Origin of the sequence: Amycolatopsis pigmentata (assembly GCF_042684065.1) — a bacterium.
In the GTDB taxonomy this organism is placed as follows: Bacteria; Actinomycetota; Actinomycetes; order Mycobacteriales; family Pseudonocardiaceae; genus Amycolatopsis_E; species Amycolatopsis_E pigmentata.
This window is the reverse complement of the sequence record NZ_JBHUKR010000006.1, coordinates 735,289-792,959: the sequence shown is the minus strand read 5'-3', so window position 1 is coordinate 792,959 and position 57,671 is coordinate 735,289. Positions and strand designations below refer to the sequence as shown.

Below are 57,671 nucleotides of genomic sequence, written 5' to 3'. Positions count from 1 at the left end.
TCCTCCTTGCGGCCTTCCAGGTAGAGGTCCTGCACCTTGTCGGCGACATCGGCGTAGCCCATGCGCGCGAACACGTCGCGGTGGAAGTTGACCTGTTTCGCGCCCATGCCGCCGATGTAGAGCGCGAGCGACGGCTTGATGAGCGCGGCGGCCTGCTCCACGTCGTCGTGCACGATCACCGGTACGGACGCGGCCACGTCGAAGTCCTCGGGCTTGCATCGGGCGCCGGGGCGCGCGAAACCTTCCTCCAGGGCCGCCCGGTAGAAACCGTCACTGGCCGGCGAGAAGAACAGCGGTATCCAGCCTTCGCAGATCTCGGCCGCCAGCGCGACGTTCTTCGGCCCCTCGGCGCCCAGATAGATCGGGATGTCGCGGCGCAGCGGGTGCACCGTGGACTTCAGCGGCTTGCCCAGTCCAGTGCCACCCTGCAGTGGCAACTGATAGAAGTCGCCGTCGAAGGTCACCGGCTCTTCGCGGGCGACCACCCGCCGCACGATCTCGATGTACTCACGGGTGCGGGCCAGCGGGCGCGCATACGGCTGGCCGTACCAGCCCTCGACGACCTGGGGCCCCGACACACCCAGGCCCAGCACGAACCGGCCGCCGGAGAGGTGGTCCATCGTCTGCGCGGACATGCCCACGGCGGTGGGCGTGCGCGCGGCCATCTGGATGAGGCCGGTGCCGAGTTTGATCCGGGTGGTCGCCGCGCCCCACCACGCCAGTGGCGTGAGCGCGTCGGAACCGTAGCTTTCGGCCGTCCACACCGTTTCGAAACCGAGTTCCTCGGCCGTGGCGACGGCTTCGGCCGCGCCCGGCGGCGGTCCTGACGACCAGTATCCGAGGTGGTAACCGAGTTTCACGCAAGGCCTCCTGTCGTTGTGCGTGTGGGCCGCGGCGTGATGCCGTCCCACGCTACGATTGACAACACCTGTAGTCAATTGAGGGGACGTCATGACGAGGGTCTGGGCGGGGACCACGCTGGACGATCGCCGCGCCGCCCGCCGGGAGCGGCTCCTCGACGCCGGCCTCGACCTGCTGGGCACGGCGGGCAGTCCCGCGGTCAGTGTGCGCGCCGTGTGCCGCCACGCCAAACTCACCGAACGCTACTTCTACGAGAACTTCGCCGACCGGGAAGAGCTCGTCCTCGCGGTGTACGAACGAGTCGTGGCGCAGGCGCACGCGGCGCTGTCCGACGCCGTTCCCGACCCCCGCCCGCCTGCCGCCGAGCGCGCCGAGGCCGCGGTGACCGCCTTCGTCGAACTCATGGTGGACGACCCGCGCAAGGGCCGGGTGCTGTTGCTCGCACCGGTCAGCGACCCGGCGTTGTCGGCCCGGGGAGTGGCCCTCCTGCCCGCGTTCGCCGCGCTCGTGCGCGAGCAGTTGCCCGAGCGGATGGACGAGACCGAACGCGTGCTCACCGCGACCGGTCTCGTCGGAGCGCTGACCAACCTGTTCCGCACCTACCTCGGCGGTGGCCTCGAGGTGCCCCGCGATCGCCTCGTCGCCCACTGCGTCGCGCTACTCGCCCGCGCCGGCGGCTGAGGAAGCCCGCTCGTCCGCGAGCCGCACCGCGATGTCGATGATCATGTCCTCCTGGCCGCCGATATAGCCCTTCTCGCCGACCCGATAGAGGATTTCGTACGCGGGCACGCCGTAGCGCTCGGCGGCGCGTTCGGCGTGCAGGAGGAAACTCGAGTACACCCCGGCGAATCCCTGCACGATGGACGAGCGGTCCATCACCGGAAGCCGCGCGATGTAGGGCCTGACCACGTTCTCCGCGGCCTCCATCAGCAGGTCCTTGTCGACCCCGGTCTTCACCCCGAGCCGCTCGAAGACCGCCGCCAGCACTTCCGTCGGCGAGTTCCCGGCGCCCGCGCCGAGCGCCACCAGCGACCCGTCGATCTGCCGCGCGCCCGCCCGGTAGGCGAGCACCGAATTCGCCACGCCGAAGCTGAGGTTCTGGTGGCCGTGGTAGCCGACCTGCGCCTGCTCGCCGAGTTCCGCGACCAGCGCGGCGACCCGGTCGGCGGCCTCCTCCAGGATCAGCGCGCCCGCGGAGTCCACAATGTACACACACTGGCAGCCGGCGTCGGCCATGATCCTCGCCTGCTTGGCCAGCGCCTCCGGCGGCGACATGTGGGACAGCATCAGGAATCCCACCGTCTCCAGGCCGAGCCGGCGTGCCTCGGTGAAATGCTGCACGGACACGTCGGCTTCGGTGCAGTGCGTGGCGATCCGCACCGCGCCGGCGCCCAGGTCCGCGGCGGCCTTCAGGTCGGTGACCGTGCCCAGTCCGGGCAGCAGCAGCACCGCGATCTTCGCCCGACGAGCTTCCTCGACCGCGGCGGCGATCAGTTTTCGTTCGTCCACCAACGAAAAGCCGTAGTTGAAGGTCGACCCGCCGAGCCCGTCGCCGTGGGTGACCTCGATCAGCGAAACGCCCGCGGAGTCCAGCGCCCGCACCGTGTCCCGCACGTTCTCCTCGGTGAACTGGTGCGCCATCGCGTGACTGCCGTCGCGCAGGCTCGTGTCCACGATCCGGACTTCGCGCTCCTCGTTGAGACTCATGCCCGGTCCTCCGAGAGTTCCCGCGTGCTTGCGTTCTTTTCGCGAGCCATCAGTTCGCCGACCCGCGCCGCGGCGGCCGTCATGATGTCGAGATTGCCCGCGTAGGGCGGCAGGTAGTCGCCGTTGCCCGCGACTTCGAGGAACACCGCCACCCTGGCGCGTCCGTTCCAGCCGGGGCGGGGATCGTCGTACTGCGGCGCCGCCGTGAGCGTGTACCCGGGGACGTAGGCCCGGACGTCGGCGGCCATGCGCTCGATGGATTCGGTGATCGCGTCCCGGTCGGCGTCGGGGTCGATCGCGCAGAACACCGTGTCCCGCATGATCATCGGCGGCTCGACCGGGTTGATGATGATGATCGCCTTGCCCTTCGCGGCGCCGCCGACCTCCTCGACGCCACGCGCGGTGGTCTCGGTGAACTCGTCGATGTTCGCCCGCGTTCCCGGCCCGGCCGACCGGGACGACACCGACGCCACGATCTCGGCGTAGGGCACCGGTGTCACCCGGGCGACGGCGTGCACGATCGGGATCGTGGCCTGACCGCCGCAGGTGATCAGGTTGACGTTGGGCGCACCGAGTTGGGACGGCAGGTTCACCGCGGGGCAGGTGAACGGGCCGATCGCCGCCGGGGTCAGGTCGATCGCCTGGATCCCGGCTTCGGCGTAGCGCGGGGCGTTGGCCAGATGCGCCTTCGCCGAGGTCGCCTCGAACACCAGGTCCGGGAGTTCGTCACGGGCGAGCAGCCAGTCCACTCCCCCGGCCGACGCCTCGACTCCCAGCGCGGCCGCGCGGGCCAGTCCGTCCGAATCCGGGTCGACCCCGACCATGTACCGTACTTCGACATCTTCGCTGCGCCGCAGCTTGGCGAGGAGATCGGTCCCGATGTTGCCCGGTCCGACGATCGCCGCGGTGGCTTTGCCCATGCCGTCCACCGTGCCCCCACGGATGAGGCACACTCAACCCATGCGTGCCGCTCAACGGAACGAGCACCCTGTCGACACGATCGCGGGGGCGCGCAAGGTCCGCGGAGGAAACAGCATGACCGACAATGACGCGGCGGGAGTGACCGCCGCGCGGTTGGCCATGCTGCTCACCGCCTTCCGTCCCGGTGACGACGCTCTCGGCGTCTCCGAGCTCGCCCGGCGCACGGGTGTGCCGAAGTCGTCGGTGCACCGGCTGACCGGGCACCTGGCCGCGCAGGGACTCCTGGAACGCGACGGTGGCGCGGTGCGGCTGGGACTGAAGCTGTTCGAAATCGGCCAGTTGGCGACCCGGCAACGCGGCCTGGTGGACGCCGCCCGCCCGTATCTCGCCGATCTGCGCGAGGCGACCCGGAACACCGTGCATCTGGCGGTGCTGGAAGGCACCGAAGTCGTCTATCTCGACATCGTGCGCGGGCCCGACGCGCCCCGCCTGCCGTCGCGGATCGGAGGACGGTTTCCCGCGCACGCCACCGCCGTGGGCAAGGCGATCCTCGCGTTCTCTCCGGAAGAGGCGCTGGAGCGGGTGATCGGAGCCGGCCTGCCCCGCATCGGACCGCGCACGATCACCGCGCCCGGGCTGCTGCGGCGGGCGCTCATGAAAGTTCGCACCGACGGTCTTGCATACGAACGAGAGGAATCCGGCACCGGTGTCATCTGCGTCGCCGGGCCGGTTCTGGATGCCCGAGGACAGGCCCAAGCTGCGATTTCGATCTCCGGCTGGAGCAACCGCGTCCATGCGGAAAGGGTGGCTCCAGCGGTGAAGACCACTGCCCTTACGCTGTCTCGCGCGCTATCTTGACACCCAGTGCACCGTCGGTAGCGCACCATGAGCGAAAATACCGGCACTCGTACGACTTGAGCCAAGGGGAAACGGAGGACGCGTGATCTCCCAGACCACCCAGGTCGATGACCTTCGGCTCGTCGCCGCGCCCAGTGCGGTCAACTGTGCCGAGATATTCGTGCGTTTCGCCCTCATCGAGTGGTCGCTGCGTCCCTTGATCCCCGACGCCACCCTGGTCACCCGGCACATGGTGTCCTCGTCGGTCGAGGGTGCCACGCAGTCGAAACCACGGTTTCTGACCGTGCGGCTGCGCCTGCACGGCGACTGTGTGGTGATCGAACTCGACGACGACCGGATCGGTGACCCGCCGGAGCTCGACGGCTGGACGATCAGCGCGGTCTCGCTGCCCGGCGGGCGCCGCAATGTCTGGTGCGAACTCCCGTTGCCGACCGGGATGTCCGCGGCGCTGCCCCGGCGCGCGCCCGGCCGGTCGGCCGCGACCGCGCCCAGTGGCCCGCCACTGCAGGAGTATCCCGGCGAACCGGTGGATGCCGCGGACTCCGAGATCCTGCAACGGGTTCTGTACGGCCTCAACCGCCCGGCCCGCTGACGCCCTGGCGGATCAGCGGGCCGCGGGGTCACCGAGGAGGGTGCGGAGGTCTTCGCCTTCGCCGAAGGCCGATCCCATCGCGAGATCTGCGCCCGCCTCGCCCCACCAGTCGGCCTGACCGGCGGTCTCGATGCCGGAAACAACGATCTGCCTGCCCGAGGACCGCACGACCTCGACCAGCGTTTCGAGCGCGCGGGTGACCGATGGCCGGTCCTCGCGCCCGGTCAGGGTTTCGACCAGCCGGGGCGCCAGATGCACGGCGGTCACCGGAAGCTCGTCGAGATAGGCGAGGTCGGCGGGACCGCCGTCGAATCCGGCGACACTCGCGCCCACGCCGATGTCGGCCAGGACCCGGAGGCTTTCGGCGGCCTCGCCCCGTTCGTCGAGCAGTTCACTCAACGGCAAGGTCAGCACGACGCGCTCACTGGGCAGGCCGATACCCTCCAGCGCCGCCAGCACGGTCGCGGCCAGATCGGGATCGGACGCCTGGCTCGGCGACAGGCTGACCGCGACCGGGACGTCGGAGAAGCGGGCGATCTCCTCGCAGGCCTGGCGCATTGCCCACGCGCCGAGTGAAAGGATCAGACCAGTGCGCTCGGCCAGCGCGACGCAGCGTTCGTGGGACAGCACGCCGAAAGCGGGCCGGTCCCAGCGCAGCAACGCTTCGACCGCGGCCGGCCGCCCGTCCGGCAGCCGGATCACGGGCCGGTACACCACGGTGATCTCGCCGCTCTCCCAGGCACCCGGCATCGCGGCGGCGAGCGCGTCGTCCTCGGTGTCGCGGGCGTGCTCGCCCGGGTCGAACAGCGCCCACTGACGGCGGCCAAGGGCGCGGGCGCGGCGTAACGTCATTTCCGAGTTCCGCAGCAGTTCCTCGGGGCCGGTGTCCAGCGACGGCTGATGCACGACGCCCACGCAGGCGGAGGTGGCCACACCCTTCCCCTCGACGTAGAGCGGCTCGGTGAGCGCCTCGTTGATGCGGCCCACCATCGTCACCACATTCGGTGTGGTGGCCGAATTGCGGACGAGCACCGCGAACTCGTCGGCACCCACCCGTGCCAGCGTCGCCTGCTCCCCGGCGAACACGTCGGCCAGCCGGGCACCGGCCTCGCGCAGCAACTGGAGACCGGCGTGGTGCCCGGCGCCGCCCCTGATCACCGAAAACGCGTCGAGATCGAGGTGATACAAGGTGACGCCGAACTCGGGGTCGGCCCGCGGGAGCATCTTTTCCAGCTGCGTCGAGAAGTACTGGCGGTTCGGCAACCGGGTTTCGACATCGTGCAGCGACTGGTGCGCGATCCGGTCCTGCAACAGGGAGAGCTCGGTCTCGTCCTCCAGGATCGTCACGTACTTCTCGGGGTCTTCCTCGCGCACCAGCGCACCCGACACGAACACCTCGGTGGCTTCCCCGTCACGGCGCACGGCGCAGCGCCGCCGCCGGAAGGTCGCCGCGGGCCCGGTGCGAAGTTTTTCGTAGATCTCCTCGAGACCGGGAACGTCGGCCGGGACGAAGAAATCGGTCAGCCGGTGCCCGATCACCTCGTCCATCGGGACATCGACGATCCGGCACAGCGCACTGTTGCAGTGGAGAACCCGGCCCTCGCGATCGGTGACGGCGACACCGTCGGGCGAAAGGCGGCACAGGAGATCGAACCGCGCTTCACTGGCGGCCAGGCTCCGGTTGGTGTCGCGCAGCAACTCCACGAAGGCACCGTTGACGCTTTCCTGCTGTTCGAACACCCACACCCGCAATGCTTCGCTGTAGCCCGCGGCGATCGCGCCCAGCACGGTGACGACCCGCTCGGGCAGCCCCGGCAACCGCCGCAACTCGGGCTGGGCCAGCAGGTCGCGGCCGAGCACGTCCAGGGTCCGCCGGAGACTGTCCGGGCCGGTGCAGTGCATGGCCACCAGCCGGGACCCGATTTCGGCTGCCCGCTGGTCGGACCAGCCCTGGCCGGAGGGCTCGGCCATCAGCACGGTGGCCAGCACGTCGACCAGCTCCAGCAGACGATCCTCCAGCTCCGCGTGCGGCAACGGCAGGTACGCCGTGGTGGTGATCAGATAGGCCCATTTCCGGGCCAGCTTGACGCGCCAGCGCCCGGAGTCGTCGGGGGCGGGGGAGTGCTCGGCGAGCGACGGGTTCATGGATTACGGACCATCCCGGCATGACGGGTCGTTGGGGCGAATCAAGCTTCCGGGCCCGGTCATCCGTGCCCGGCGGAGTATCGAAGGATATCGGCATAATCGCGCAAGCGCACCGGTCCGCCCACCGAAACCTTTTCCAACGGCAAGCGCTTTCTTCGAAAACCACCGCTCTCGCCGGCCGAGGGATGACACTTCTCTTGCCGTAGACCAAGATTTTGTAGCTCGCACGGTGACGGAGCGATGTTTTCGGCTCGGTGGCCGGCCTTTTGTTCGCCCGGATACCAAAGTACCCGACACCACCGGTCACTCCGGGACGGCCGCGACATGCCGTTTTCCTTACCCGCAGGGCCTTTTCCGGTTCACAATCCGCCTAACGGGTGACGGGAACGGCAACCGGATCGCCAACGCGGAAGGCTCGCCCGGCGTTCCCGGCGGCGATGGGATTCTTTTCGTGCAACACCGTGAAAAACATCACGGAGCGCACACGGCGCTCGGGCGTGTCGCGGTCACCGAAGAAGATCGATGACCGCGGCACGGCACAACGGGTTTCCCCCGATGTCCATTCTGGACAATTTCCGCGGGCCCTCTTTCAGGCGAGACCGCGCACACTCCGGGCCGGCGGCCTGCTCCCCCGCACGGCGGCGACCATCTCCAGCACCCGGCGCGTCTGGCGGACCTCGTGCACGCGGAAGACCTGAGCGCCGTCACGCGCGGCGAGCGCGGTCGCCGCCAGCGTGCCGTCCAGCCGGTCCTCCAGGGCGACACCGAGCGTCTCGCCGATGAAATCCTTGTTGGACAACGCCATCAACACCGGCCAGCCCGTCCGCACCAGCACGTCCAGATGCCGCAGCAGTGCCAGGCTGTGCCAGGTATTCTTGCCGAAGTCGTGGGTCGGGTCGATCAGCACCCCGGCCCTGGGCACGCCGAGCGCCACCACCTCTTCCGCGCGACGGCAAGTCTCCTCGACCACCTCGCTCACCACGTCCTCGTAACGCACCCGGAACGGACGTGTGCGCGGCACCGCTCCCCCGGTGTGCGAGCAGACGTACCCGGCGCCGTATTCGGCCGCCACCTCCGCCAGCTTCGGGTCCGCGCCCGCCCAGGTGTCGTTGAGCAGGTCCGCGCCCGCCTCGCAGGCCGGACGGCCGACCTCGTGGCGCCAGGTGTCCACGCTGATCACCAGCCCGGGATGCCGGCGCCGGATCTCGGCCACGAACGGGACGACGCGGCGGATCTCCTCGGCCGCGTCGACCTCACTGCCGGGCCCGGCCTTCACCCCACCGACGTCGACGATGTCGGCCCCCTCGGCCACCACGCGGTCGACGGCGGCGAGGGCGTCCGCGTCGGCGAAGGCCACTCCCTTGTCATAGAACGAATCCGGAGTGCGGTTGACGATCGCCATCACCAGGGCGCGGTCGCGCACCACCTTGCGGCCACGGAATTCCAGCTCGACGGACACACCCCCATCATGCCGCCCCCGGCGTTCGAGATAACAGGTGTTATGCCCTAAGTTTTTCAGAAGACGGGAAGGGGGTGCGATGGCCACGCGACACGGTCTTCCCGGTCCGGCGGAGACCCAGAGCAGGGAGCGTTTTCTCCAGGCCGCCCTGACGATCCTGCTGGAGCAGGGAGTCGGCGGCCTCACCGTCCGCAATCTCGCCGAAGAGGCGGGCAGTTCGACCATCGGCGTCTACACGCGTTTCGGCGGCCGGACGGGCGTGCTCGACGCCCTCTACGAGCGCACCTTCGAACTGCTCCACGAGGCGTTACTGCGGCTGCCCGCCTGCTGCGGTGATCCGGTCGCCGACATCCTGGCCTTCGCCGACATCTTCCGTGCCTTCGCGCTGGAAAGCCCTGCTCGCTACGGATTCATGTTCGAACGCGCGGTACCCGGCTACGACCCCGACCCCGACCTCCGCGCGCAGGCTCAGCACACCACCTTCGACCTTCTCGTCGAGCGGATCCGCATCTCGACGCCGCGCGAAATGGCGCAGGCCACGGCCGCCTACCTGGTGTGGACCTCCATGCATGGACTGATCAGTGTGGAGCTGACCCACCGGCAGCGCACACCCCCGCCCGGCTGGTTCATGGAGACCACCGACGAGTCCTTCGACCGCGTCTTCCGCGACGGCCTCACGGCCATGGCGCGCGGGCTCGACCTCTGCCCATAAGAGAAATACGGCCGGTGCGTCGCGCACCGGCCGTATCCGTTCTAGCGATCTTGCTTACGCCCCGCCGGACAGCTTCTCGCGCAGCGCGGCGAGCTGCTCGTCGCTGGCCAGGGTGCCGCTGCCCTTCGAGCCGGAGTCGGACTGCGAGGAGCTGTAGCTGCTCTCGCCACCCTCGATACCGGTGGCGGCATCCGCCGCGGCGGCGGCGTCGGCCTCGGCGGCCTTGGCGACCTGCCGCATGTGCGCCTCGTAGCGGGTCTGCGCCTCGGCGTACTGGCGCTCCCACTCCTCACGCTGCTTCTCGAAGCCTTCCTGCCACTCCTGGGTGTCCGGGTCGAAGCCTTCGGGGTAGATGTAGTTGCCCTCGGCGTCGTACTCGGCGGCCATGCCGTACTGGGTCGGGTCGAACTCGGTCTCGGTGGTGACGCCCTCGTTCGCCTGCTTCAGCGACAGCGAGATCCGGCGGCGCTCCAGGTCGATGTCGATGACCTTGACCATCACCTCGCCGCCGACCTGCACGACCTGCTCCGGGATCTCCACGTGGCGCTCGGCCAGCTCGGAGATGTGCACCAGGCCCTCGATGCCCTCCTCGACGCGGACGAACGCGCCGAAGGGAACCAGCTTGGTGACCTTGCCCGGCACGATCTGGCCGATCGCGTGGGTGCGGGCGAACTGACGCCACGGGTCTTCCTGGGTGGCCTTGAGCGAAAGGGAGACGCGCTCCCGGTCCATGTCCACGTCGAGGACCTCGACGGTGACCTCCTGGCCGACCTCGACGACCTCGCTGGGGTGGTCGATGTGCTTCCAGGACAGCTCCGAGACGTGCACCAGGCCGTCCACGCCACCCAGGTCCACGAAGGCACCGAAGTTGACGATGGAGGAGACGACACCCTTGCGCACCTGGCCCTTGGCCAGCGCGTTGAGGAACTCGCTGCGCACCTCGGACTGGGTCTGCTCCAGGTAGGCCCGGCGGGAGAGCACCACGTTGTTGCGGTTCTTGTCCAGCTCGATGATCTTCGCCTCGAGCTCGCGGCCGACGTAGGGCTGCAGGTCGCGCACGCGGCGCATCTCGACCAGCGACGCGGGCAGGAAGCCGCGGAGGCCGATGTCGAGGATCAGGCCGCCCTTGACGACCTCGATGACGGTGCCCTTGACCGGCTCGTCCTTCTCCTTGAGCTCCTCGATCGTGCCCCAGGCGCGCTCGTACTGCGCGCGCTTCTTGGACAGGATCAGCCGGCCTTCCTTGTCCTCCTTCTGCAGGACAAGGGCCTCGACCTCGTCACCGACGCTGACGACCTCGCCGGGATCGACATCGTGCTTGATGGACAGTTCACGCGAGGGGATCACGCCCTCGGTCTTGTACCCGATGTCGAGCAGCACCTCATCGCGGTCGACCTTGACGATGGTGCCCTCAACGATATCGCCGTCGTTGAAGTACTTGATCGTCTTGTCGATCGCGGCGAGGAAGTCTTCCTCCGACCCGATGTCATTGACTGCGACCTGCTGGGCCTTGGCCTCGGTCGTCGGGACGGTGGTGGTGTCGGTGGTCATTAGGTGGGTAGCTCCGGTTACGGCTGGGGGTATGAGTGAGGTGTGCAGTTGGCTTCGCACGGTGGGAAACAGAAGGCGGCCCGGCGAGCGAACGTCCGGAGACGAACGGCCACTGGCATCACCGCCGACGGTGCGCGACCCGTGACCCGCTCGAGCTTCGCTGGGCGGAAGGTAGCGCGAACCCACTGCGCTATGAGTATCTTACGCGGCGGGGTGTATGAGGCACAAACAGGGTCGCCCGAGGCGATCTCGGTCCGCACCTGGGGAACAATACGAGCGTGGCAGGGCAGGACAGGCATCTCAGCGCCGAACACCGTCTGGGCACCGTCGGCGTGGCACACCGCGGCGTGGGCGCCGGGGAGGCGACCAAGGCCAATCTTGCCTGGTGGGACGCCGACGCCGACGACTACCAGGCCGAACACGGCGCCTTCCTGGGCGACGCCGACTTCGTGTGGTGCCCGGAGGGGCTCCGCGAGGCCGACGCCGGGCTGCTCGGCGACGTGAGGGGCCGCCAGGTGCTCGAGATCGGCTGCGGCCAGGCGGCCTGCGCGCGCTGGCTCGCCGCCGCGGGCGCGCGGGCGGTGGGTCTGGACCTGTCGTGGGGAATGCTGCGTCATGCCACCGAGGCCAACGCCCGCACGGGCACGGGTATTCCGCTGATCCAGGCCACGGCCGAAGCGCTACCGCTCGGATCGGCCACTGTGGACATCGCGTGCTCCGCGTTCGGCGCGCTGCCCTTCGTCGCCTCGATCGAGACCGTGTTCGCCGAGGTGGGCCGCGTGCTGCGGCCGGGAGGCCGATGGGTGTTCGCGGTGACCCACCCGCTGCGCTGGATCTTTCCCGACGATCCCGGGCCCAACGGGCTGACCGCGACCCAGACCTACTTCGACCGCACGCCCTACGTGGAGATCGACGCCGCGGGCCGCGCCACCTACGTGGAATATCACCGCACCCTCGGCGACTACGTGCGCGCGCTGACGGCCACCGGATTCCGGCTGGAGAACCTGATCGAACCCGAATGGCCGGACGGGCACACCCGGACCTGGGGGCAGTGGAGTCCCTTGCGGGGCAGGATCTTCCCGGGCACGGCGATCTTCTCGACGCGGAAGGAACCGGGATGAGCTCCCGGCGGGAACGGTGACGATCAGCGACGCGCTGATCGCCGCGAACCGGGCCCGGTTCGCGGCGCTCGACCCGCGGCTGCCCGACCCGGGTCACCCGCCCTCATCAGGCGAAACGCTGGTCGCCGCCACCCCGGACGGCCGGCGGGTCGGCGGGGTCGTCCAGGTCCGGACCCATCCCCCGGGCACGCTGGACCTGCTGTGGTCGGCCGCACAGGTGTGGCAGCTCTTCCCCTTCATCGGTGACACCGGCACCGAAGGCATGGACGCGCTGCTCCGCGCCTGGCGGCACCGGATGGACGCGGAGTCCCCTGGCCCCGATTCCGCCTGCACGGTGACCTGGCCGAGCCGGGACGCCGAGGCCGTCCGCGCGTTCCTTGATCACGGTTTGATTCCGATCTCGACGCTCGCCCTGCGCACCGCTCCTCCACCCGGCCCTCCGTCGCGAGAGCACACGGTGCGCCGGGCGCAGCCCGAGGACTTCGAGGAGGTCCTCGCCCTCACCGAACACACCTTCGACTACACCGCGCTGGTCGCCTACGGCCGGCCGGAGGCCAGTGAGCTGCAGGCGCCACAGCTGGAACGGAACCTCGAAGCGGGGGCGCCGATCTGGCTCGCCGAGGACGACGGCGTGGCCGTCGCGGTGGCCGACTGCGGCTGGGTGAACGCGGCCCCGGGCAGCTGGGCCGCGGAGCTGCTGCCGCCCGGCACCTGGGGGTATGTGAACAACGTCGGCACCGAGCCCCGCTCGCGCGGACGAGGGGCGGGCCAGGCTCTGATGGCGGTGGTCCACCGGGCCTTTCACCGGATGGGCGCCACCGGGACCTACCTCTACTACAACCCCACGAACCCGCTGTCGTCGGTGTTCTGGCCCCAGCAGGGATACCGTCCATTGTGGACATACTGGGAGGTGCGACCGGCCTCCGCGCTCCGCTGACGGCGCCGCTTCAGCGCACCATCGGACGGACGAGGCCGATCTGGCGGATCGACGCGGGATGACCGTCCAGCGCGCGGCCCACGGCCGCCATCACCCCTTCGGCGATCTCGGCGCGCGAAGGCAACTGGCTGCTGTCGGACTCCGAGGCGGTACCGAGCAGGACGAGCTGCGTCGGATGGTCCGGGAGAACGGGTTCGGTGCCGAAGGTCGCCTCCGCCGAGGGGCGCACCTCCACCACGCTCGCGGTGGTGGCGAGCAGGCGTTCGACCGAGCGCATCACCTCGATGCGGTACTCGCCGTGCACCCAGGCCACCAGGAGATCCACCGGACCGGCCAGCGCCGCCTCGGCCTTCTCCGTGAGTTCGGCCGGACGATCCCAGCTCGCCTCGACCCAGACAGCCCGGCCGCTCTCACCGCCGGGCTGGGCGAACGAACCTCGGCGCCACGATCTTTTGGGCACCGGGGTGCCCGGTCTGGCTTCCGGCACCGCGAGGGGGTGATAGCGGCGGCTCGGGAGGACCACCCGCCATCCCTGCCGGACCAGCGTCTCGGCCACCTCCGGCAACATGCCCGTGCCGGCAAGAATCAGCGCTCGCCCTCCCGTCATGGCCACCACGCTACCGCCGGATTAATCGATCCGCTGGTTCCCCATGGCCGGTTTCGCGTCTGGAAACACAGAGTTCACAATGACCACGGAGAGTCATTGATCCGGTATCAGTGGGCGGCGTCGTTCCACGACCGGCCGAAGCCGACGGAGACCTCCAGCGGCACGGCGAGCCGGCAGGCCGACCCCATCTGCTCGCGAACCAGCGCCTCCACGGCCTCGTGCTCGCCTTCGGCCACCTCCAGCACGAGTTCGTCATGCACCTGGAGCAGCAGCCGGCTCGAGGCGCCGGCCTCCTTGAGCGCCCGCTGCACGTTGATCATGGCGACCTTGATGATGTCCGCCGCGCTGCCCTGGATCGGGGCGTTGAGCGCCATCCGCTCGGCCATCTCACGGCGCTGACGGTTGTCGCTGGTGAGGTCCGGCAGGTAGCGGCGGCGGCCGAAGATGGTCTCGGTGTAGCCGATCTTGGCGGCCTCGGCGACGACGCTGTGCAGGTAGTCGCGCACCCCGCCGAACCGGGCGAAGTACTCGTCCATCAGCTCGCGGGCCTCCTCGGTGGAGATCCGCAACTGCTGGGAGAGGCCATAGGCGGACAGGCCGTAGGCCAGCCCGTAGTTCATCGCCTTGATCTTCGCCCGCTGCGCGCCCGCGACCTCCTTCGGATCGACCCCGAAAACCCGGGCCGCGGTGGCCGCGTGGAAGTCGAAGCCCGACTGGAACGCCTCGATCAGCGCGGCGTCCTCGGACAGGTGCGCCATGATCCGCATCTCGATCTGGCTGTAGTCCGCGGTCATCAGCTCGCGGTAGCCGGGGCCGACCACGAAGGCGTCCCGGATCCGGCGGCCCTCTTCGGTGCGGATCGGGATGTTCTGCAGGTTCGGATCGACCGAGGAGAGCCGTCCGGTCGCCGCGATCGTCTGGTGCAGCGTGGTGTGGATGCGTCCGTCGGCGGCGACCGCCTTGATCAGACCCTCCACCGTGGACCGGAGCCGGCTCGCGTCGCGGTGCTCGAGCAGGTGTTGCAGGAACGGATGCTCGGTCTTCTCGAAGAGCGTCTGCAGTGCCTCGGCGTCGGTGGTGTAGCCGGTCTTGGTGCGCTTGGTCTTCGGCATCGACAGCTCGTCGAACAGCACGACCTGCAACTGCTTCGGCGAGCCGAGGTTGATCTGCTTGCCGATGACCGCGAAGGCCTCTTCTTCGGCCTGCTTGACGCGCGAGGCGTAGTGCGCCTCCAGCGAAGTGAGCTGGTCGACGTCGACCGCGATCCCGGCCGCCTCCAGCTCGGTGATGACCTCCAGCAGCGGCAGCTCGATCTCCTGGAGCAGGCTCCGCCCGCCGATCTTCTCCACCTCGTCGTTCAGCGCCACGGCGAGCTCGGCCACGGCGCGGGCGCGGATGAGCTCCGCCTCGACGAGCTTCCGGTCACCGTCGTCGGCGTCGAGCAGCGAGAGCTGACCGTCGCCGGAGTCGGCGTCGGACTTCAGTTCCCGGTGGAGATACCGCAGCACCAGATCGTCGAACTCGAACGACCGCTGCCCAGGCCGCACCAGGTAGGCGGCGAGCGCGGTGTCCGCGGTCAGGCCCGCGAAGCGCCAGCCGCGCGCGAGCATCCCGTGCAGCGCGACCTTCAGCGAGTGCCCCACCTTGGGCATGCTCTTGTCGGCCAGCCAGGCGGCGAACGCCCGCTCGTCCGAGGGGTCCATTGTGGACACATCGAGGTACGCGCCGTCACCGTCGGCCGTCGCGATGGCCACCGAGGAGATGTCCGCGCCCACCGAAGAACCCGTGGTACGGAAGGAAAGCCCGGCGACGGCGCCCGCGACGGCGTGCTCGGCCAGCCAGGCGGCCAGGCCGCCGGTGGGCACCGCGGCGCCGACGGCCTCGAAGCCGCCCTCGGCCTCCGGCTCGGCGCTGGAAAGGGTGGCGAACAGCCTGTCCCGCAGGACGCGGAACTCCAGTTCGTCGAACAGCCGGTGCACCGCGTCGCGATCCCACGGGCGGAGCGCGAGGTCGTCCGGCGCGACCTCCAGCTCCACGTCCCGGACCAGCTCGGTGAGCTCGCGGTTGAGCACGACGGCCGGAAGGTTCGCCCGGAGCGCGTCCCCCACCTTGCCCTTGACCTCGTCCACCCGGTCGATGAGTTCGCCCAGCGAACCGAACTGCTGAATCCACTTGGTCGCGGTCTTCTCCCCCACGCCGGGGATGCCCGGCAGGTTGTCCGAGGGGTCGCCGCGCAGCGCGGCGAAGTCGGGATACTGGGCGGGGCTCAGGCCGTACTTGCCGGTGACCGCGTCCGGGTCGTAGCGGACGAGATCGGACACCCCCTTGCGCGGGTAGAGCACGGTCACCGCGTCGTCGACCAGTTGCAGCGCGTCCCTGTCCCCGGTGCAGATGAGGACCTGGTACCCCTCGGCGACGGCCTGCGTGGTCAGCGTGGCGATGATGTCGTCGGCCTCGTAGTTCTCCTTGGCCAGCACCGGGATGCCGAGCACCCCGAGCACGTCCTTGACGAGGTCGACCTGGCCCTTGAAATCGTCCGGCGTGGCGCTGCGGTTGGCCTTGTAGCCGTCGAAGGTGGCCGAGCGGAAGGTCTGGCGTGAGACGTCGAACGCGACCGCGAGATGGGTCGGCTGCTCGTCGCGGAGCAGGTTGATCAGCATCGAGGTGAACCCGAAGACGGCGTTGGTGACCTGCCCGGTGGAGGTGCGGAAGTTGTCCGCCGGGATCGCGAAGAAGGCGCGGTAGGCCATCGAATGGCCATCGATGAGCAGCAGCCGGGGCCGCTCGGCGGTGGCCGTGGCTGTGGTGTTGGTAACGGGTTGGTTCACGCTCGGGCTCACGGGAGCGAGTCTAGGGTGAGGGTCCGACAGTCCCGCGTCCCGACTGTCGTATGCGTGAAGGAGCCCTGCGTGAGCGACCAACTTTCCGAACTTCTCGGCGATCGGCTGGCCGGCATCGACCCCGCGGTCGCCGACCAGCAGCTCAACGACAGGATCGGACTGACCTTCGTCGAGCTCACCGCCGAGCGCGTGGTGGGGACGATTCCGGTCGCGGGCAACCGCCAGCCCTACGGCCTGCTCCACGGCGGCGCCAACGCGGTGCTCGCCGAGGCGCTCGGGTCGGCGGTGGCCGCGCTCAACGCGGGCCCGGACCGGATGACGCTCGGGTTCGAGCTGTCCTGCACGCACCATCGCGGGGTCCGCGACGGCATCGTGACCGGCGTGGCCACCCCGGTCCACATCGGACGGGGCACCATCACCGTCGAGATCGTGCTCACCGACGACGCCGGGCGGCGCACCTGCACCGCCCGGCTGAGCTGCATCGTCCGCGACCAGCCGGCTGCCTGAGACCTCTCAGTGTCTGTCTTGAAACCCGCCCACCCGATCTCGTGGCCAGGGCTCGCCTACCGTCTTTGCGGCTCGTTTCGATGATCGGAGCCCTGCCCCCGAGATCGGGTACCTTCGGGAGGCGGGTTCGACCACTCACCTTGGCAACGCATCTCCGGGTCTGAAGGTGGTCTCTCAGGCGACGCCGAGGTAGGCCTCCTTGACCGAGGAGTCCGCGAGCAGTTCCCGTCCGGTGCCGGTCTTGACGATCCGGCCGGTTTCGAGCACGTAGGCGCGGTCCGCCCGGGACAGCGCCTGCTGGGCGTTCTGCTCGACGAGCAGGATCGTGGTGCCCTGCTCGTTGATCTCGGTGATGATGCGGAAGATCTGCTGGATGAACTGAGGCGCCAGGCCCATGGAGGGTTCGTCCAGCAGCAGCAGCTTGGGTTTGGCCATCAGTGCGCGGCCGATGGCCAGCATCTGCTGCTCACCGCCGGAGAGCGTGCCGCCCGCCTGGCTCCGCCGTTCGTGGAGCCGGGGGAACAATTCGAACACCCGGTCCAGGTCGGCCTGCAGGTTGTTGCGGTCCTTCCGGGCGTAGGCGCCCATGTCCAGGTTCTCCGCCACCGTCATGCCCGGGAACACGCCACGCCCCTCGGGGACCTGCGAGATCCCGCGAACCACGCGCAGATCGGCGCGGAGCCTGGTGATCTCTTCGCCGTCGAAGACGATCCGGCCGGTGGACACCGGGCGGATCCCGGAGATCGCGCGCATCGTGGTGGACTTGCCCGCGCCGTTCGCGCCGATCAGGGCGACGATCTCGCCCTTGGCGACCGTGAACGACAGCCCGGCCACCGCCTGAATCCGTCCATAGTGGACGGACACGTCGTCGAGCTCAAGCAGCGTCATCTTCGGGCACTCCCAGGTAGGCGGCGATCACCGCCGGGTTCTCGCGGATCTCGGCGGGCAGGCCCTCGGCGATCTTCTTGCCGAACTCCAGCACCACGATGCGGTCGGTCACGCCCATCACCAGGCGCATGTCGTGCTCGATGAGCAGGACGGTGTAGCCGTCGGAGCGGATCTTGCGGATCAGCTCCATCAGCTCCTCCTTCTCGGCCGGGTTGAACCCGGCGGCCGGCTCGTCCAGGCACAGCAGCTTCGGCTCGGTCGCCAGCGCGCGGGCGATCTCCAGCCTCCGCTGGTAGCCATAGGGCAGGTTCTTCGCCTTGTCGGCGGCGCGGTCGGCGATGCCGACGAACTCCAGCAGCGCCATCGCCCGTTCCACGGCCGTCCGTTCCTCGCGATGATGCCGCGGCAACCGGAGCAGGGCACCGACCACGCTGGTCCGGTTCCGGGCGTCGGCACCGACGACCACGTTCTCCAGCGCCGTCATCTCGCCGAACAGCCGGATGTTCTGGAAGGTGCGGGCGATCCCGAGCCGGGTGATCTTGTGCCGCGAGGCCTTGCCCAGCGGACGGTCCTCGAGCAGCACCTGTCCACCGCTCGGCCGGTAAACGCCGGTCATCGCGTTGAAACAGGTCGTCTTGCCGGCTCCGTTGGGCCCGATCAGGCCCAGGATCTCGCCGCGCCGGATGCCGAAGGAAACCGAGTCGAGCGCGGTCAGGCCCCCGAAGCGCAGGGTCACGTCGCGCAGTTCCAGCAGCGTCTCGCCGACCTCGACCTGGATTTCCCGGTCTGGCGCGACGGCTTCCGCCACCTCCGCCTCGTGCTGGGCCAGTTCCGCCTCGGTCATCTGCGCGACCTCGGCCACCAGACCGCCTTCCACGGGCACGTCGTCACGTCGATGGGTCATAGCTCGCTCCCTACCGGTTCCGGTCCGAGTGCGCTTTCGCCGCTGATCTGGTCGGGACGGCCGAGGAGACGGCGGTAGGCGCGCCTGCCGTAGGCGAGCAGGTGCTGACGCGAGCCGAGCAGACCCTGGGGCCGGAAGATCATCAGCACGATCAGGGCGATGCCGAAGATGAGGTAGTTGTACTGGGCGATCTGCACGAACCGCAGCGGCAGATAGGCCACCACGACCGCGCCAAGGAGCACGCCCACCTTGTTTCCGGCGCCACCCAGGACCACCGCGGCGAGGAACAGCATCGAGGTCACCACGTCGAACGACTGGTTGTTGACGAAGCCCAGCTTGCCCGCGTACAGCGCGCCGGACAGGCCACCGATCGCCGCGCCCATCACGAACGCCCAGATCTTGAACTTGTAGGTGGCCACGCCCATGATCTCGGCGACGTCCTCGTCCTCCCGGATGGCGACCCACGCCCGCCCCACCCGGGAGCGCTCCAGGTTTCCCACGAGAACGAGCACCGCGATGATGATCGTGACGGTCAGCCAGTACCACTGCGTCGCGTTGCCGAACAGCGGCTGGCCCGCGTTGTCGGTGCCGACCCGCTCGAATCCGCGCTGTCCGCGCAACGGATCGACGTTGTCGGCCAGCAGCCGGATGATCTCCCCGAACCCGAGCGTCACGATCGCCAGGTAGTCGCCGCGCAACCGCAGTGTCGGCGTGCCCAGGACGATGCCGAAGATCATCGTGACGACCATCGCCAACGGCAGCGTCCACAGGAACGGCAGCTTGTGCAGGGACGAACTCGGGCTGGTGAACAACGCCGTCACGTAGGCGCCGACGGCGAAGAACCCGACATACCCCAGATCCAGCAGGCCCGCCTGGCCGACCACGACGTTCAGGCCGATGGCGACCAGCGCGTAGCGGGCCACGTCGAACATCGCGGTCGGGAAGTCGGTGCCGGTGGTCGCGATGATCGGCGGATCGAGCACGGGCAGGAAATAGACCAGGACGACGACCGGGACCAGCACGCCCCACTGCGCCGGACGGGAGAGACTGTTCCAGCGCTCACGAAGACCCATCCGCGTGCTCATACGCGTGCCTTCCCCAGCGACTCGCCCAGAATGCCGGTGGGCCGGAACATCAGCACCACGACCAGCACCACGAACGCGACGATGTCCTTCCATTCACCGCCGAACAACGACTGCCCGTAGTTTTCCACCAGCCCCAGCACCAGTCCACCGACCAGCGCTCCGCGCAGATTGCCGATGCCGCCCAGCACGGCCGCGGTGAAGGCCTTGATACCCAACAGGAAACCACCGTTGTAGATGGCGCCCTGCGGGATTTTCATCATGTAGAACAACGCCGCCGCCCCCGCCAGCAGCCCGCCCACCAGGAACGTCACGATGATGACCCGTTCCTTGTTCACGCCCATCAGGGTCGCCGTGTCGGGATCCTGCGCCACCGCGCGAATGCCCCGGCCCAGCCGGGTCCGGTTCACGAAGTAGTCCGTCACGAACCACAACGAGATGGCCGCGACGAACAAAATCAGGTAGACGTTCGTCACCGTCGCGCCGAAAATTTCGAACACGGGTGTCGGCCGCAACAACCGGATCTGCGGCTGCTGGTTCAGGCCGAAAATCAGCTTCAAGGTCTGCTGGATGGCGAACGACGCGCCGATCGCGGTGATCAGGAAGACCAGCCGGGGCGCGTTCCGGTTCCGCAGCGGGCGATAGGCCACCCGCTCCAGCACCACCGCCACCGCGCCGGAGGCCACCATCGCCACCAGGCCGGCCACCACCAGAAAGCCGATCACCTCGAGCAGCGGCAACTCGACCGCGGTTCCCGCGCGGAAACCCAGCACGTAAAAGGTCAGCCACGTCGCGAAGGCGCCGACGATGAAAACTTCCGAATGGGCGAAGTTGATGAGTTTCAACACGCCGTAGACCAGCGTGTAGCCGAGCGCGACCAGAGCGTAGATCCCGCCCTGGGCAAGGCCGTCCACGGTGTTGTTCCAGAACTGCTCGGCCAGGCCGTGGACGTCGAACTGGATCCAGCTCTCGGCGTGGACGAGAGATGCGGTCATCGCGGGGTTCAAGGGTTCACTCAATCTGTCCGGGTGTCGTGGGTGATCACGCGCGCGATCGCGAACGGGATCCCCGTGTGCCTATGGAGAAGGCATGCACGCCGGCCCGGTGACCGACGTGCATGCCCGTTTCCGGTGAGACTAGGAAATCTGACCGTTGTTGACGATCTTCCCGTTCTGCACCTTGTAGCTCCACACCGGGGTGTCGAAGAGCTCACCCTGGGCGTTCCACTTGAAATGCTTGGTCAGGCCCTGGCCGTCGTAGTTCTTGACGAAGTCCAGCAGCGAGGCCCGGTCCTTCAAGCCCCTGTCGAGGCCCTTGAGCAGGATCGTGGTGACGTCGTAGCCCTCAGCCGAGTAGGTGCCGGGAGCCTGGCCTTCGTTCGCGGTGAAGGCACTGGTGAAGTCCTTGAAGTTGTCCTCCGGGACACAGGGGCAGGTGAAGAAGGCGCTCGCCGCCGCGGTGGCACCCGCACCCTTGACGAACTCCATGTCCTTCACGCCGTCCGGGCCGACGAACTTCGCGTTGACGCCCTTGTCGTTGAGCTGCTGCGCGAACGGTCCGGCTTCCTGGTAGTAGCCGGCGTAGAAGATCGCGTCCGGGTTCGCCGACTGCACCTTGTTGACGACGGCGGAGAAGTCGGTCTGCCCGGTCTTCACCTTGTCCGAGCAGGTGGCCTTGGCGCCGAGCGCCTGGGTGACCTGGGAGGCCAGGCCGGTGCCGTACTCGGAGTCGTCCTCGATGACGCAGACCTTGGAGGCCTTGAGGGTGTCGGTGAGGAACTTCGCCGCGGCCGGTCCCTGCACCGAGTCGTTGCCCATGCCACGGAAGAAGGTCTTCCAGCCGTGGGTGGTCAGGGAGACCGCGGTGGCCGACGGGGTGATCGTGACCAGGCCCGCGTTGTTGAACAGGTCACCGACCGCCTTGGACTCACCGGAGAACGGCAGCCCGACGACGCCGAGGATGTCCGGCGTGCCGATCACCTGGGTGACCACACCGGGCGCCTTGTCCGGCTTGCCCTCGGTGTCGAACTGCTTCAGGGTCACCTGGCAGTTCGGGTTGGCCTGGTTGTGCTGCTTGATGGCCAGGTCGGCGCCCTTGAGGATGTTGACACCCAGCGCCGCGTTGCCACCGTTGATCGTGCCGGCGTACGCGAGCGAGACATTCGAACACTGGCCCTTGCCGTCACCCTTCGGGTCCGCGGCGTTGGCCGCCTGCGAGGGTGCCGCGGCCGAGGCGGTGTTGCCACCGGCGGAGCCTCCCTGGTCGCGCGCGGCGCAGGCACCCAGTGCCAGCGATGCCGCCGCCGCCAGCACCAAGACCCCGGTGAGTCGTGCTCTTGACACTCATTTCCTCCCAATGTCTGCGGGGCGCACAGCCGCGGCCCGCTCCCGTGAGGGGCTGACTTGGCGGATGACGCTAAACCGGGTTCACCCGGATTGCACAGCGTCACCTCCGTCTTGTTTCCACATCGTGACGGAGGTTGGGAAGATTCACGCACTCGTTACACCCGGATGCGCAATGGCAACATCCTGCGGCGACGGTAAGTAACCATCAAGCCACCGAGCGAGCTAACGGTTGACTGCCCCGGCGCGCGGATCCCGCCTCGTCGGCATCCGCGCGCCCGGGACCGGACGGCTTATCGCTGACCGATGCTCTCGACCACGGCCTCCGCCACCGCCTTCATCGTGGTGCGGCGGTCCATCGCGGTGCGCTGGATCCAGCGGAAGGCGTCCGGCTCGGACAGCCCCTGCCTGGTCATCAGCAGGCCCTTGGCGCGGTCGATGACCTTGCGGGTCTCCAGCCGGTCGGTCAGCCCGGCGACCTCGGCCTCCAGCGCCTGCAACTCGGCGAACCGGCTGATCGCCAGTTCGATGGCCGGGACCAGGTCACGCTTGGCGAAAGGCTTGACGAGATAGGCCATCGTGCCCGCGTCCCGCGCCCGCTCGACGAGGTCGCGCTGGCTGAACGCGGTGAGAATGACGACCGGCGCCACCCGGTCACCGGTGATCTTCGAGGCCGCCTCGATGCCGTCCAGCTTCGGCATCTTGACGTCGAGAATCACAAGGTCCGGCTTCAGTTCGGTGGCCAGCTTGACGGCCTCCTCGCCGTCACCTGCCTCGCCCACCACCTGGTAACCCTCTTCGCGCAACATCTCGACAAGGTCGAGTCTGATCAGTGCTTCGTCTTCGGCGACGAGCACCCGACGCTGCGGCGCGGGGGCGACACCACCGGCCTCTTCGGTCACCGGGGTCCTCCTGCGTGCTCGACGGAACGGGGAAAGTGCGGCGTGGCCGCAAAACGAGCCTACCGGGAACGGGCCGTCACCCTGAGATGGCGTTCACCACGTGGTGCCGTTCGCCCGCGCGGTGTAAACAACGGTCACGGAGGGCTACCCCGCCGCACCCGCCCCCAGGACCGCCGCGTACAGTCTGCGTCGTCGCCCCCGTAGCCCAACTGGCAGAGGCAACGGATTCAAAACCCGTCCAGTGTGAGTTCGAATCTCACCGGGGGCACCATCTTTGACAACAGCCGATCGGTCCCTCACCAGGCGAAACACGGTGAGGGACCGATCTTGTGTTGTCCGGTGGTGTCCGGGCCATGTCCGGGCGCGTACGGTCGCGTGCCCCCTATTCGCCCCCTGGGCCGGGGTCGTCGCCGCGCCAGTCCAACGCCTGCTCGATCCGCTGGTGTGCGGCCGACTCCAGCCCGGCAACGACCTTCGCGTAGATCTGGTGCAGGACCGCGACCGAGTGGCCAGCCCATTCAGCGCACTGGGTCGAGGGCACCCCGGCGGCCAGCCAGGTGGACACGCAGGCGTGCCGAAGGTCATACGGTCGCCGCGCGAGTGGTGAAACGTACTCATCCTCTGTGAGTGCCGCTTCGCGCGCCTTGTCCCACACCCGTCCAACTGTGGATTCGGAGAGCTCGCCACCGGTGAGACTCCGGAACAGCCGTCCGTCCCCGGCCGTGCCGAACGCGGCAAGATGACTGTGCAGCAGCGCGGTCAACGGTGGCGGCGACGGCACGGGCCGCACCTCCCCCTTTCCCCGCTGCTTCAACTGCCGCCGGTCGCGCCGTTTACCACTGTCGGTCCAGGCGGCCCCGGTCACCGGCGCCGTCTCGGACAGCAGCAATTCGCCCCAACCTCTCTCGGGAAGCTGCAAGTCCTGCTTACGCAGCATCGCGGCCTCTTCGGGACGCAGCGCCGCGTAGTACATGACTGCGAAGAACGCCACCAGCATCGGCCCAGACGATCGCCGAGGTTGCCCCTCGATCTTTTGCGCTTTCACCGCGGCGAGCAGTTTTCTCGCCTGTTGCGGGTTGATCACCACCCGCTTGTCGATCGCGCGCACCGTCTTCGGTGCGGAACATTCCACCTCCGGCAACTTGTTCGCAGTCAGCAGCTTCAGTTCCACCACGTATTCCAGCGCATTGAACAGGGTGGCTCGCTTCCGATTCACCGTCTTCGCCGCGGCCTGGGTGCCGTCCAGCTTCAACGACATCCGTTCCAGAACGACACGCAGCATCGCGACATCATTGAGCCGCGACACGGGCAGTGTATTCGCTCGCAGCCATCGCAACGCCTGCTCGACTTCCCGGGGCATGGCATTGTTGCGCTGTTTGGTGTTGAACGCCCATCCCGTCAGGGCACGGCGGAGCACCTTCGCGTCCGGTGCTCCCCATTCCGTCTTGAGCATGGCCGGCGTGACCGACGCCAAGGCGTCGGCATTGCCAGCCCTGGACTTCCCTGCCGCACGGGGCCACTTCATGTCGACGTACTGACAGGCGAAGTCGAACCACGGCATCTCGGCTTCGTTGCGCAGCATCGAGACCGGCAATCCCTGCTCCCGGTCGAATGCCTCGCCCCGGCGGGACGCGGCAACCAGGTCCGAACGGAAGCTGTCTGCAAGAGCCTTGTTCTGGAAGGTTCGAGGAAACCGCGCAGTGCCGACGAACCAGACCACGGGTAGGTGGTCCTGGTCTTGCCGACACGGCGCTCGAGATTCCAGATCTTGACGTCGTAGCTGAGATCCATCAGGCCGCGACCTCCTCGGACACCTCGCACGCGCTGAGCCACGATTCGAGGTCGGTTCGACGGATGCGGATCTTTCCGTTCGGCAGTTTGAACCGTCGCGGTGCGGTGCCCTTCGCACACCAGTCGTAGAACGTGGAGCGCTTTACCTGGAACTCGTCGAGGAACTGTTCGAGGGTGAGGTACTGACGTCCGGCGGCCATTCTGGCGAGCCCTCCTTACCGCTGTCACCGACGTGGACCGGGCGTCGGGTCATGGGTGCCTCCTGCGGTTGGTGACGGGTTGTGATCGTGGTCGGCTTTCGGCAGGTACGGGGGTGGCCCAGGTTGGTGGGCCGTACGTGTAGCGAGCGGGGAAGGCGGTTTTTAACCCAGCAAACCCAGCAAACGGGGTATGAGCTGGGGTTTTGAGTGCTGGGTTTGGTGGTGAGCGGGGTTTAGCGACTCCCAGCAAACCCAGCAGTTTTGCTGGGTTTGCTGGGTTTACGGTCCTGTCTCCGCTCGAAACCCAGCAGCAAGAACAGCAGTGTTTACGCTGGCCAGAAGGTGTCTTGCTGGGTTTGCTGGCTTTGCTGGGTTTATTTGCGGGGGGTGGTGTTGTCGTCGGCTCGTTCGACCCAGTAGGTGTTGATCCTGGTGTGGGAGTCGAGTGCGCTGCGTAACACAAGATCGTCGCGCCACCGGTCGATCTGCCCGGTCAGTCGGCATCCGAGGGACTTCGGCGTGATGGGCTTTCCGACTGCCGTGGTGGGGAAGGTGCCGGCCCAGGGGTCGGGGGTGACGAAGGTGTCGGCGCTATCCCGTACCTGCTGGGCGGTGAGTGGCTGGGAGCCGTGGAGGTTGTGCCAGGCCAGCAAGAAGGCTCGCCATTCCGCGGCGGTGTCGTCGAGTGCGCGCCCGGTTTCGGCGTTGTCGAGGAAGCCGCGCACCTCGTGGTGTTCGAGGAAGCCACCGAGGTGCTGAGCCCAGCGGGTGAACTGCCGCATGGCGGGCACGCTGGTGGCAGTGGGCGCCCCTGCGGCGGTCCAGTCCAGGATGAGCACGAGCAGGTGCCACAACACCACGGCCTGGTTGCGCGGATCCAGGATCCAGGTGTCAAGATTAGGAATGCTGAAACCGGTGCGGGCCTCCGGCCGCGGGCAGTCGGGATCCAGGCGGACCCACACGGTGCGGGAAGCCATGTCCCCGCCGGTGCGCAGGTTGTTGCCGGTGGCCAGCCACAACCGGTCGTTGGGAAAGGACGCGGCGGTGTTGCTGCCCAGCCGCCGGTCGGTCCAGGTCCGCTCGGTCATCAGCCGCGCCAGCACGGCCGACTCGATCACGTGCCCTTCCACCACGTTGTCGAAGACCACGGCGCCGCCCTGCTCGGCCAGCACGCTGGTAATGGACTTGCGGAGCTCGTCCTCACTGTCGGTCCATGTCAGCACCCGTTGCCCCACCAGGAGCCCGACGCACCCGGTCAGGATCGTCTTGCCGGAGCTGGGCATGGACGCCTCGATCAGGCCGAAGGGCGACAGGCAGCGGGTGAAGGGCCGGATGATCGGCGTGGCCAGGAGCGCGAGGTAGTTGGCTTTGTCGGCGTGGGAGCGCCACGGGAAGTCCCGCAGGAAGCAGTGGAACAGGAACTCCCGCGCGGTGGCCACCTGCTCCGGCGTGGGCCGCTCGGGCACCGCCTTGAGCTGGCTCCAGGTTGTCGCGAAGCCTGCGGTCCAACTCGTCGAACGGCCGTTTCTCCGGCAGCGAGAACGACCGGGGCGCCTCAAGCTCGTGGAGCCTGCGGATCAGGTCCGCGACCTGGGTCAATGGCGCGTACTCTTCTCGCTCCGACGCCGACTCCCACAGGGTCGCCACGTAGCCGTCGAGGTCGATCGGCTGGTCAACGTCCAGGGCCCGCATCGCCGGATACTCCTCGGCCTCCAGCCAGCGCGCCACCGCGACCTGCTTGCGGGCGTTGTCGACGACCTCCCCGTCCCGACTGATGCGAACGATTACGGGCTTGACCAGGCGAAACACCGCGTTCGAGCCGATCCTGATCAACTCAGCGCTGGACGGATCGAGGCCGACGCTCTCGCAGACTGTCGTGAGTACTCGGAATGCGGTCTCCTCGGTCAATACTGCTACCTTCGCCAACTAGCTACCCCTTCAGCCGTCTTGATCAAGAGCCTGACAGCGTCCCTCGCAACTGCTTCACACCCCTTCGGCGCTAGCCTCTCACGAGGCTCGGCCTCGGCGCTGCGCTCACCGTCTCTGTGAACCACCGGGACGGCTCCCTATGCCGGACCCCTCCATCCCGATGTCTCCGGATATGCGGAACCGTTCGTGGCGCCAACTGGCCGGTTCCAGCACACGCCACCGTAAGCAAGCCCCCATCCACTGGGCTTCACGACGGACGACCCTGCGCTGCCGGCCACATTTGAACTCCGTCACACGTACAACAGCCGATCACGGAGACCGATTCCACGATACTTGTTAGCTATTTGCCAATAGATACCCGATGAGAGACCGCGACCGTTTACCTCGTACCATCGGGCGAGTCAAATGACGGGCCAGCCGTCACCGGCGCCCGTTTGGACGGCCTGAGAACCGGGGGAGACATGCGTGCTCGAGTGCTGCTCATACTAGGTCTCCTGACCTTGACTGGCCTCGGCTCTGCGCTAACGTCCATGGGACGCCTAGCCAGTTTCGTTGGCTGGCCAGCTGTCGCCGTTAGTGCCGCCGCCACACTGGCTTCGACCGTAGCCAAGCCCCTCGCCGAATGGCCTACATTGACAGCGCGACGAAAGTCCGAGAATCAGCAGAACATTGACTCACTTCGCCGAACAGGCGCATTAATCGACAAGTCCATAAATAAGCTTGACGTGTTTCGAGATTTGCGCATTCATGCCGCCATGCAAGTTAACGGAGCAACAAAACTTCCTCCATACATTTCACGAGATGCAGATGGCGAAATTCTCAGAAATCTAGAGAACGACGGCTTGATAATCATCGAAGGTGATTCAGCGTCGGGGAAAACGCGCACGGCTTACGAGGCGGTCTTTCAGTACACAAAAAAGAAAAAAGGAAAAAGAATTGTAATACCCAAAGATGGCCGCACTTTGAGGGATGCAATCGAGGCGGGTTACAATTTTAAAGATAGGATAATCTGGTTAGACGACCTTGAGCGATACCTCTCTCCAGACGGCCTTGACGATAGTCTTCTACGCGTCCTTGTAAGCCACGAGACTAGCGTAAGGATCGTTGCAACGATACGGTCTCGACAACGTGAATCCATCGGACAGCAATCGTCAATTCCAGGTGTTGGCGCTTTTGCGACAGAATTAAGCAGGTTTCTTCTCAGTTTCGCTACCGTCCACCTCCCTAGAGACCTTACACAAAGTGAGCTATTCAACGCCTATCAGCTAAAGGACGACCCGAGGATCGCCTTTGCATTAGACTCACGGAATGAAGCCAATGGAGTTGTCGAGATAATAGCCGCAGGTCCTGCTTCTGTTCAAAAATGGCTTACCGGGGCCGAGGGAGGCAATAGACTGGGCGCAGCATTGGTATCTGCTGCCGTAGATTTCCACCGTACCGGATACTTGGCGCCAATACCTTTTTCATGGCTGAGAGAAGCATGCCTCGGCTACATTAGCGCTCGCGACATGAGCCTAAATCCTGACATGAACTTCGATACAGCCTTAAGGTGGGCCACGGAACCCATACATGGAGCTAGCGCTTGCCTCATAAAGGCAGACGATGGAAATCTCCTACCGTTCGATTACTTGGTTGACTACGCTCAAAGTAGAACGTTCCTAACGTCGACAACAGCCGACGGTGACACAGTTGACACGACTAGCCGGTTCAGCTTCATCCCGGGAGAGGTGTGGCATACTCTCGCCGACAATATTTCGGTAGAAAGTCCATACTTCCTCGCTTGCGCCGTGATGGCCTCATTTCAAGGACATCCAATCATGGAGGACCAACTAGTACGCTATTTAGAGGAAGGTGAGATAGGGCGCGACTACATGGACAACGGAAGTCGATTGGTCACCTTAGCATATGCTTGCACGCTCGTGAAGGTGTGCATACCTTGTGCATTTCTTTCAAACGAATTAGATCTGCGCATCCTCCTCAAAGAACTGAAACATCGGGTTGACGGCTCAATGGGTGCACAACCGAGGCAGCCCGTCGACGCAACAACACTTCTCATCTTGGATCAAATCGGACGGGATAAAGAAGATTTGTCCGCAGATGCACCGCTAATGCAAGCCATCAGCTCAATGGGCGTCGACTTCCAGCTGACGGTCGGTGACGCAATGGTAGTAGAGCGACGTTTCGATACGGCCCGGAGCTGGTTCTCGATAGCAGCAAACCATGGAAGCACGGAAGCTAAGCACAAGCTGGAGGAGATCTCCCTCAAGATGAGTCATCATCCACACGAAGCATGACGATCGATGCGCGGAACATGGCCGAGTGTCGCGCACCATCACCGCTCGTTCATGCCTTTTGTACCCGATAGTCGAAGTGTGGCCTCGCCAAACTTCCCCAGCCACCCCCCGATCGTCGGCCTAGTGCGACATCACTGCAGGTCGTCGAATAGATCCAGCACCCATTCAAAACCCGTCCAGTGTGAGTTCGAATCTCACCGGGGGCACGTACAGCATTCATACCAGAACCGACCTGCGGTTTCGCCGTGTAGGCGGGGCGACTATGGCCCGCTCCCCCACGTCTCCGGCCGCGGTGGCGATGTCGTCGATTTTCTCGCCGGGCAGGGTGATGGTGATCACCGCGTGATTGTTTCGTGGTCGACGTGGACGCTGAGTTTGGTGAGTTCGTAGAGGCGGGCTTGGAGTTCGGCGGGCGCATCATTCACCGGGCGGGGTCGCCCGGTGAATGATGCGCCCGCCGAAGTCGCGCTACCCCGACCAGGCGGTCACCCTGCGGGGCCTGGCCTTGGCCGCGGGGCGTGGCGCCTGCCGCCTGGTCACCTGGTGACGGGGCAGCAAGAAAACCAAGAACAACCCGACCGCGGCGATACGCTCGCGCTTCCTGGCCATCCGCGTGCGCCCCGCCGACCGGCACATTCCCCGCGCCGCTGACGGTAGCCTGCCTGACGAGTGGCTGATCGCCGAACGGCCGCCAAACCAGTCCGAACCCATCGAGTACTGGCTGACCACTATGGACAGCCAGTACCCCGCTCAAGCCTCTCGTGAGGCTGGCCAAGATCCGCCGGCGCATCGAGCACGATTACCGCGAACTCAAAACCGGTCTCGGCCTGGACCACTTCGAAGGACGCGGCTTCACCGGCTGGCATTGCCATGTCACCCTCACCGTCCTCGCTCAGGCGTTCTGCACCCTGCTGCGCCTGGACCCAAAGCGGATGCGCCAGCCTGAGCGTCTACGCAGCCCATCGCGAACTGCAACAACTCCTCGTGCTTATGGCCGCTTGCCATGTCGGTCGACGACCTTTCCCTTGGCCCACAACGACCGCAGAACGGCGAAGCCGACATCCGCTCGTGGATCAAGGAATGGAACGACGATCCCAAGCCTCATCCGGACCAAGACCGCGGCGGAGATCCTCGGGTCACTCGCGTCCTTCTGCCGACGAATTTCTGACGCAGGACACTAGTTTTGCGTCGTTGGCCGGATGACGATGTCGCCTATTTCCACGTCGTCGGGCTGTTCGATCGCGAACGCGACGGCACGGGCGACCGCCTCCGGCGCGATGCCGGTTGCCATCCGTTCCTGCGCGAGCTTCCTGATCTCGGGATCGGTGACGTAGTCGACGAGTTCGGTGCGGACGAGGCCCGGGGAGACCGAGGTGGTGCGCAGGACGCCGTCGGTGGACTCCTGACGCAGCGCCTCCAGCAGTGTCCGGACCGCGTTCTTGGTGCCGGCGTAGACGGCCTGCATCGGAACGATCTTGAGACCCGATGTCGACACGGTGGTCACCAGGTGCCCACGCCCTTGCCGGCGGAACACCGGGAGAGCGGCCGCGATTCCGTAGAGCACACTGCGCAGATTCGCGTCGATCATGGCATCCCAACTGTCGACGTCGAGTTCGGCGATCGGGGCGGTCCGGGCGATGCCGGCGTTGCTGACGAGGACGTCCAGTCGTTCGAACCGGTCGAGCGCCGTGGTGACCAGTCGCTCGAGGTCGGAGCGCTGGGTGACGTCCACAGTCACCGCCTTGGCGCGCCCTCCGGCCGCGTGGATCCGTTCGACGAGCGCGTCGAGCCGGTCGGTGCGCCGGGCACCGATCACCACCGCCGCGCCGCGTGCCGCGAGTTCCAACGCGATTGCCGCGCCGATACCGCTGCTGGCCCCGGTGATGGCCACGACCTTGCCGTCGATTCCGGTCATGAAATGTCTTCTCCTGTTCCTCGTGTTCTTCTTACCGGTGTGAGAGGGCGTCGTAGGACGCCGCGACGAGCAGCCGCCCCAGCGGCGATTCGTCGGAGGGATGTGAGCGCACGAAGCCGAATCCGGTCTTGGCCTCGACGTCGGCGAACCCGATCTGCCCACCCCAACCGGGGAAACCGAAGGCGTCGCCGTGCGGTGCGGGAACCCAACTCCTCGTGGGCTCGGCCAGGTTGGGTCGGGCGAAGCCGAGCGCCCAGGCGGTCTCGTAACCCCAGACGACATCGGTGCCGCGACGACGTTCGGCCGTCGCGTCCGCCACGGCCGCGGCGGAGACGATGCGAGTGCCGCCGAGGACGCCGCCGAGCGCCAACGCCCCGTACATCTGCGCGAGTGCGCGTGCCGTACCGGTGGCGTTCGAGCCGCCGAGTTCGAGGGCGAGGATGTCCGGGCGGTTGAAGAACTGGTCGGCCCGGGTGAGCATGTTCTCGCCGTCGACGGTGAGGAGCATCCGGGCCAGCAACGGATAATTCGTCGGGTCGCCGGCGGCGTCGGCCGGCGTCGCCGAGGGCATGGCCGGCCGGATCCGCGCGACGGACCCCTGTTCGGCGACGGGCGTGCCGAGCGACATCTCCAGGTTCAGCGGCGCCGCGAGGTCGTCCCGGACGACGGCGCCGAGCGACTTCCCGGCTGCTCGACGTACCAGTTCGCCGAGCAGCCACCCCAGGGTGAGCCCGTGGTAGGCGTGTGCCGTACCCGGTACCCACTCGGGCTCGCCGATCTCCAGTTGCCGCAGGATCGCGCCGGTCTCGGCCCAGCCGTCGCCGTTGGCGGACACGATCCGCTCGTAGCCGGGAAAATCGAGGAGCCCGATCGAGTGGGTCATCAGCTGTTCGACCGTGCTGTCCTCCTTTCCCGCCTTCGCGAACTCGGGCCAGTAGTGGGCGACACGCTTGTCCGGATCGAGCAGACCGACATCCATCAGGTGGGCGAACGCCGCGGCCGTGACCCCCTTCGTCGCCGACATGTACACCCCGCGTGTGTCGCGCGACCATCGCCCTTGACCGGACGTCCCGGCCCACAGGTCCACGACCGTGCGGCCGTCGTGAACGACCGAGAACGCAGCGCCACCGGCGCCCAGTTCGCCGAGGTTGCTCGCGAATACGTCCCGCACCGGCTCAAATCCGGTTTCGCATTTCCCCTCGACCCGATCCACAGTCTGTTCCGACATTTCCGTTCTCGTTTCTCTGCTTGGTGGTGCGACGACGTGCACGGCGCGGCTAGCGACCTGGCGTGGAGTATCGCTCCCGCAGCTCACGCTTGAGGATTTTGCCGTAGGCATTACGAGGTAGTTCGGCCACCCAAATGATGCGTTTCGGGATCCGATAGCCCGGAAGTTTGCGACGGCATGCCTCGATGATCTGGTCGTCGGCCGGCGGCCGGCCGTCCGGCACGAGCACGGCGGTCACCGCCTCGCCCCAGATCCGGTCCGGCGTACCGATGACGGCGGCATCGCCTATCCGCGAGATCGTCAGCAGGACCTCCTCGACCTCACGGGCGTACACATTGGACCCACCGGTGACGATCATGTCTTTCAGCCGATCGACGACATGGAGGTATCCGTCCTCGTCGAGGTGACCGATGTCGCCGGTATGCAGCCAGCCGTCGGCCAGTGTCGCCGCCGTTTCCTTCGCACGGCCCCAGTAGCCGGCCATCATCTGTGGTGCCCTCGCGACGACCTCACCGTCGCTGCCCGGCGGTAGCGGGGTACCATCTGGGTCCACAATAGACAGTTCCACCCCGGGCAGTACGCGACCGGCCGAGCGAATCACCGGCGAGTCCGGGTTCCGTAACGCGCGCAGGTGGTCGGCACTGTCGAGCACAGTGAGGAACATCGGCGACTCCATCTGGGCGAACGACTGCACCACGTGGCCGTCGAAAGCCGCGGTCGCCTCGCGCAGAGTGCTCTGGTCGATCGGCGAACCGGCGTAGTACAACCACCGAAAGCCTTCGCGTATCTGCCAGTCTTCGTCCAGTTCGTCGAGGAACATCCGGATCATGGACGGGACCAGGAAAAGACCGGTCACCTTCGCCGAGTGCAGGAGTCGAGCGGTGCGAGCAGCGTCGTAGGAGCCGCACAGCAGGTTGTGCCCGCCGGCGGCGAGCGTCGGCAAGAGCATGAATCCGGCGCCGTGTGTGAGCGGGGCGACGTGCAGGACCACGTCGTCACTGGCGAACCCGAGCACCGACATCGCTGTCGCCGCCACCGCGCGCCAAGAGCGGTGGGTGAGCATGACAGCCTTGGGCGCACCGGTGGTGCCACTCGTGTACATCAGGGACAACAGGCCGCCTTCCGGTGGCTCGGCGGGCTCGTCGATCGGCCCTGCCCGCAGCGGATCGAGACCGCCGTCGGTGTCCACCAGCACCACACGCAGGCCAGGCACTTCCCGGAGCGTCGGCGCGGCGTCTAGGTGTCCGGCCTCAGTGACGAGGAGCCGGCTTCCCGAATCGACGAGCATGTGCCGGAAGTCGTCCTCGCGCAACCGGACGTTGAAGGGGACGACGACCGCGCCCACGGCCGCGACCGCTAGGAAGGTCTCCACGAACTCCACGGAGTTCCGCAGAAGCACCGCAACACGGTCCCCCGCCCGGATGCCCGCGTCACGCAGGCCTCCGGCGAGGCCGGCGACACGTGCCGTCAGTTCCCCGTAGCTGAGGGTCCGGGCACCTTCCGGCGAGTCGAGGTCCGTCAGGCACGGCCGGTCAGGGTGCCGGCGAGCATGGCGCCACAACAGCTGTGCGACGTTGTCGTCGGGGTCACCGGTCAGCATTTGGCGGTCAATCCTCCGTCCACCACGAGCTGCGTGCCCGTGACGTATTTGGCGTCGTCCGAGGCCAGGAACAGCGCGGCGTGCGCGACGTCCCAGGCCTCGCCCATCCGTCCCATCGGGACTTGTTCGTTCCGGACCCGGCGTAATTCCTCGAGTTCGTCGTCGCCATAGGCACCGCGCAACGAACCGGCGACCATGGGCGTGTCGATCAGCCCGGGCACAACGGTGTTGACGCGGATCCCCCGCGCCGCGTACTCCACAGCCGTGGTCACAGTGAGCTGGAGCAGGCCCGCCTTCGAGGCCGCGTAGCTTGCGTAAGGGACGCCGAGGTACCGCATCCCGGCCGCCGAGGAGACGTTGACGATGCTGCCTCCCCCGGAGGACAGCATGGCGGGAATAGCCGCCTTACAGGTCAGGTAGGTTCCGGTGAGGTTGGTGTCGATCACGGCATGCCAATCATCCAGCGACTGGTCGACGACACCGCCCTGGCGGAGAATCCCGACGTTGTTGTGCAGGATGTCGAGCCGGCCATGGACTTCGGTGGCAGCGGCCACCATCTCCTCACACGACTCCGGCCGGGTGACATCGCCGACGACGGCGATCGCTGTGGAACCTTCGCGCTCGATCAGGGCGACTGTCTCGGCCACGGCAGCGGCATCCCGGTCGACGGCGACGACGTGCGCGCCTTCGCGGGCGAAGAGCACGGCCGCCGCTTTGCCGTTGCCCCAACCGGGGCCGGAGGAGCCGGCCCCGACGACAAGCGCCACTTTTCCGCTGAGCCGGCCACTGGCCTCGTGCGCGCCTGTCATGCGCGTTCCTCCGCGATGTCGCTGTAAGCACCTTGACAGCCGCGAGTCGGCCCAAGCGGTGTCATGCGGAACGCTCCAGAATGGACACCGCGCACGTGGCCTCCTCCAGGCCGATGACCCCTCCGCCGTTTTCGGCCAGCCCGATACGCGCATTGGCGACCTGGCGCGTGCCCGCTTCACCGCGAAGCTGGCGGGTCAACTCGTAGATCATGGACAACCCGGTGGCCCCGACGGGATGGCCTTTGGAAACCAGGCCACCCGAAGTGTTCACTGGTACGACGCCGTAGGGTCCGGTGGCTCCGTCCGCGACGAACGCGCCACCCTGCCCCGGCCGGCAGAAACCGAGCATCTCGACCTGGAGAATCTCGCCGAACGACGTGGCGTCGTGCACCTCGGCGACGTCCACGTCGGCCGGTTTCAGCCCTGCCCGGGCGTAGGCCCGAGCCGCCGCCTCATGGCTGAGGGTCGGGTCGGAGGACGCACGCAGGTAGGTTCCACCGGCGGCAGCGGTCGCCCGGACTCGGACCGCACGCTCCCGCACGGCCGGGGATTGACGCTCGAGCCAATCGCCCGAGCACACCAGCGCGGCCGCCGCGCCATCGCTGATCGGAGAGCACATCGACCGGGTCAGGGGATAGGAGATCTCGCGATCGTTCAGCACCGCGTCAGGGGTAGTGGTGAAGCGATATTGCGCCAGCGGATTCTGTGCCCCGTAGTTGTGGTTCTTGGCGCTGCCGACGGCGATCTGCTCGCGGGTCGTGCCGAACTCCTTCATGTGCAGAAGCGCCTGGGTGGCATAGGTGTCCATGAACATGCTGCGGTCGGGGCCGAACTCGATGGTCCGGCCGACCTCGCCTGCCGCGATGCGATAGGTATCGAGCAACCGTTCGTGGCTGAGGTTGTCGGCACAACCGGCCAGCAGGCTCATCGGTGTCGGTCTGTCCGCCCCGGCCGCTGCCGGAAGGACAAGTTTCTCCACGCCCAGCGCGAGTGACAGCTCCGCTTCCCCACTCCGGATGTCCTTCACCGCGCCGTGAAACGCCAGGGATCCCGTCGCACACGCGGCTTCGACATTCGTCACGGGGAGTCGCCGGGGAAGTCTGCCCTCGTCCATCAGATCGACGAGAACCATCTGCCCCCGGACGTTGGGCTGTCCCCAGGCGTGCATGAAGCAGTTGCCGAACCACAGCGTGTCGAGCTCGCCGCCGATCGCCGCCCCGGCATCCGGGCCGGCGTCCGCGGCGATGAGATCCACCACCTGCCGGGCGAGTTCCCGGAATCCCAGGTCGGCATGCTTGCCGAACGGCGTACACCCGACAGCCACGATGTAGACCTCGCGCACCTCAGGCTCCTTCCTCCGGTTTGCGGAGCGCGGCCACGGCGATCACGGCGATGACGGCGACGCAGACGAGATACCAGGCCGGCGTCCGGATGTTCTTCGTGCTGCTGACCAGGAATGTCGCGATGAACGGCGCGGTCCCGCCGAACAGCGCCGCCGACAGGTTGTACCCGACCGATACGCCACTCGAGCGCAGCTTGGCCGGGAACACCTCGGCCATCGTGGTCACCGACGTCGAGATGAAGGCGGCGAGCAGTACCGCCAGCAGAGCATGCCCGGCGATCACGGCGATCACGGTCCTGGTCGAGATCAGCAGGAAAATCGGGTAACCGCAGACCGCGGTCGCCACGGCCACCGGCAGCAACACCGCTCGCCTGCCGACCCGGTCCGCCACGGTGGCCACCACCGGGAGCGTCACCAGCGCGACAGCACCGGCGGTCAAGGTCGACGCGAGCGCCAAGGCCGACCCGAGACGCAGGACCGAAGCGATATAGGTCGTCATGTACGACATCACGATGTAGAAAGCCGTGGCGTGGAGGGCTCCGATGCCCGCGGTGACCGCCAAGGTGCGCGGCAGTTTGAACGTCTCCCGCAGCGGCGTGCGAGACAACGCGTCACGGGCGCGCAGAGCCCGGAATTCCGGGGTGTCCTCCAGTTTCAGCCTGATGTACAACGCGATCGCCCCGAGCGGCGCCGCGACGAGGAACGGGATCCGCCAGCCCCACGCCGACATCGCGCCAGTGCCGGCCGCGGCGGCGAGCCCGGCCGCGATCCCGCTGCCGGCCATGAACCCGAGCACGGCGGAGAACATCATCCAGCTCGAGCCCCGCGCGCGTCGCCGCGGACCCGCGTATTCGACCATGAAGGTGCTGGCACTGCCGTACTCACCACCAGCCGACAGGGCCTGCAGGCAGCGCAGCAGCACGAGCAGCACAGGCGCGGCGACACCGATGGTGCGATAGTCGGGCAGCAACCCGACGACGGTCGTGGCGACCGCCATCACCACGAGTACCAGCACCATCACGCGCTTGCGGCCGACCCGATCGCCCAGCGGCCCGAAGATGAGCCCGCCCAGCGGGCGCACCAGGAACGTGAGACCGAAAACCGCGAAGCTGCTGAGCAGTTCCGTCGTGCTGTTCCCGGTGGGAAAAAAGCTCGCCCCGATGTAGGGGGCTACGAAACCGTAGACAGCGAAGTCGTACCACTCGACAGCGTTGCCGATCGTGGCACCGACAAAGGCTCGGCGTGCTCCATGCGTGCCGACGTGCGTCGACAGGCGGGAGCCGGGGGGTTCTACAGCGGTCATTGCGGCCCTGTTCCGGACATGGGTGTCCTCATTGACATGCGCGTTTCCGGTGTCCAGCGAGGAGATGCGGCGAAGGCGATCGTCGTCGATGCCGGCCTGCTGTGTTACCAAGTTTGGTCCGCCGGCAGGTGTGCCACAATGGATCGCGTTACCAGCCTGCCTCGCGCGTTTTGTAGCTGGGTACAAGAGGAAGGGTGGTGAAGTGGTGAGCAGTGAAGACCAGGAACTGGTCACCGTCGCGCTGCGGATGGAGCAGGCCACCCCACGGCTGGTCGACCAACAACTGACCGCGCTGCGGCGATTCCACTCGTACCGGCGGGTCCCCGAGGAGGACCTGCGGCGATCGTGCGAGCGCAACGTGGTCCGCGTCGTCACGAGCCTGCGGGGGGCTGCCCGGCTGCCACCGGAGATCATCGAGGACGAGCGACAGAGCGGCCGACGTCGCGCGCTGCAGGGTATCCCGTCCGACGACGTAGTCGAGGCGTACCGTGCCGTGCTGGGACTCCTCCGCGACGAATTCCTCGCGGAAGCGGCGAAGATGAGCATTCCGCTGGAATCCGTGCTTCTGGGGACACGGAGACTGTGGGAACTGACCGACCGGTTCAGCAGCGAACTCGTGTCGGCCCGGCATCAGGTCGACCTCGATCTCGTACGCCGGGAGGAACGGGAGCGCCTCACCTTTTTGCACAACGTCCTCGCCGGAACCCTTCGGGAGAACGAGTTGGTCGAGGGAGGCTCCGCCTACGGGATCCGGCCGGGGCGACAATATTGGGTGCTGCGGGGCAGATCCGTGCACGGCGGCACGACGGAAGAACTCGTCCCCAGGCTCACCCGCGCGACGGCCTCCCGGGCACTCGCTCCCCTCCTCGGAATTGTGGGTGGCGATGTCGCGGGCGTGATCGGTCAACGGCCGGACCATGTTCCGTCCAACGCCCTCGTGGCGGTCGACGGCCCGGTCACCGCGAGCGAACTGCACCGGAGCTTCGTCGATGCGACGAACCTGCTCGACATCGCCGTCCAGTACGAGATGCACGGCCTGGTCGAGGTGGCGGATATGCCGATGCGCATCGCTGTGGCGCAGAATGACCGGCTGGGGCGAACCCTTTACGACAAGTACATCGCACCGGTCCTCGCCGAATCCGGGATCGGCGAGACCGTGGTCGACTCCGTGCGAGCATATCTCGACGGACGACGTTCCATTCCGGTCGCCGCCCGAACGCTCAACGTGCACGTCAACACGCTTCGATACCGCCTGGAACGCTTCGAAAGCATGACTGGAGCCGACTTGGGAGACACCGTCACCATCCTGGAAGTGTGGTGGGCGCTGCAGTACACGCTCATTTCCACGGAGAGGTAGCCGCTCGCACTTTTGCCCGAGGTCGTTTCATCGCGCAGCCGCACAAAAAGCTTGCCTTGTCGTAGAGATGCGCATCTTGTCCACGACCCAGGGTTGGCGACCGTGGACAAGATGCGCGTCGAGGGAGGGGCTTCTGCTATGCCCGGGTGGAGCGCGGCGGGTCGCCGAGTGGCCGGCCCCCTGGACCGTCGCGGAAGGTGAGCCAGGGCTGGGCGAGCTGATAACCGACGCTGGGCTTGCCATAGTCACAGACACCGTCGGGGAAGGTGCGCTGCAGCCGCCGCCATTGGTCGTCAGTGAACTTCACCCGATAGTCGCTGCGCCCGAGCGGCTTGATCTGGCATTTCAGGACGTCGTCGCTGAGTGGGCCACCCGCGACCATGCGAGGATTGCCGATATTCGGCATCTCCTTGGCGCACTTCTGCTGGTCGGTGGTCGCGACGCCGTTGATCCAGCACGTGTCGACCGCGTCGGCCGGTTTGTCCGCGACGACCTTGGCCGCCAGCGGTTTGCCCGATTCGTCGGCTTCGATGGCCGTCAACCAGCGATCCATCGTGGCGAACGCTTTCTCAGTGAGCGCGGTATGCTCCTTCTGTCCGTCCGCGCCCGCTCCGGTAAAGGGATCGAAGGGTGTGCCGGACTTCCAGATGACTTGGTTGTCGGCGTTACCGTTGACCTTGATGAGGCGCCGGCGCACGGCGTCCGAGCGCCAGGCCGGGTGCCCCGCCTGGTCCATGTTCACCCGGTAGTCGATGATCGGCACCGTCGCGAGATGGGCGCCCGAGGTCGAGAACGTCCGGTAGGCGGAGCTGAGCGCGGCCGGGTCGGCAGTGCTGCGCGAGCGGGTCCAATTCATGTCGATGTCGTAGCCGCCGACCTGTTCGTTGAGCGCGACGAACTGCTCGGGCGTGATCTTCCCGGACTCGACGGCTTCGAGACCGTACTGGACACCGACATTGTCGACCGGCCGGTTGGCGAAGCCGTGGCCGATCCGGTGTTCCACAGGCCCCCACGACCGCTTGTCGCGCTCGCCGTAGATGGAAACCTGCTGGTCCCAGAAGGTGCAGCGGGTTCCGTCGGGATTACGGCGCGGGTCGTACACCCAGTCCGGCTCGACTCCCGTGGGGCCCGTGGTGCAGCCGATTCGGGGATCATTGATCATTCTGGCGTACTGGCCGCCCTTCCACTTGCCGCAGTTGGCCCCGGATCCGCCCATCACGGCCTCGCGGTCGTCCGCGCTCCACGAGCCCGGGTCCCGGTTCCAGAAATTGTCGAACAGCGAGCAGTCGACGGTTTCGGAGTCGAAGGCCAGCCAATCTTCGTACCCGCAGGAAGGAAGAATTCCGTCGAGCAGTCCGGGATATGTGTCGGAGATGACATGTTGCTGGACCGAGCCGCCGGAGCACCCGGTGCTCATGGTGTAGCGAATTTCGCCGAATTCCTCGGCGATGCGTTCCTTGGCCATCATGAGTGCTTCCGCGGAGACGACGGTGTTGGTGTTCTGGCCGCCCACCCCCAGGGTCGAGGTGGCAACGGCGAACCCACGCGACAACGCGAAGTCAGGTATAAAGGAATAACTGCCTTGGCCGGTGGTACCTGCCACGACACCTTGGCGATACATGGCGGCGGCGCCGCCTTGGAAGATGTAGTAGAGCTTGCGGTTCCAGCCTTCGGGCCCCGCCCAAGGCTTGGGCTCGGTGCGGGGGTCGGAGATCACGGAGATCTGGTACATCCCGCGGTTCGCGGTGCCGGTTTCCCGGCGCACGATGTAGGGCACCGTCTTGCCCTGGTCCGTGGTCGTAGTGGTGACATCCGTCGGGGGGTTGTGGACGTCGTAGGGAAGCAGCGCTCCGCCTTGGGCACTTGTGGACTTGTAGAGGTAGTCCACTTTGGTCGGTGCGTCGCACTGCGCGTCCTGAGCGGGGCCGAGGCCGGCTTTCTCGGTTTCGCACACCCACGGTGTGACCTGTGGTCCGGACAGCACCGGCCCGCCGATTGGGTGATTGGTGACGGCGATGGTGGCTTGCCGATCCCCGAGGCTTGCCGTGAGCCGGTTCTCGCCGTTCTTCAGCCCGGTGACCAAGCCGAGATAACGACCGTCCGCGCGGACCGCGAACTCGGACGTGACGTCGCGCCGATCGATGTTCACCCGGATATCGTCGGCGTCGGTGTGCGGCGGCCGCGCGACCTCGACGAGCGCGTCGCCACCGGTGATCAGGTCAGCTCGGTTGGACAGCACCCGGATGTCGAGCGACCCGGGAGCGATGACGGCGCCGGCGACTGCGACGCCCGCCATTGTCGTCGCCATGAGGCCGACGATCGCCAGAATGGGTGCGCGGAGCCACCTTCGTTGACGGGCGGAGGATGCGCGTGCGCGACGGGTATTCACATGTAATTCCTTTCATGCCAGGAAATAATCTCTGCGAGCCCGCTTGCGGGTTGTCGTTCGAGGACGTTTTCGTAAGCGCTTCTTGATAGTGGACGGTGCCTGGACGGCAAACGGCTCCGCTTAACAGCTCTCATCGGTACCTCCGGGTTCCGTTTTGGCAGGCTCATTGGGTTCACTTTCCTTCGCGTAAGCCGCACCCAGGATGAAACCAGGAGAGTGACGACCGTCACCATGGCTGCCGCTCTAGGGTTTCTTGGAGATTTCTCCAAGGTGGTACCGGTGTAGCGGCCTCGATTCACCACGAGTCTTCACCGCTACACGAGGCGTTCCTACGTCAGGGACACCGGTTTGTTCGACTCGGTTGACCAGGTCGAGCCTGAGGTGGGCGCGTTCGCCCAGTTGCTGTTCAACCCAGCCGATGGTCGAGGTGACGATCCCATCGGCCGTGGCCCTCACCCGACGATGAGTCGAAGTGTCGCCGGCATCCCGGTCCGCAGGCGCGGATCTGTCGGCGACCGCGGCGCGGCGTGACCCGAAAGCGCTCACCGATCGGGGTATCGATAGCGAGGCCCGGTTCTGGCACCATGATTCCCACAGCTTCGGATCGGATGCACAAGACCTGCGTGGGAGGACGTACGACGAGTCGGTACGGAGAAATCTTTCACACAGCATCACCCAGATAATCGTGGCAACCAACGTTCCGGTTATATCGGTGTTGTCGTGTATTTCCCGGAATTTACTCGCTTCAGCCCCAGGTGAGTTCCCGAATAGATCCGTCCTGCGCGGATCGTGGTGGTGACCGAAATCGAGCTCCCCGCTGCGCGTCGTGAGCCAGTGCGACCGAAATCCAACGACACGAGGAGTATGACGTGACCACTGGCACGACACAGCGGCGGGAAAAAGTCACCATCAGCGCCACCCGGATGAACAACCGACGGGATGGCTTCAAACAGGCCGAGCACCACGACCTGGTCCTTGAACGCATGGCGACGTTCGGCAACTCTCAGCGAGAGATTCCCCGGCGGATCGTGCTGCTGCACGATCCCCGTCACTCCGGCGACGACCAGCTCTATCTGGACCAACTGCCGATTCCGCGTGACGCGTGGAGTTATGACGCGCACGATCGGGTGCTCACCTGGCGGGGTGCCTTCGGTGGTGGCCACCTCCGGTTCAGCCATGACGGGTCGGGCGGGCACGGGAACATCGGTCCCGCCCACGATCTCTGTTCCGTGACCGCCGGCGCGCGGGCCCAGTTCAACTGCGATGTCGCCCTCGGCTGTGGGGCTTCCTACGAGACGTCGGGCGGCTCGGTCATCGGGCTGACCTGGGATCCCAGCTCCTCCGCCTGGAAGTCCGCCTCATGGATCGCCAATCGGCTGCAACTGACCTACACGGTGACGCCTGGTGGCCCGATAGCGCCGCCCACGTTCACGTTCGAGTTCCAGGACAACGTGACGCAGGCGATTCCCTGGGGTCCGGCGATGGGGTCCTTCGCAGCGGCGCTGCAACTCGGCGAGCAGGGCGGCACCATGGTCTGGCAGCTCAGTTTCAAGTCTTCGATTCCGCCCGAGGCCGACACCGGACCCAATCCGCCGACCGGGCCGGACACGGTCTATCCGTGGTGGTTGGAAGCCGTCGAGGACTCGGCCGCGGCGACCGTCAACGGCGTCCTGGAAATCGACAATGTCGCACCGAACGGCACCCTCGTCGGAATGCGAGGGGTGCGCGCGATTCCGGCTGCCGCCGGTTACTACCAGATCTCGCCGCGGACCGCGCCCTTCGCGGTGTTCGACGGAAAGCTGATCATTGGTGGAAAGCCGGTCCCAGGAGCCGTTCTGATCGGCAACCGCCTGTGCTGGAGTGACCTCGACCCGGTGCATCAGGAGCGTACGGGCCTGCCGGTGGGTGGAAGCATGCGGTTCACCCGTGACGGGTCGAGTGCGGCGATCGACGGTGGCGCCGTGCGGACAACCCGATTGAGTACGACGGCGGCGTTGTCCGCCATTTCCCGGCACAGCGACCTGCATCCCGAGATGCACCGAAAATCGCTCGAACTCACCGAGGTGCTCGGGGGTTCCTCGCTCGACATCTCCGGCCTCCTCGCGATGACGCCGTTCGGGCAGGATCACCAAGGCGCCTGGGGTGACCTCGTGCAAGCCGCCGTGACGCAGGATCTCAGCGACATCATGAACAGCTTCGTTCCGTCGACCATGTGGGACCTGCTCTTCCCCGGCACGCCGCAACCGACCCTCACCGGGGAGTTGGCCACTGTGGCCAACAGCCCGGTAGAGGGAGTGCCCAATCCGTCCGCGTGGTACGCGTCGCTGGCGACGGCGGTCATGACCCAGGGACTGTCGGCCGGATCGGATCCCAACTGCGCCTACCTCAACGGTCCGCGGGCGGCGGCATGGCTGAAGACACAGGTGGCCACGTCGAAGGTCTACTACACGCACGGGCAGGAACTGTTCAAGTACCGTTGGCAGCAACACTCCCCGATGACGGCGCAGTACCTGACAGATCAGGTCACGAACGCCACGCAGTACCAGCCCGTGATCACGCAGACGGTCAAGCTCGCGGTCGCCGACATCAATGCCAATGTCATCGTCGACCCCACCTCACCCCCTGATCTCAAGGCAAATCTCATAGCCGACGTCCAGAACGCGGGTCAGTACGCGACCACCAACAACCTCTACTGGGCTTTCGCCTTCTACACCTACAACGTGGCGCCGGCGATCCTGGCCAACATCGCCCTGCAGATGTCGATCAACACGGGCTCGCGCGACGGCACCAGCCTCTCCCGGCTGTTCCAGCAGAACGTGGCGGTGCTGACCGCTCTGGATCCTTCGGGCTTCTTCGCGCAGCGGTACACGAACACGCTCAACACCTTCTTGGCCACCAATATCCTGCCGAGCATGTTCGGTTTCGTCGGCGACGCGACGAGCTTCGAGCTGATCAAGGAATACCTGCAGACCTTTGTCCAGAACAACATCAACAACGAAGACCAGCAGATCGCCGAGGCGGCCGCGCAGATCGCGACCATCCTGCAGGACAAGGACGCGGACCAGATACTGCACGACACGATCGAGGCCTTTCGGTCGATCTCCGGCGCGATCCAGGACGCGCTCGCCCTGCCCCTCGTCGCGACCAAGTTCGTCAGCTGGTTCTCCAGGACCTACCCGAGGTTCTCGGCCGTGAGCAACCTCTTCGGCTCGCTGCTGATCGGTGGGATCACGGGACTGGCCGTGTTCAATCTGTTCACCGAATTCAAGAGCTGGGACGAGCTGAGCGCCGCCGAACGGGCCAACCTCGTCGTCGACACCGTCCAGCTCGGCTTGCAAATCGTGGCAGCGGTCGTCAAACGAGGCGTCCGGATCTACGCGATCTTCGATGTGAGCGGGATGACCGCCACCCAGCGGACCGCGGCGGTGACCAAGATCATCCTTTCCGGCGAAGCCGATCAGCTCGATCAGGGTCTGGTCAAGATCGGGAATTCGACGGCCCGCTGGCTGGGCGACACCGAAGGCACCGTCGGCCGGTTCGCGGTCGGCGACGAGGGCGCCCTCACCGCTGTCCTCGTCATCGACACGAAAGCGGCGGCCCAGGAGGCATCCTGGGTCGCGAAAGTACTCGGGAAGAACCTCGATGAGTTCATCGCGACCCGCATCGGCCCGCTTTTCATCCTGGCCGGGATCGGCTTCAGCATCTATACCATCGCCAAGGGCGAATCCGGTATCGCCCTCGCCTCCGACATCCTGAACATCGTCGGAGGGTCACTGATGCTGCTCGCCACCTTGGGCGGCTGGGCGATCGCGGGTGGCCTGATCGCGGATGTGGGCTTCATGGCAACCATCATCGCCGGTGCGGGCCCGCTCGCCATTCTGGCGGCGCTGGCCGGCGTCGCTCTGATGCTTTACGAGCTTTTCGAGAAGCCGCCGGACCCGGTCGAACAGTTCGTCACGGACTATGCGAAACCGGCCGGATTCGTGGTCGGCGCCAGGGCCAGCAGTTTGGACTACGCCACGCCGTTCATCAATCCCGACCAGTCGAAACTGCTGATGATCGGGTTCTCGCTGTCGGCCGCCGGGAAAGCCCTCCGCGTGGACCCGGACGGCTCGATACAACTCGGCGCGGTGACGACTCTGCCGAACTGTGTGTGGCTGGCGTCGACCGATGGACTCGGCATGAGCACCGTGTGCACGGTGGCGCAGCCGGACGAGACGAAACCGCCCGTCGTGCTGTACCTGAGCATGATGAGCGACCACACGGTCTCGTTTCAGCCGCCGATGCCGCCGCCGAAAAGTCCTCCGGCCGTGACCACCGCGCCGACCGTCGTCACCCAGACCTGGCTCAGCTCCCCGCAGGGTCATGCCACGCTGGCCGGCGATGGAAAACACATGGTTTCCCTCCCGCTGCAATTCAGCCCGATACTGCCCGACAAGAAGGGAAACTACGCGCCCGGTCAGGCCTCGGGATGGCTGGCCGTGGCGGGGACGGGAGTTGTCGTATCGGACCAGGCGGGAACCACGTTCACACTCGCCATGTCGGGCATGTCACCGAACTTCATGAAAATGGTGGATCTGAACTTCATCCTGAACAGCACGCCGTCCACTCAGCAGACGTACGGTCCGACGTTCGGCATCGTTCCCAGCACCCCGGCGACCTATGACTGCGAAGGCGCCCCCCTGCCCCCGTTCCTCGGCTTCAGCAAACAGACCGGGGCGTTCACCCCCAATGGCCAGCAGGCAAGTCCGGCCTCCAAGGGGAACTACACCATCTCGGCGACGAACGCCTGCGGGACCGCCTCCGCGCCCTTCACCATCACTGTCGCGGCGCCGCCGCCTCCCCCGGGGGCACCGGCCTGAACACCGTGCATACCCAGCACCTACGCGCGGGGAGAGGCGATGACCGCATATCAGCAATATCAGCAGCAGTTCGTCCAAGATGTGCTCGACGCTCCGGCACAAACCGGCCGTGCCGGTATGCTCCCGTACCTCCAGGCGTTGCTCGACGCACTGCCGTACTACGGGGATCCGGATCTCGAGTCCATCCACCGTGGCGTTCTGAGCACCGTGCTCCAGGTCAACATGGCCAACAACGCGATCTCGGCACAGCCGGACGACAACGGCTTCGGCTACTTCTCCTCGTACTCTTATCACGGACCGTTTTCCGGTTACGCCGACGCGTTCTTTCACAACCGTGCCCACACGGCCGCGTCGGACGCCGTGGCGGCCGGGGTGCAGGCGCAGAACGCGCAACTCAACGCAGGCTGGTGGCAGGGCTACGTCCTGACCCTGCTCACCGACGCTGCGCGACAGGCGGCTTCGCTGTCCCTGGACACGGCCAAGCTCACGACAGACCTGGCGAACCGGAATGCCGCGTTCCTGCCCGCTCTCACCGCGAGCTATCTCGCCACGTTGCAGAATGCCTACGACCCGACAGCGTCCGCTCTGCGTGCCCTCACCTCGGCCGGCCAACTCGACCAGGCCCGTACCGAACTCACCGATTCGCTGACCGCGGGCCAGTTCACCGCGAACATCAATGCCGCCATCTCGATGGGAGGTGACAGCACGAACGCCGCCGTCTGGTTTCTCTACAATCTATGGGTCACTTTGAAAACGCTGGGATGTGCCAATGTGGACGCGCAGATCCAGGCATTGCAGAGCGCGGGACTCACCGTACCGGGCCAGGTAGGGCCGAATGCCTGGTGGAATGGCGGATACACCACGTGGTACGTCCCGCTCGCCGGACCGGACGTGGCCGGAGCGACGGCGGGCGTGCTCACCGCGGGAATGCCTGAATCAGAGATAACGACGTACGCCTCCGATCCGCCGCCGCCCCCGGTCTACCGGGATTTCTCGGCGACGAACGGCTACTCCCAGAGCCTCTGCTTGTGGGGACCGCTCAACGTGTACCTGCCGCCGGACACCAGCTGTCTCGGCGCGGGCACCGGCGTTCTGATGGCCGACGGATCGGTGAAGGCCATCGAGGACATCGAGATCGGCGACAAAGTGATGTCCGACAATGGAACGGGAACGGTGGCGCTGGTCGAAAAACCCGGCCGGCTCGGCCGTACCTTGTATTCCGTGAACGGCCTGCAAGCCTTCGCCACGTCGGGCCATCCCTTTCGTGCGGCCGACGGTCCGGGGCCGCGACGCAGGGCAGTCGACCCGTGGAACCTGATCGACGCGGTGCCGACGATGGTCGCCGACGGTGTGGGAGCACTCGTCACCGGGGTGGAGCTCGAAGCCATCGGCCCCGAAGGCGGTGAGACGATTGTCGTCCGGGAAGTCACCCCCCACCCTCCAGACGGGCTACCCGAAGGTCAAGCGGTCTACGACCTCGTGGTCGACAACGGCGCACGCGGGCACGCGGTCTACTACGTGGGCGGGCCGCAGACCTTTCTCGCCGTAGACTCTGAGACGGCCGACCCCCTCTACGACTCCGCCTCCACCGTCGCCGTCGTCGCCGCGATGGATGCCGCGCTGGAGAGCGCGCGACAGCATGTGAAAGACCCTGGAACGGCGCTGCCGGGGATCTTGGCTCGTCTCGACCCGATCGGTCTGCGCAAGGCAGGCGGCGCGGCTCGGGCCGCCCCGAATCTCGGGGTGCCGCGCCCCGAGTTACCCGGTCCCGCGTACTACCTGCGGGACGGTGCATGGGACCCCCACGCGTCGGCACTCGAGATCCACCTCGTACGGCACTACGGCCGCATGTTCCGGCGGCAGTGCGCAACCGGTTGGCGCGCGGGCACCGGCCGTCCCTCACCCAACGACCGATTCACCGTGTGCGTACAGGATGTCGAGCTCCTCGGAGACGTCCCCATCGATCCGGACGCGGACTTCGAACTCGAACTCGGTGTCCGGGGATGGACCTACACCGAGGATCTGGTGCGGCGGCTGACGATTCCTACCAACGGAAAAAACTCCCGATGGCACCTCACGCCGGACGCGGTCGTGGACTTCGGCCGCATTCACCAGCGGGTCGAACCCGCCGCGTTGGTAGGGTCGCTTCACCTGGGCGGGACCCTGCTCGCGCAATTCCGGACATCCATCACCGAAGAGACGCTCTCGGCGGTCAGCGTTGAGCATTTCCTTTTCGACGTCAACGGGAAGGTCGTCGGTCGCATCGCGATCGATCAGCGACGGGTCCGATCGGCAGACTTCGTGCTGGAGCGAACGCGTGCCAAGAACTGGACCACGCGCGACGCGTGGTCCGTGGCGATCGGCACCGGACGGCAACTCGGCAAACGCCTCGCCGCACTGGTGGAGACCGTCTGAGCAACGGCACATCAACCCGAACCGGAGTGCTGAGAAGATCAGGAGGACCGCGGACCGTGTGTTACGGCAGGCCGGCCACGATGATCATCCGTCGGTGATCGGCCGTCAGCGGCTGTCCGTCCTCACCGTGTCCGGCCACCGCGGTGAATCCCGCAGCGAGCAGCCAGTCGCGTAACTCGGGGAAGCCGAACAACCGCTTGACGAAGTACGTCCGGCGAGCTTGTCCGTTGCGGAGGATCGTTCGCTCTGCCTCGAGCCGGAGGGTCGACGCTGACGTCGACGGCAGCCGCGTCAGCGCGGGCCCGGTCCAGGAAGATCTCAGAGGAGTCAAGGCCCGTGACCCGGCAGCCGCGCGCGGCCAGGCGGTTGGCCAGATCTCCGTGTCCACAGGCGAGGTCGAGCACCCTCATGCTCGGTCGCAGATCCAGCAACTCCCACGTCAACTCCGCAGCGGCCTCGCCCGGAAACGCGGCGCTAACCAATCCTTGCCCGGCGCACCCGGTCACGCCACCGGGAGCGAAGAAACGCAAGTAGTCCTCGTCGTACATCGCCGTTGCGTCGAACAGGTCGCTCATGTCGCGGAGACCAGAAATGATCGCGGTCAGGGGCAACAGCATAACCGGCTGCGGTCCATGACCGCTGTATCCGATACGCGACCAGACCGTCAAGATGTCGCGAAACTCGGCTTCGGCAGCGTCGTGCTCACCTTGGTGACGCGCCCTGAGCAGCGGGCTTTCGTCAGCCAGAGCGCGACACGACAAGGGCCGCGGCGGTGCCGTCGTCTCCGGTCGTCACGACGATCGCGTGGGCGGCGGCATCGTCGCCGAGCGCCTTCACCGCGCCCGCCACGTCGGCTGGGAATCCTGCTCCGGACCGGTCATCCCGCGCGGGCATGACCGGCACGGCGCCGAGTTCGTCGCGGGCGGCGCGCGCTTCCGGTTCGCCCGCGACGACGAACGCGATGTCCCCGGCGCGCAGCCCCGCGGCCGCCAGCGACCGGCTGAGCGCACCGCCGACCTGCTCCGGCGAGCCGGGGGCGCCCGAGGCCACGCCGCTGGACGACACCCGCGCGAGCGCGGGCACGCCCCGGCGCGCGCAGGCCTCCCCGGTTTCCAGCACGAGAATGGCGGCGCCGTCCCCGTGCTCGGCGGCGTCGGCGCCACCGGCCAGTGCGGTCGCGTTACGGCCCGCGCGCACCGCGAGCCCGCCGAAATGGCATGCGAGCGCCCCGCTCACCCGGCCGCCGCCGAACGTCCGGCTCTGCGCCTTGAAGCCGTGCAGGATGCTGATCCAGCCCTGCGCGGATGCCGGGAACCAGCCGGTCGCCAGCCACGGCGTCATGGCGCCCGGGCCGCCCACCGCCAGCGACTCCACCGCCTGCGCCAGCAACCCTCCGCCGCCCCACGCGGTGCCGAGCCACACTCCGGTATCGGCGCGGTCATCGTCGGTGAGCTCCGCTTGCCGGGCAGCTCGGTCCGCGGCGGCCAGTGCCAGCTGCGCGAACCGGTCCGTCTTGCGCAGGATTCGTTTCGGTACCTCCGCCGGATCCTTGACGACACCGATGCCGGTGATGACGACGTCCACGGCTATTCCCCTCGCACCCTCCCGAGCACGGCGGCCGTGTGCACCCCGGCCAGTCCGTTGGCCAGCAGCAGTACCCGGCCGACCGGCTTCTCGCGCGCACCCTCGCCCACGTAGTCGAGGTCGCATCGCGGATCCGGGACCGCGTAGTTCGCGGTCGGCGCGATGACCCCGTCGCGCAGCGAACCGGCAGCCGACAACACGGCGAGCAGGCCGGACGCGGCGAGCGCGTGCCCGTGTGCTCCCTTGCCGGACGTGACCGGGGTGGTCCGCGCTCGCTCGCCGAGGACGCTCTTGATCGCGCTGGTCTCGAAGACGTCGTTCTGGACCGTGCTGGTGCCGTGCGCGCAGATCAGGTCCAGACCATCCGGGCGGGCCGCCGCCTCGGCGAGCGCACGGCCGATCACCCGGGAGAGCGGGGCGCCGTCCTCGGGCAGGTCGCTCATGTGCAGCGCGTTGTTGCCACCGCACACGGCGGTGATCTCCGCGTACGGCCGCGCCTCCCGCGCCCGCGCGTGCCCGAGACGTTCCACCACCACGGCCGCGCCTGCCTCGGCGAGCACCATCCCACTGCGGCGAGCGTCGAACGGGCATGACAACGGCTGTGCCGCCAGGGCGCCGATGTTGTCGAGCATGCCGACGCTGACCCGGTTGAACGGCGACTCGGCGGCGACCACCAGCACGGCGTCGAGATCGTCGCCCCGCAGCCAGTCCACGGCGACGCTCACGGCATCCAGTCCGGCCGAACATCCGGTCGAGACCGTGACCGCGCCGCCACCCGCGCCGGAGAATTCTCGCAGCAGGCCTGTGGTGTGCCCGGCGAACAGTGCCGCCCCCCATTCTCGTGATTCGATCAGGCCCATCCCGGCGTTGACGGACGTGAACACCACGCCCAGCCGGCCGGCCGCGATGCCATCGAGGTGTGCGTCGGCGGCGCACTGCCGGGCGGCCTCCAGCGCGAGCGCGGACACCCTGGTCCCGTCCGCCACATCGAAACCGGGCACGCGGCAGGACACAGTGGTCCGGAAACCGTTGCGCACCAGCCAGGGATCCACCTCCACCGCGGAAGTCCCGTCCACGAGCTGCTTCCAGAACGACGAGAAGTCGTTCCCCAGCGGCGAAACCACGCCGACACCGGTGACCACGACGCGTGTGACCATCGCCGCTCACCCCTCGACCATGGAGCGTAGGCGCCGCCGGTCGATCTTGCCGATGCCGATCTTCGGGATCTCGACCGGATAGCGGATCTCCTCCGGCAGCTTGAACCCGGCGAACCCCAGCTCCCGCAGGTACCGCCGGATCTCCGGCAGTGGCGGCTTGCTCCATTCCGGACAGACGACGAACACGGCGACCACCTCGCCGTACGCCGGATCGGGTTTGCCCACCACCGCCACGTCGTCGATGCCGGGCCGGTCGCGCAGCGCGTCCTCCAGCTCCTCGGGGGAGACCTTCTCGCCGCCGCGATTGATGACGTCGCCTACCCGGCCGGTGATCGTCACCGCGCCACTGTCGTCGATCGTGGCGAGATCCCCGGTGCGATAGAACCCGTCCGGGGTGAACGCTTTCGCGTCGGCTTCCGGATCGTCGAAGTACCCAGCGACGGTGTACGGGCCGCGGGTCAGCAGCTCCCCGTCACGGTCTACGAGCACCTCGTCACCGGGGGACGCGGGGCGCCCCTGGGTGCGGTGGCGAGTTTCCACGCTGTCGTCCGGGCTGGTGAAGCACAGCAATCCCTCGCTCATCCCGTAGACCTGCTGCACGAACGCGCCCGACGCCGACTCCAGCCGTCGCACGAGCGCCACGTCCGGCCGCGCGCCGCCGATCTGCACGAGACGCAACGCGGGTGCGCCGAATTCAGCTGAGCGCGCCAGCCACTGCTGGGCGACGGCGGGAACGACGGTTGTGTGCGTGACTCCCTCGGTCGTCAGCAGGTCCAGGGACCGCGAAGGATTGCGGTGGTCTCCCAGCACGACGGTTCCGCCGCTGTGCAACGTGCCCAGCACTCCGGGACAGTCCAAAGTGAACCCATGCGTGGCCGGCAGCGCGGCGAGGTAGGTGGTGTCCTCGTCGAACCCGGAGAGTTCGCGGGCGCGCCGGATCATGTACCCGAAGGGCGCGTGTTCCCTCGGGATCAGTTTCGGCGGCCCGGTCGTGCCGCTGGACAGCAGCATCACCGCGATCGAGCCGAGTTCCTCCTCGGAGGGACGCTCGGTGCCGGTCCGCACCTGACGGAACCGGACACCGTCCCTGGTGACGGCACATTCGTATCCGGCCACCGGCCCCAGGTACCGGCTTCCGTCGCGGGCACGCCGGTGCGCGGGTGGTTCCAGCAGGGCGGCGGCGTTCGCCACCTCGAGCACGTGGGAAACCTCGCGATTTCCGAGCGTGGGCATGATCGGGATCGGTACACACCGGGAGTGCATCGCCGCGAGCAATGCCACGATCAGTTCGGGACGGTTGTCCATCCGGATGCCGACGCGACGGCCCGCGGTGAGCCCGGCCGCCGCGAACCCCGCCGCGAGCGAGGTCACCATTTCCTGCAGCTCGCGGTAGGTGATGCGCCGGTCCTCCCACACCACCGCAACGTGGCCGGGGAACTTCGACGCGGCTCGCCGCACCGTCTCCTCGACAGGTCGCATCGAGTACCAACCGTTTTCCCGGTACAGCCGGGCGCGTGAATCCTCGATCGCCCGGTAATGCCCGCGTACTGTGGGAATGCCGGTCATGATCGCGCGGCGGCGTCGACGAGATCACCCAGTTCGGCCACCGTGAAGTCGGCCTGCCGGGTCAGATCCACCTCCACGCCGAGCCGTTCCTTGATCTCCAGCCGCAATTCGACGATCTCGGTGGAGTCGAGGCCGAGCGCCTCGCGGATCGGCACCGCCGGCTCGATCTCGCCCCGGTCCACACCGAGGTCGACGAGGATGTCGACGATTCCGTCGTGCAACATCGGAACTCCCGTGATTCCCGCCGGACATTTCCCTCCCGAAGCTAACCCGGTCCCGCATCGCCGTGAAGGGAACGAACGTACTAGTCCCCCACGCCCAAAGGACCTATTTCCCGCCGATCGCCGGGTGAAGCAGGATCGGGCCATGGAATCTCGCTATGTCGTCCCGTATCCGCGCATCGGCTCGGTGTTCGGCGCGGCCGAACGGGACGTCATCACGACACTGCTCGACAACGCGCCCACCCTCACCCAGGGCGAGTGGCGCGAGAAGTTCGAACAACGGTTCCGTCACTACGCCGGAACGAAATACGCGGTGACCGTGACCAGCGGGACAGTCGCGCTCGCGCTCGCCATCCACCTGCTCGACCTGCGTCCCGGCGACGAGGTGATCGCGACTCCCCAGACCTACCAGGCGACCGTGCAGCCGCTGCTGGACCGCGACGTGCGCGTGCGCTTCTGTGACGTGGACCCGGTGACGCTCAACGCGGACCCCGCCGACGTGGCCCGGCGGATCACCGCCCGCACCCGCGCGATCATCCTGGTGCACTACGGCGGGCTTCCCGCCGCGATGGACGAAGTTCGGGCGCTGGCCGAGGAAAACGACATCCTCGTGCTGGAGGACTGCGCGCACGCCCTCGGCGCGAGCCGGCACGGACGGCGGCCGGGCGGCCTCGGCGATCTCGGCTGCTTCAGCTTCCACTCCGCCAAGAACATCACGACCCTCGGCGAGGGCGGCATGATCACCTTCGACCGCGACGACTGGTGGCACCGCCTGGATCGCCTGCGCTCCAACGAAGTCGACGGCGATTTCACCGAACGCGCGCGCGACGGCGCGGAGCCCGGCGCGTTGCGCTGGATGCGAGACGTCGGCGGTGCGTACACAGTGGACTGCCGACGGGTCCGCCGGGCGGGCACCAACGCGGCCATGTCCGAGGCAGCGGCCGCGTTCGGCTATGTTCAGATGGGCAGGCTCCCGGCGCTGGCCGCACGGCGGCGGGCGATCGCGACGCAGCTGAACGAGGTGCTGGGTCAGCGGGATGACGTGGTGCCCCAACAGACCGACGAGCCCGGCCACGCCTACCACTTCTACACGTTCCACCTGACCGCACCGCAACCGGCGCGGGACGAACTCCTCGCGAGACTGGACGCGGCGGGAGTCGAGGTCCAACTGCGGTACTTCCCGCTCCACCTCCGTCCGGAATGGAGGATGCGCGGCTGCCTGCCCGGCGACTGCCCGCGCGCCGAGCACGCCTGGTTCCACACGCAGGTGAACCTGCCCTGCCACCCCGGGCTGAGCGACGCCCAGGTGGAGTACCTGCTCAGCATCGTGACCGCCGCCCTCGACGCGCGGCCGGCCGCGGTTCGGACCGGAAGGTAGGATCATGACGACCACCGCATCGTTCGACGCGATCGTGATCGGCGCGGGCGCGGTCGGCCTGAGTGCCGCCAAAACGCTGGCGCGGCGCGGAAAACGCACACTGGTGCTCGAATCCGGGCAGTTGTTCCACGAATACGGGAGTTCGAGCGGTGCCGAGCGGCACTTCCGGGTCCAGTACTCGCAGGAGGACCTGAGCCGGCTCGCACTGGAGAGCCAGGACGCCTGGCGCGGCCTGGAAAGCGAAGCCGAGCGGCGCCTGGTGTATCCGGTCGGCAGCCTGTGGTTCGGCGACACCGAGGTGGAGACCAACGAAGGGCAGATCGCGTCGGCGGCCCGGGTGATGGACAAGCTCGACATCCCCTACGAGTGGTACACCGCCTCCGAGTTGGAGACCCGGTTCGGCTTCGCGAACCTGCCCAGGCACTACGCGGGCTTCCGCCAGCCGGACGGGGCGGTGGTGGACGTCAAAGGCACCCTGCTCGCGCTGTACGAACTCGCCACGCGTGCGGGCGCCCGGGTCGAGCCCCGCTCGGCCGCCCGCTCGATCGAACGGGCGGCCGACGGGCTCGTGGTCACGGCCGAGTCCGGCCGGTTTCGCGCGCCCGCGGTCGTGGTCGCCGCTGGGGCCGGGACCGCGGATCTGCTGGCGCCACTGGGGGTCCCGGTCGACTACCGCGTGTTCGAGATGGCCGATCTCGGCTTCTCGCCCGCGGGGCCGGTGCCGGGGATGCCGTTCTGGTTCGCGTTCCAGCAACCGGAGCCCGAGGACACGAACCTGTTCTACGGGTTCGGTCCCCGGCCGTGGTCGCCCGCCGGGCACTGCCGGGTGGCGCCCGACTTCGAGATCGACGAGCTGGACCGCGCGGCGACGCCGGCGTTGTGCCCGCGGGAACGGGACGTGCGGCGGGTCCGCGAATGGGTGGCGCGGCACATGCCGATGCTCGCCCCGGAGCCGGTGCACACCTCCACGTGCCTCGCGGTGCTTCCCAGCGATCCCCGAAGGCAGCTCTATCTCGGGCCGGTGACCGCGGATCTCGGTGGTTCCCGGCTCGCGGTGTTCGCGGCGGGCTGGGGCTTCAAGTTCGTGCCCACCCTGGGCCGGGTGCTCGCCGACTGGGCCTGCACCGGCGACACGGACCTGGACGTCAAGCGCCTTTCCCTGTCGTGACTGTCGCGAGTGGACAGTTTGTCGCCGGCTTGTGGCCCGCCGCCGCGCTGTGGCGACCGCACGTCGAGGAGATCGAGCGCGCCCACGGTGGGCAGCCGGTGATCCACCTGGCCCAGTCGACCCGGTTCCGGCGCGTACCGGATCCGGAGGAGCCGCTGACGGGACACTGCGCGATCACGGACGTGCTGAGCCTGGGCCCGGACCTGGTGCACGTTCTGGAGATCACGCTGTCCGCGGGCACCCCGGTGGCGTCCTCCGAGCTGGCCCTGCTCACCCGAGGCCACGCCGATCCGTCCCGGCGTGCCTGGCGCCCGCCCCGCGCGCCTGCGGCGAGCACGCCGATCGGCACCGTCTGCCGGGACTTCACCCTGGACGGCGCCCGCCGGTACGCGGACGCGTCGGGCGATCAGAACCCGGTCCACCAGTCGAATCCCGCGGCCCAGGCGGCGGGTTTTCCCGGCGCGGTGGCACACGGCCTGCACGTACTCGCGACGGCCCTGTCCGCCGCCCACGAGCTGGGCGTGCTGCGCTACCGGGATCTGACCGAGGTGACGGCGAGATTCGCGCGGCCGGTGGTGCTGCCGGACACGGTGCGGTTCGCGGTCGCCCGTACGCCGGATCCCCGCCGGTTCCGGCTGTTCGCGGGGACGAACAGCGGCGAAATCCTCAAAGCCGCGTCGTTCGGTGTTGCGGACGGCCGTGGGCTATCGCATGATAGGGCTATCAAGCGATAGCCCACGGCACAGGAGGTGTACACGTGGCGATCAGCAAGCTGGACAACATCGGGGTCGCGGTGAAGGACGTTCGCCGCGTGGCGGAGTTCTTCCGGGACAAGGTCGGCCTTCCGGTCGAGCTCGATCCCGCGGGGGAGCCGCCGTCGGCGCAGATCACGGCCGGTTCCCAGTACCTGTACGTGTTCGAGGTCTCCTCGCGGGAGCCCGCGGCGACGCGCAAAGGAGATCTGGTGGGCAACCCGCCGGGCTTCGACCACGTCAGCTTCACCGTGGACGACGTCGACCACACCTACCGGGAACTGCGCGACCGGGGCGTGGCTTTCGAGGGCGAGCCGGTCACCGAGGAGGCGTGGGGCATCCGCATGGTGGGCTTCCGCGATCCCGAGGACAACTGCTACTACCTCGTCGCCCCGGTTTCCGCATGACCGGCGCGGCCGTCTTCGATGCCGCCCGCCCCCGGTACAGCAAGCTCATCGAGGTCGCCACGGAACTGTTCAGCAGCAACGGTTACGAAGGCACCACGATCCGCCAGATCGCGGGCGCGATGGGCGTCAAGAGCGCGAGCCTCTACTCACACGTGGGCAGCAAGGCCGACATCCTGCGGGAGATCGTGCTCGATGTGGCGCGCGAGTTCACCGAGTCGGCCATCGCCGCCAAGGCTCAGGCAAGCACCGGCGAGGAAGAGCTCCGAGCTTTGTGCCGCGCGCACATGCGGGTGATGACGGGCCGCGCCGGGGCCGTGGTGGTGTACTTCCACAACTGGCGCAAACTCAACACGGAGTACCAGCGGGAGATCGTCTCCTTGCGCCGCCGATACGAGGGCTTCTTCCGGGTGGCGCTGCGGAAGGCGATCGAGGACGGCAGTTACCGCCCGGTCGATGTCGCGCGTTCCGTGCGCGTGCTGCTCGGCGCGCTCAACTGGACCTACGAGTGGCACTCGCCGAAGCGCCGCCTCTCCGCGGAGGCGCTGGCGGACGAAATCCTCGGCGTCATCGTCGCCGGGCTGCGCAGGGAGCGTCCGTGATGAGGCACCGCGCGCAGTTCCTGCCCGACCTGGCGATGTACATCGAATGCCGGCCGAATCCCTGCCCCGGGCGACGGGCCACGCTGCTCCGGCCGGGCACCAGGGTGACCGCCCCGGTCTACTCCGGTGATGACCACACGGGCTACGCGCCGGGCACGGTGGTGTCGTGCGACGAGATCGATCGCATGGTCACCGTCGCCTACGATGAACCACGGTGCGGCGAGTCCGGTTTCCCGGTCACGGGCGTCATCGCCTACGCGATCTCGGTCTCCGGCTGGTCCCCTGTGGACAGTATGCCCCGCCGGTAGGCGAGGCTCACCGCCTCGGTGCGGTGCGTGGCCCCGAGCTTCACGAAGACCGCGTGGACGTGGGCCTTCACGGTCTGTTCCTTGATGCCCAGAACGCGGGCGATACGGCGGTTGCTCGCCCCGTTCGCGAGCAGCACGAGTACCTGCGACTGCCGTTTCGT

Annotated in this window: 47 protein-coding genes, 1 tRNA gene and 2 pseudogenes (2 of these 50 only partly in view); 19 read left to right on the top strand and 31 right to left on the bottom strand. The window is 67.2% G+C overall.

Annotated elements, in window-relative coordinates; genetic code table 11:
- Positions 1-860: the 5' portion of an LLM class F420-dependent oxidoreductase gene (locus tag ACFSXZ_RS11530; protein WP_378264207.1), read on the bottom strand. It extends 166 nt beyond the left edge of the window; 860 of the gene's 1,026 nt are visible here — the first part of the coding sequence; it begins with the start codon at positions 858-860; the stop codon falls past the left edge of the window.
- A gap of 91 nt (positions 861-951) precedes the next feature.
- Between ACFSXZ_RS11530 and ACFSXZ_RS11525 the strand changes: the two genes are divergently transcribed.
- Positions 952-1,542: a TetR/AcrR family transcriptional regulator gene (locus tag ACFSXZ_RS11525; RefSeq protein WP_378264205.1), complete on the top strand. Its 591-nt coding sequence runs from the start codon at positions 952-954 to the stop codon at positions 1,540-1,542.
- Here the strand turns inward: ACFSXZ_RS11525 and dmpG are convergent.
- Both dmpG and ACFSXZ_RS11515 read right to left on the bottom strand, forming a co-directional pair.
- Complete coding sequence (gene dmpG / locus ACFSXZ_RS11520; RefSeq protein WP_378264203.1) at positions 1,519-2,568, bottom strand: 4-hydroxy-2-oxovalerate aldolase; 1,050 nt, start codon at positions 2,566-2,568, stop codon at positions 1,519-1,521. The two genes, ACFSXZ_RS11525 and dmpG, sit on opposite strands and share 24 nt — an antisense overlap.
- On the bottom strand, positions 2,565-3,488 hold the full coding sequence (locus tag ACFSXZ_RS11515; protein WP_378264201.1) for an acetaldehyde dehydrogenase (acetylating): 924 nt from the start codon (positions 3,486-3,488) through the stop codon (positions 2,565-2,567). Before ACFSXZ_RS11515 ends, dmpG begins: the two co-directional genes overlap by 4 nt.
- A 115-nt stretch (positions 3,489-3,603) precedes the next feature.
- Between ACFSXZ_RS11515 and ACFSXZ_RS11510 the strand changes: the two genes are divergently transcribed.
- The gene (locus ACFSXZ_RS11510) at positions 3,604-4,347 is read left to right on the top strand and encodes an IclR family transcriptional regulator (RefSeq protein WP_378264199.1); all 744 of its coding nucleotides are present in this window, start codon (positions 3,604-3,606) and stop codon (positions 4,345-4,347) included.
- Positions 4,348-4,429: 82 nt separating this feature from the next.
- The gene (locus ACFSXZ_RS11505) at positions 4,430-4,939 is read left to right on the top strand and encodes a hypothetical protein (protein WP_378264197.1); all 510 of its coding nucleotides are present in this window, start codon (positions 4,430-4,432) and stop codon (positions 4,937-4,939) included.
- A gap of 12 nt (positions 4,940-4,951) precedes the next feature.
- Here ACFSXZ_RS11505 and ACFSXZ_RS11500 read toward each other — a convergent pair whose 3' ends face one another.
- Both ACFSXZ_RS11500 and folP read right to left on the bottom strand, forming a co-directional pair.
- Positions 4,952-7,084, bottom strand: coding sequence for a putative bifunctional diguanylate cyclase/phosphodiesterase (locus ACFSXZ_RS11500; RefSeq protein ID WP_378264195.1), 2,133 nt, complete (start codon positions 7,082-7,084; stop codon positions 4,952-4,954).
- Between the two features lie 589 nt (positions 7,085-7,673).
- A complete protein-coding gene (gene folP, locus ACFSXZ_RS11495; RefSeq protein ID WP_378264784.1) occupies positions 7,674-8,486 on the bottom strand; it encodes a dihydropteroate synthase in 813 nt (270 codons plus the stop codon).
- A gap of 136 nt (positions 8,487-8,622) precedes the next feature.
- On the opposite strand from folP, the gene ACFSXZ_RS11490 reads away from it, so the two are divergent.
- Positions 8,623-9,255 carry a TetR/AcrR family transcriptional regulator gene (locus ACFSXZ_RS11490; protein WP_378264194.1) on the top strand — a complete coding sequence of 211 codons (633 nt, stop codon included), beginning with the start codon at positions 8,623-8,625 and terminating at the stop codon, positions 9,253-9,255.
- Positions 9,256-9,309: 54 nt separating this feature from the next.
- Here the strand turns inward: ACFSXZ_RS11490 and rpsA are convergent, their stop codons facing one another.
- Positions 9,310-10,806 (bottom strand): 30S ribosomal protein S1, encoded by a 1,497-nt coding sequence (gene rpsA, locus ACFSXZ_RS11485; protein ID WP_378264192.1) that lies wholly within the window; start codon positions 10,804-10,806, stop codon positions 9,310-9,312.
- Positions 10,807-11,084: 278 nt separating this feature from the next.
- Between rpsA and ACFSXZ_RS11480 the strand changes: the two genes are divergently transcribed.
- Together ACFSXZ_RS11480 and ACFSXZ_RS11475 are read left to right on the top strand one after the other, a co-directional pair.
- The gene (locus ACFSXZ_RS11480) at positions 11,085-11,927 is read left to right on the top strand and encodes a class I SAM-dependent methyltransferase (protein ID WP_378264190.1); all 843 of its coding nucleotides are present in this window, start codon (positions 11,085-11,087) and stop codon (positions 11,925-11,927) included.
- 16 nt (positions 11,928-11,943) lie between these two features.
- On the top strand, positions 11,944-12,864 hold the full coding sequence (locus tag ACFSXZ_RS11475) for a GNAT family N-acetyltransferase (protein WP_378264188.1): 921 nt from the start codon (positions 11,944-11,946) through the stop codon (positions 12,862-12,864).
- Positions 12,865-12,874: 10 nt separating this feature from the next.
- On the opposite strand, the gene ACFSXZ_RS11470 is transcribed toward ACFSXZ_RS11475, so the two are convergent.
- Together ACFSXZ_RS11470 and polA are read right to left on the bottom strand one after the other, a co-directional pair.
- The gene (locus tag ACFSXZ_RS11470; protein WP_378264186.1) at positions 12,875-13,471 is read right to left on the bottom strand and encodes a hypothetical protein; all 597 of its coding nucleotides are present in this window, start codon (positions 13,469-13,471) and stop codon (positions 12,875-12,877) included.
- Positions 13,472-13,578: 107 nt separating this feature from the next.
- Positions 13,579-16,311 carry a DNA polymerase I gene (gene polA, locus ACFSXZ_RS11465; RefSeq protein ID WP_378264184.1) on the bottom strand — a complete coding sequence of 911 codons (2,733 nt, stop codon included), beginning with the start codon at positions 16,309-16,311 and terminating at the stop codon, positions 13,579-13,581.
- A gap of 69 nt (positions 16,312-16,380) precedes the next feature.
- Between polA and ACFSXZ_RS11460 the strand changes: the two genes are divergently transcribed.
- On the top strand, positions 16,381-16,818 hold the full coding sequence (locus tag ACFSXZ_RS11460) for a hotdog fold thioesterase (RefSeq protein ID WP_378264182.1): 438 nt from the start codon (positions 16,381-16,383) through the stop codon (positions 16,816-16,818).
- A 174-nt stretch (positions 16,819-16,992) separates the two neighbouring features.
- Here ACFSXZ_RS11460 and ACFSXZ_RS11455 read toward each other — a convergent pair whose 3' ends face one another.
- The 6 genes from ACFSXZ_RS11455 to ACFSXZ_RS11430 all read right to left on the bottom strand — a co-directional run bounded on the left by ACFSXZ_RS11455 (position 16,993) and on the right by ACFSXZ_RS11430 (position 22,936).
- Positions 16,993-17,706 carry an ABC transporter ATP-binding protein gene (locus ACFSXZ_RS11455; RefSeq protein ID WP_449224273.1) on the bottom strand — a complete coding sequence of 238 codons (714 nt, stop codon included), beginning with the start codon at positions 17,704-17,706 and terminating at the stop codon, positions 16,993-16,995.
- Positions 17,693-18,610 (bottom strand): ABC transporter ATP-binding protein, encoded by a 918-nt coding sequence (locus tag ACFSXZ_RS11450; RefSeq protein ID WP_378264180.1) that lies wholly within the window; start codon positions 18,608-18,610, stop codon positions 17,693-17,695. The genes ACFSXZ_RS11455 and ACFSXZ_RS11450 overlap by 14 nt, the downstream gene beginning before the upstream one ends.
- Positions 18,607-19,695 (bottom strand): branched-chain amino acid ABC transporter permease, encoded by a 1,089-nt coding sequence (locus tag ACFSXZ_RS11445; protein ID WP_378264178.1) that lies wholly within the window; start codon positions 19,693-19,695, stop codon positions 18,607-18,609. Before ACFSXZ_RS11445 ends, ACFSXZ_RS11450 begins: the two co-directional genes overlap by 4 nt.
- Positions 19,692-20,687: a branched-chain amino acid ABC transporter permease gene (locus ACFSXZ_RS11440; RefSeq protein WP_378264176.1), complete on the bottom strand. Its 996-nt coding sequence runs from the start codon at positions 20,685-20,687 to the stop codon at positions 19,692-19,694. The genes ACFSXZ_RS11445 and ACFSXZ_RS11440 overlap by 4 nt, the downstream gene beginning before the upstream one ends.
- Positions 20,688-20,828: 141 nt before the next feature.
- The gene (locus tag ACFSXZ_RS11435; RefSeq protein ID WP_378264780.1) at positions 20,829-22,004 is read right to left on the bottom strand and encodes a branched-chain amino acid ABC transporter substrate-binding protein; all 1,176 of its coding nucleotides are present in this window, start codon (positions 22,002-22,004) and stop codon (positions 20,829-20,831) included.
- Between the two features lie 323 nt (positions 22,005-22,327).
- Positions 22,328-22,936 (bottom strand): ANTAR domain-containing response regulator, encoded by a 609-nt coding sequence (locus tag ACFSXZ_RS11430; protein WP_378264174.1) that lies wholly within the window; start codon positions 22,934-22,936, stop codon positions 22,328-22,330.
- Positions 22,937-23,130: 194 nt separating this feature from the next.
- On the opposite strand from ACFSXZ_RS11430, the gene ACFSXZ_RS11425 reads away from it, so the two are divergent.
- Positions 23,131-23,207: transfer RNA gene (locus tag ACFSXZ_RS11425), tRNA-Leu, on the top strand.
- Positions 23,208-23,318: 111 nt separating this feature from the next.
- Here the strand turns inward: ACFSXZ_RS11425 and ACFSXZ_RS11420 are convergent.
- The 3 genes and pseudogenes from ACFSXZ_RS11420 to ACFSXZ_RS11410 all read right to left on the bottom strand — a co-directional run bounded on the left by ACFSXZ_RS11420 (position 23,319) and on the right by ACFSXZ_RS11410 (position 26,393).
- Positions 23,319-24,727 (bottom strand): annotated as a pseudogene (locus ACFSXZ_RS11420) (tyrosine-type recombinase/integrase).
- Positions 24,727-24,927 carry a helix-turn-helix transcriptional regulator gene (locus ACFSXZ_RS11415; RefSeq protein WP_378264172.1) on the bottom strand — a complete coding sequence of 67 codons (201 nt, stop codon included), beginning with the start codon at positions 24,925-24,927 and terminating at the stop codon, positions 24,727-24,729. The pseudogene ACFSXZ_RS11420 and the gene ACFSXZ_RS11415 overlap by 1 nt, the downstream one beginning before the upstream one ends.
- A 374-nt stretch (positions 24,928-25,301) precedes the next feature.
- Complete coding sequence (locus tag ACFSXZ_RS11410) at positions 25,302-26,393, bottom strand: hypothetical protein (RefSeq protein WP_378264170.1); 1,092 nt, start codon at positions 26,391-26,393, stop codon at positions 25,302-25,304.
- Between the two features lie 1,218 nt (positions 26,394-27,611).
- Here ACFSXZ_RS11410 and ACFSXZ_RS11405 point away from each other — a divergent pair.
- Positions 27,612-29,150 carry a hypothetical protein gene (locus tag ACFSXZ_RS11405; RefSeq protein WP_378264168.1) on the top strand — a complete coding sequence of 513 codons (1,539 nt, stop codon included), beginning with the start codon at positions 27,612-27,614 and terminating at the stop codon, positions 29,148-29,150.
- Between the two features lie 216 nt (positions 29,151-29,366).
- On the opposite strand, the gene ACFSXZ_RS11400 is transcribed toward ACFSXZ_RS11405, so the two are convergent.
- Positions 29,367-29,489, bottom strand: a complete 123-nt coding sequence (locus ACFSXZ_RS11400) for a hypothetical protein (protein WP_378264166.1) — start codon at positions 29,487-29,489, stop codon at positions 29,367-29,369.
- 112 nt (positions 29,490-29,601) lie between these two features.
- Between ACFSXZ_RS11400 and ACFSXZ_RS41270 the strand changes: the two are divergent.
- Positions 29,602-30,079 (top strand): annotated as a pseudogene (locus ACFSXZ_RS41270) (IS701 family transposase); the annotation flags it as partial.
- Positions 30,080-30,327: 248 nt separating this feature from the next.
- Here the strand turns inward: ACFSXZ_RS41270 and ACFSXZ_RS11395 are convergent.
- From ACFSXZ_RS11395 to ACFSXZ_RS11370, 6 genes are all read right to left on the bottom strand, one after another.
- Positions 30,328-31,065, bottom strand: a complete 738-nt coding sequence (locus tag ACFSXZ_RS11395; protein WP_378264164.1) for an SDR family oxidoreductase — start codon at positions 31,063-31,065, stop codon at positions 30,328-30,330.
- Between the two features lie 31 nt (positions 31,066-31,096).
- Positions 31,097-32,293 carry a serine hydrolase domain-containing protein gene (locus tag ACFSXZ_RS11390; protein WP_378264162.1) on the bottom strand — a complete coding sequence of 399 codons (1,197 nt, stop codon included), beginning with the start codon at positions 32,291-32,293 and terminating at the stop codon, positions 31,097-31,099.
- A gap of 49 nt (positions 32,294-32,342) precedes the next feature.
- Positions 32,343-33,893 (bottom strand): class I adenylate-forming enzyme family protein, encoded by a 1,551-nt coding sequence (locus tag ACFSXZ_RS11385; protein ID WP_378264160.1) that lies wholly within the window; start codon positions 33,891-33,893, stop codon positions 32,343-32,345.
- Positions 33,887-34,702, bottom strand: a complete 816-nt coding sequence (locus ACFSXZ_RS11380; RefSeq protein ID WP_378264158.1) for an SDR family NAD(P)-dependent oxidoreductase — start codon at positions 34,700-34,702, stop codon at positions 33,887-33,889. The genes ACFSXZ_RS11385 and ACFSXZ_RS11380 overlap by 7 nt, the downstream gene beginning before the upstream one ends.
- Positions 34,703-34,763: 61 nt before the next feature.
- Entirely contained in the window at positions 34,764-36,044 is a 1,281-nt protein-coding gene (locus tag ACFSXZ_RS11375; protein WP_378264156.1) for a thiolase family protein, read from the bottom strand.
- Between the two features lies 1 nt (position 36,045).
- Complete coding sequence (locus tag ACFSXZ_RS11370) at positions 36,046-37,458, bottom strand: MFS transporter (protein ID WP_378264154.1); 1,413 nt, start codon at positions 37,456-37,458, stop codon at positions 36,046-36,048.
- Between the two features lie 94 nt (positions 37,459-37,552).
- Between ACFSXZ_RS11370 and ACFSXZ_RS11365 the strand changes: the two genes are divergently transcribed.
- Entirely contained in the window at positions 37,553-38,704 is a 1,152-nt protein-coding gene (locus ACFSXZ_RS11365) for a PucR family transcriptional regulator (RefSeq protein WP_378264152.1), read from the top strand.
- A gap of 136 nt (positions 38,705-38,840) precedes the next feature.
- On the opposite strand, the gene ACFSXZ_RS11360 is transcribed toward ACFSXZ_RS11365, so the two are convergent.
- Entirely contained in the window at positions 38,841-41,012 is a 2,172-nt protein-coding gene (locus ACFSXZ_RS11360) for a DUF6351 family protein (protein ID WP_378264150.1), read from the bottom strand.
- A gap of 950 nt (positions 41,013-41,962) precedes the next feature.
- On the opposite strand from ACFSXZ_RS11360, the gene ACFSXZ_RS11355 reads away from it, so the two are divergent.
- Both ACFSXZ_RS11355 and ACFSXZ_RS11350 read left to right on the top strand, forming a co-directional pair.
- A complete protein-coding gene (locus tag ACFSXZ_RS11355) occupies positions 41,963-45,955 on the top strand; it encodes a hypothetical protein (protein ID WP_378264148.1) in 3,993 nt (1,330 codons plus the stop codon).
- A gap of 39 nt (positions 45,956-45,994) precedes the next feature.
- The gene (locus tag ACFSXZ_RS11350) at positions 45,995-48,370 is read left to right on the top strand and encodes a Hint domain-containing homing endonuclease (protein WP_378264146.1); all 2,376 of its coding nucleotides are present in this window, start codon (positions 45,995-45,997) and stop codon (positions 48,368-48,370) included.
- A 122-nt stretch (positions 48,371-48,492) separates the two neighbouring features.
- On the opposite strand, the gene ACFSXZ_RS11345 is transcribed toward ACFSXZ_RS11350, so the two are convergent.
- The 5 genes from ACFSXZ_RS11345 to ACFSXZ_RS11325 form a co-directional block, all read right to left on the bottom strand.
- Positions 48,493-48,780 (bottom strand): methyltransferase domain-containing protein, encoded by a 288-nt coding sequence (locus ACFSXZ_RS11345; RefSeq protein WP_378264779.1) that lies wholly within the window; start codon positions 48,778-48,780, stop codon positions 48,493-48,495.
- 328 nt (positions 48,781-49,108) lie between these two features.
- Positions 49,109-49,954, bottom strand: coding sequence for a beta-ketoacyl synthase N-terminal-like domain-containing protein (locus ACFSXZ_RS11340; RefSeq protein ID WP_378264144.1), 846 nt, complete (start codon positions 49,952-49,954; stop codon positions 49,109-49,111).
- A gap of 2 nt (positions 49,955-49,956) precedes the next feature.
- A complete protein-coding gene (locus ACFSXZ_RS11335) occupies positions 49,957-51,111 on the bottom strand; it encodes a beta-ketoacyl-[acyl-carrier-protein] synthase family protein (RefSeq protein ID WP_378264142.1) in 1,155 nt (384 codons plus the stop codon).
- A 6-nt stretch (positions 51,112-51,117) separates the two neighbouring features.
- Positions 51,118-52,677, bottom strand: a complete 1,560-nt coding sequence (locus tag ACFSXZ_RS11330; RefSeq protein ID WP_378264140.1) for an AMP-binding protein — start codon at positions 52,675-52,677, stop codon at positions 51,118-51,120.
- Entirely contained in the window at positions 52,674-52,901 is a 228-nt protein-coding gene (locus tag ACFSXZ_RS11325) for an acyl carrier protein (RefSeq protein WP_378264138.1), read from the bottom strand. The genes ACFSXZ_RS11330 and ACFSXZ_RS11325 overlap by 4 nt, the downstream gene beginning before the upstream one ends.
- A 142-nt stretch (positions 52,902-53,043) precedes the next feature.
- Here ACFSXZ_RS11325 and ACFSXZ_RS11320 point away from each other — a divergent pair, with 142 nt between their 5' ends.
- Genes ACFSXZ_RS11320 through ACFSXZ_RS11295 form a run of 6 tightly spaced genes read left to right on the top strand, consistent with a single transcriptional unit; the run spans position 53,044 to position 57,510 of the window.
- Positions 53,044-54,276, top strand: a complete 1,233-nt coding sequence (locus tag ACFSXZ_RS11320; RefSeq protein WP_378264136.1) for a DegT/DnrJ/EryC1/StrS family aminotransferase — start codon at positions 53,044-53,046, stop codon at positions 54,274-54,276.
- A gap of 4 nt (positions 54,277-54,280) precedes the next feature.
- Positions 54,281-55,444 (top strand): NAD(P)/FAD-dependent oxidoreductase, encoded by a 1,164-nt coding sequence (locus ACFSXZ_RS11315; protein ID WP_378264134.1) that lies wholly within the window; start codon positions 54,281-54,283, stop codon positions 55,442-55,444.
- A complete protein-coding gene (locus ACFSXZ_RS11310; RefSeq protein WP_378264132.1) occupies positions 55,441-56,178 on the top strand; it encodes a MaoC/PaaZ C-terminal domain-containing protein in 738 nt (245 codons plus the stop codon). The genes ACFSXZ_RS11315 and ACFSXZ_RS11310 overlap by 4 nt, the downstream gene beginning before the upstream one ends.
- A gap of 23 nt (positions 56,179-56,201) precedes the next feature.
- Entirely contained in the window at positions 56,202-56,603 is a 402-nt protein-coding gene (locus ACFSXZ_RS11305; RefSeq protein WP_378264130.1) for a VOC family protein, read from the top strand.
- Positions 56,600-57,202: a TetR/AcrR family transcriptional regulator gene (locus tag ACFSXZ_RS11300; RefSeq protein ID WP_378264128.1), complete on the top strand. Its 603-nt coding sequence runs from the start codon at positions 56,600-56,602 to the stop codon at positions 57,200-57,202. The genes ACFSXZ_RS11305 and ACFSXZ_RS11300 overlap by 4 nt, the downstream gene beginning before the upstream one ends.
- Positions 57,199-57,510, top strand: a complete 312-nt coding sequence (locus ACFSXZ_RS11295) for a hypothetical protein (RefSeq protein ID WP_378264126.1) — start codon at positions 57,199-57,201, stop codon at positions 57,508-57,510. Before ACFSXZ_RS11300 ends, ACFSXZ_RS11295 begins: the two co-directional genes overlap by 4 nt.
- On the opposite strand, the gene ACFSXZ_RS11290 is transcribed toward ACFSXZ_RS11295, so the two are convergent.
- Positions 57,456-57,671 carry the 3' portion of a response regulator transcription factor gene (locus ACFSXZ_RS11290; protein ID WP_378264124.1) on the bottom strand. It continues 192 nt past the right edge of the window, so the window shows 216 of its 408 coding nt (coding positions 193-408); the start codon falls outside the window, past its right edge; it ends in the stop codon at positions 57,456-57,458. The genes ACFSXZ_RS11295 and ACFSXZ_RS11290 overlap by 55 nt on opposite strands.

Excerpts from the sequence above, each read along its gene's own strand:
- ACFSXZ_RS11525 (WP_378264205.1), top strand. The coding sequence starts at position 952 with ATGACGAGGGTCTGGGCGGGGACCACGCTGGACGATCGCCGCGCCGCC.
- dmpG (WP_378264203.1), bottom strand. The coding sequence starts at position 2,568 with ATGAGTCTCAACGAGGAGCGCGAAGTCCGGATCGTGGACACGAGCCTG.
- ACFSXZ_RS11515 (WP_378264201.1), bottom strand. The coding sequence starts at position 3,488 with ATGGGCAAAGCCACCGCGGCGATCGTCGGACCGGGCAACATCGGGACC.
- ACFSXZ_RS11510 (WP_378264199.1), top strand. The coding sequence starts at position 3,604 with ATGACCGACAATGACGCGGCGGGAGTGACCGCCGCGCGGTTGGCCATG.
- ACFSXZ_RS11500 (WP_378264195.1), bottom strand. The coding sequence starts at position 7,084 with ATGAACCCGTCGCTCGCCGAGCACTCCCCCGCCCCCGACGACTCCGGG.
- folP (WP_378264784.1), bottom strand. The coding sequence starts at position 8,486 with ATGGCGATCGTCAACCGCACTCCGGATTCGTTCTATGACAAGGGAGTG.
- ACFSXZ_RS11490 (WP_378264194.1), top strand. The coding sequence starts at position 8,623 with ATGGCCACGCGACACGGTCTTCCCGGTCCGGCGGAGACCCAGAGCAGG.
- rpsA (WP_378264192.1), bottom strand. The coding sequence starts at position 10,806 with ATGACCACCGACACCACCACCGTCCCGACGACCGAGGCCAAGGCCCAG.
- ACFSXZ_RS11470 (WP_378264186.1), bottom strand. The coding sequence starts at position 13,471 with ATGACGGGAGGGCGAGCGCTGATTCTTGCCGGCACGGGCATGTTGCCG.
- ACFSXZ_RS11455 (WP_449224273.1), bottom strand. The coding sequence starts at position 17,706 with ATGACGCTGCTTGAGCTCGACGACGTGTCCGTCCACTATGGACGGATT.
- ACFSXZ_RS11450 (WP_378264180.1), bottom strand. The coding sequence starts at position 18,610 with ATGACCCATCGACGTGACGACGTGCCCGTGGAAGGCGGTCTGGTGGCC.
- ACFSXZ_RS11445 (WP_378264178.1), bottom strand. The coding sequence starts at position 19,695 with ATGAGCACGCGGATGGGTCTTCGTGAGCGCTGGAACAGTCTCTCCCGT.
- ACFSXZ_RS11440 (WP_378264176.1), bottom strand. The coding sequence starts at position 20,687 with ATGACCGCATCTCTCGTCCACGCCGAGAGCTGGATCCAGTTCGACGTC.
- ACFSXZ_RS11415 (WP_378264172.1), bottom strand. The coding sequence starts at position 24,927 with ATGGCCGCCGGACGTCAGTACCTCACCCTCGAACAGTTCCTCGACGAG.
- ACFSXZ_RS11405 (WP_378264168.1), top strand. The coding sequence starts at position 27,612 with ATGCAAGTTAACGGAGCAACAAAACTTCCTCCATACATTTCACGAGAT.
- ACFSXZ_RS11395 (WP_378264164.1), bottom strand. The coding sequence starts at position 31,065 with ATGACCGGAATCGACGGCAAGGTCGTGGCCATCACCGGGGCCAGCAGC.
- ACFSXZ_RS11390 (WP_378264162.1), bottom strand. The coding sequence starts at position 32,293 with ATGTCGGAACAGACTGTGGATCGGGTCGAGGGGAAATGCGAAACCGGA.
- ACFSXZ_RS11385 (WP_378264160.1), bottom strand. The coding sequence starts at position 33,893 with ATGCTGACCGGTGACCCCGACGACAACGTCGCACAGCTGTTGTGGCGC.
- ACFSXZ_RS11380 (WP_378264158.1), bottom strand. The coding sequence starts at position 34,702 with ATGACAGGCGCGCACGAGGCCAGTGGCCGGCTCAGCGGAAAAGTGGCG.
- ACFSXZ_RS11360 (WP_378264150.1), bottom strand. The coding sequence starts at position 41,012 with ATGGCGACGACAATGGCGGGCGTCGCAGTCGCCGGCGCCGTCATCGCT.
- ACFSXZ_RS11350 (WP_378264146.1), top strand. The coding sequence starts at position 45,995 with ATGACCGCATATCAGCAATATCAGCAGCAGTTCGTCCAAGATGTGCTC.
- ACFSXZ_RS11345 (WP_378264779.1), bottom strand. The coding sequence starts at position 48,780 with ATGAGGGTGCTCGACCTCGCCTGTGGACACGGAGATCTGGCCAACCGC.
- ACFSXZ_RS11335 (WP_378264142.1), bottom strand. The coding sequence starts at position 51,111 with ATGGTCACACGCGTCGTGGTCACCGGTGTCGGCGTGGTTTCGCCGCTG.
- ACFSXZ_RS11330 (WP_378264140.1), bottom strand. The coding sequence starts at position 52,677 with ATGACCGGCATTCCCACAGTACGCGGGCATTACCGGGCGATCGAGGAT.
- ACFSXZ_RS11325 (WP_378264138.1), bottom strand. The coding sequence starts at position 52,901 with ATGTTGCACGACGGAATCGTCGACATCCTCGTCGACCTCGGTGTGGAC.
- ACFSXZ_RS11320 (WP_378264136.1), top strand. The coding sequence starts at position 53,044 with ATGGAATCTCGCTATGTCGTCCCGTATCCGCGCATCGGCTCGGTGTTC.
- ACFSXZ_RS11315 (WP_378264134.1), top strand. The coding sequence starts at position 54,281 with ATGACGACCACCGCATCGTTCGACGCGATCGTGATCGGCGCGGGCGCG.
- ACFSXZ_RS11300 (WP_378264128.1), top strand. The coding sequence starts at position 56,600 with ATGACCGGCGCGGCCGTCTTCGATGCCGCCCGCCCCCGGTACAGCAAG.